This is a genomic window from Micromonospora sp. NBC_00362, from assembly GCF_026342155.1.
GTDB classification, from domain to species: Bacteria; Actinomycetota; Actinomycetes; order Mycobacteriales; family Micromonosporaceae; genus Micromonospora; species Micromonospora hortensis.
This window is the reverse complement of sequence record NZ_JAPENH010000001.1, coordinates 1769851-1826966: the sequence shown is the minus strand read 5'-3', so window position 1 is coordinate 1826966 and position 57116 is coordinate 1769851. Positions and strand designations below refer to the sequence as shown.

The 57116-nt window shown below is 70.6% G+C and carries 51 protein-coding genes (1 of these 51 running past the window's edge); 30 read left to right on the top strand and 21 right to left on the bottom strand.

What is annotated here, in order from left to right:
* Positions 1 to 6, bottom strand: partial view of a tetratricopeptide repeat protein gene (locus tag OG992_RS08395; RefSeq protein WP_266302903.1) — the start only. Its footprint begins 4077 nt before the window's first position; 6 of the gene's 4083 nt are visible here — the first part of the coding sequence; its start codon is at positions 4 to 6; its stop codon lies beyond the left edge, outside the window.
* 75 nt (positions 7 to 81) lie between these two features.
* Here OG992_RS08395 and OG992_RS08390 point away from each other — a divergent pair, with 75 nt between their 5' ends.
* Entirely contained in the window at positions 82 to 243 is a 162-nt protein-coding gene (locus OG992_RS08390) for a hypothetical protein (protein ID WP_238685047.1), read from the top strand.
* Positions 240 to 878 (top strand): hypothetical protein, encoded by a 639-nt coding sequence (locus tag OG992_RS08385; protein ID WP_238685046.1) that lies wholly within the window; start codon positions 240 to 242, stop codon positions 876 to 878. Before OG992_RS08390 ends, OG992_RS08385 begins: the two co-directional genes overlap by 4 nt.
* Positions 879 to 930: 52 nt before the next feature.
* Here OG992_RS08385 and OG992_RS08380 read toward each other — a convergent pair whose 3' ends face one another.
* Positions 931 to 1977 (bottom strand): SMP-30/gluconolactonase/LRE family protein, encoded by a 1047-nt coding sequence (locus OG992_RS08380; protein ID WP_266302902.1) that lies wholly within the window; start codon positions 1975 to 1977, stop codon positions 931 to 933.
* Between the two features lie 353 nt (positions 1978 to 2330).
* On the opposite strand from OG992_RS08380, the gene OG992_RS08375 reads away from it, so the two are divergent.
* The 3 genes from OG992_RS08375 (at position 2331) to OG992_RS08365 (ending at position 4518) form a co-directional block, all read left to right on the top strand.
* Positions 2331 to 2846: a SigE family RNA polymerase sigma factor gene (locus OG992_RS08375; protein WP_238685044.1), complete on the top strand. Its 516-nt coding sequence runs from the start codon at positions 2331 to 2333 to the stop codon at positions 2844 to 2846.
* A complete protein-coding gene (locus OG992_RS08370; RefSeq protein WP_266302901.1) occupies positions 2843 to 4012 on the top strand; it encodes a hypothetical protein in 1170 nt (389 codons plus the stop codon). Before OG992_RS08375 ends, OG992_RS08370 begins: the two co-directional genes overlap by 4 nt.
* Before the next feature lie 122 nt (positions 4013 to 4134).
* Positions 4135 to 4518 carry a hypothetical protein gene (locus tag OG992_RS08365; RefSeq protein ID WP_238685105.1) on the top strand — a complete coding sequence of 128 codons (384 nt, stop codon included), beginning with the start codon at positions 4135 to 4137 and terminating at the stop codon, positions 4516 to 4518.
* A 15-nt stretch (positions 4519 to 4533) separates the two neighbouring features.
* Here OG992_RS08365 and OG992_RS08360 read toward each other — a convergent pair whose 3' ends face one another.
* On the bottom strand, positions 4534 to 4929 hold the full coding sequence (locus tag OG992_RS08360; RefSeq protein ID WP_238685042.1) for a hypothetical protein: 396 nt from the start codon (positions 4927 to 4929) through the stop codon (positions 4534 to 4536).
* 125 nt (positions 4930 to 5054) lie between these two features.
* Here OG992_RS08360 and OG992_RS08355 point away from each other — a divergent pair, with 125 nt between their 5' ends.
* The gene (locus tag OG992_RS08355; RefSeq protein WP_238685041.1) at positions 5055 to 5285 is read left to right on the top strand and encodes a hypothetical protein; all 231 of its coding nucleotides are present in this window, start codon (positions 5055 to 5057) and stop codon (positions 5283 to 5285) included.
* Between the two features lie 7 nt (positions 5286 to 5292).
* On the opposite strand, the gene OG992_RS08350 is transcribed toward OG992_RS08355, so the two are convergent.
* Together OG992_RS08350 and OG992_RS08345 are read right to left on the bottom strand one after the other, a co-directional pair.
* Entirely contained in the window at positions 5293 to 6168 is an 876-nt protein-coding gene (locus tag OG992_RS08350) for an alpha/beta fold hydrolase (protein WP_266302900.1), read from the bottom strand.
* Positions 6169 to 6259: 91 nt separating this feature from the next.
* The gene (locus OG992_RS08345; RefSeq protein WP_266302899.1) at positions 6260 to 6604 is read right to left on the bottom strand and encodes a DUF1330 domain-containing protein; all 345 of its coding nucleotides are present in this window, start codon (positions 6602 to 6604) and stop codon (positions 6260 to 6262) included.
* A gap of 121 nt (positions 6605 to 6725) precedes the next feature.
* On the opposite strand from OG992_RS08345, the gene OG992_RS08340 reads away from it, so the two are divergent.
* Positions 6726 to 7568 carry a helix-turn-helix domain-containing protein gene (locus tag OG992_RS08340; protein WP_266302898.1) on the top strand — a complete coding sequence of 281 codons (843 nt, stop codon included), beginning with the start codon at positions 6726 to 6728 and terminating at the stop codon, positions 7566 to 7568.
* On the opposite strand, the gene OG992_RS08335 is transcribed toward OG992_RS08340, so the two are convergent.
* Entirely contained in the window at positions 7541 to 8545 is a 1005-nt protein-coding gene (locus OG992_RS08335) for a hypothetical protein (RefSeq protein ID WP_266302897.1), read from the bottom strand. The two genes, OG992_RS08340 and OG992_RS08335, sit on opposite strands and share 28 nt — an antisense overlap.
* A 157-nt stretch (positions 8546 to 8702) precedes the next feature.
* Positions 8703 to 9173 carry a hypothetical protein gene (locus OG992_RS08330; protein WP_266302896.1) on the bottom strand — a complete coding sequence of 157 codons (471 nt, stop codon included), beginning with the start codon at positions 9171 to 9173 and terminating at the stop codon, positions 8703 to 8705.
* Between the two features lie 454 nt (positions 9174 to 9627).
* On the opposite strand from OG992_RS08330, the gene OG992_RS08325 reads away from it, so the two are divergent.
* On the top strand, positions 9628 to 12627 hold the full coding sequence (locus OG992_RS08325) for a glycoside hydrolase family 95 protein (RefSeq protein ID WP_266302895.1): 3000 nt from the start codon (positions 9628 to 9630) through the stop codon (positions 12625 to 12627).
* A gap of 197 nt (positions 12628 to 12824) precedes the next feature.
* On the opposite strand, the gene OG992_RS08320 is transcribed toward OG992_RS08325, so the two are convergent.
* Both OG992_RS08320 and OG992_RS08315 read right to left on the bottom strand, forming a co-directional pair.
* Positions 12825 to 16286 carry an alpha-glucuronidase family glycosyl hydrolase gene (locus OG992_RS08320; protein ID WP_266302894.1) on the bottom strand — a complete coding sequence of 1154 codons (3462 nt, stop codon included), beginning with the start codon at positions 16284 to 16286 and terminating at the stop codon, positions 12825 to 12827.
* Positions 16287 to 16434: 148 nt separating this feature from the next.
* Complete coding sequence (locus OG992_RS08315) at positions 16435 to 17517, bottom strand: LacI family DNA-binding transcriptional regulator (RefSeq protein ID WP_266302893.1); 1083 nt, start codon at positions 17515 to 17517, stop codon at positions 16435 to 16437.
* A gap of 185 nt (positions 17518 to 17702) precedes the next feature.
* Between OG992_RS08315 and OG992_RS08310 the strand changes: the two genes are divergently transcribed.
* The 4 genes from OG992_RS08310 to OG992_RS08295 are packed head-to-tail and all read left to right on the top strand — an operon-like array spanning position 17703 to position 21812.
* A complete protein-coding gene (locus OG992_RS08310) occupies positions 17703 to 18923 on the top strand; it encodes an ABC transporter substrate-binding protein (RefSeq protein ID WP_238685033.1) in 1221 nt (406 codons plus the stop codon).
* The gene (locus OG992_RS08305; protein ID WP_266302892.1) at positions 18920 to 20032 is read left to right on the top strand and encodes an ABC transporter ATP-binding protein; all 1113 of its coding nucleotides are present in this window, start codon (positions 18920 to 18922) and stop codon (positions 20030 to 20032) included. Before OG992_RS08310 ends, OG992_RS08305 begins: the two co-directional genes overlap by 4 nt.
* Positions 20029 to 20922 carry an ABC transporter permease gene (locus tag OG992_RS08300; RefSeq protein WP_266302891.1) on the top strand — a complete coding sequence of 298 codons (894 nt, stop codon included), beginning with the start codon at positions 20029 to 20031 and terminating at the stop codon, positions 20920 to 20922. Before OG992_RS08305 ends, OG992_RS08300 begins: the two co-directional genes overlap by 4 nt.
* Complete coding sequence (locus OG992_RS08295) at positions 20922 to 21812, top strand: ABC transporter permease (RefSeq protein WP_266302890.1); 891 nt, start codon at positions 20922 to 20924, stop codon at positions 21810 to 21812. Before OG992_RS08300 ends, OG992_RS08295 begins: the two co-directional genes overlap by 1 nt.
* Here OG992_RS08295 and OG992_RS08290 read toward each other — a convergent pair.
* The 3 genes from OG992_RS08290 to OG992_RS08280 all read right to left on the bottom strand — a co-directional run bounded on the left by OG992_RS08290 (position 21790) and on the right by OG992_RS08280 (position 24524).
* Positions 21790 to 23316, bottom strand: a complete 1527-nt coding sequence (locus tag OG992_RS08290; protein WP_266302889.1) for a gluconokinase — start codon at positions 23314 to 23316, stop codon at positions 21790 to 21792. The two genes, OG992_RS08295 and OG992_RS08290, sit on opposite strands and share 23 nt — an antisense overlap.
* 171 nt (positions 23317 to 23487) lie before the next feature.
* Complete coding sequence (locus tag OG992_RS08285) at positions 23488 to 23673, bottom strand: DUF397 domain-containing protein (protein WP_238685028.1); 186 nt, start codon at positions 23671 to 23673, stop codon at positions 23488 to 23490.
* Positions 23670 to 24524 carry a helix-turn-helix transcriptional regulator gene (locus tag OG992_RS08280; RefSeq protein WP_266302888.1) on the bottom strand — a complete coding sequence of 285 codons (855 nt, stop codon included), beginning with the start codon at positions 24522 to 24524 and terminating at the stop codon, positions 23670 to 23672. The genes OG992_RS08285 and OG992_RS08280 overlap by 4 nt, the downstream gene beginning before the upstream one ends.
* Positions 24525 to 25149: 625 nt before the next feature.
* Here OG992_RS08280 and OG992_RS08275 point away from each other — a divergent pair.
* Positions 25150 to 25416 carry a hypothetical protein gene (locus tag OG992_RS08275; protein WP_266302887.1) on the top strand — a complete coding sequence of 89 codons (267 nt, stop codon included), beginning with the start codon at positions 25150 to 25152 and terminating at the stop codon, positions 25414 to 25416.
* Positions 25417 to 25662: 246 nt separating this feature from the next.
* On the top strand, positions 25663 to 27975 hold the full coding sequence (locus OG992_RS08270) for a hypothetical protein (RefSeq protein ID WP_266302886.1): 2313 nt from the start codon (positions 25663 to 25665) through the stop codon (positions 27973 to 27975).
* 195 nt (positions 27976 to 28170) lie between these two features.
* Here the strand turns inward: OG992_RS08270 and OG992_RS08265 are convergent, their stop codons facing one another.
* The 3 genes from OG992_RS08265 to OG992_RS08255 all read right to left on the bottom strand — a co-directional run bounded on the left by OG992_RS08265 (position 28171) and on the right by OG992_RS08255 (position 30781).
* Positions 28171 to 28884, bottom strand: coding sequence for a hypothetical protein (locus OG992_RS08265; protein WP_266302885.1), 714 nt, complete (start codon positions 28882 to 28884; stop codon positions 28171 to 28173).
* Between the two features lie 107 nt (positions 28885 to 28991).
* On the bottom strand, positions 28992 to 29654 hold the full coding sequence (locus tag OG992_RS08260; RefSeq protein ID WP_266302884.1) for a response regulator transcription factor: 663 nt from the start codon (positions 29652 to 29654) through the stop codon (positions 28992 to 28994).
* Positions 29651 to 30781 carry a sensor histidine kinase gene (locus tag OG992_RS08255; RefSeq protein WP_266302883.1) on the bottom strand — a complete coding sequence of 377 codons (1131 nt, stop codon included), beginning with the start codon at positions 30779 to 30781 and terminating at the stop codon, positions 29651 to 29653. Before OG992_RS08255 ends, OG992_RS08260 begins: the two co-directional genes overlap by 4 nt.
* A 144-nt stretch (positions 30782 to 30925) precedes the next feature.
* Between OG992_RS08255 and OG992_RS08250 the strand changes: the two genes are divergently transcribed.
* The 9 genes from OG992_RS08250 (at position 30926) to OG992_RS08210 (ending at position 40841) form a co-directional block, all read left to right on the top strand.
* Positions 30926 to 31921, top strand: a complete 996-nt coding sequence (locus OG992_RS08250; RefSeq protein WP_266302882.1) for a carboxymuconolactone decarboxylase family protein — start codon at positions 30926 to 30928, stop codon at positions 31919 to 31921.
* A gap of 11 nt (positions 31922 to 31932) precedes the next feature.
* Positions 31933 to 32385 carry a DUF6220 domain-containing protein gene (locus tag OG992_RS08245; RefSeq protein WP_266302881.1) on the top strand — a complete coding sequence of 151 codons (453 nt, stop codon included), beginning with the start codon at positions 31933 to 31935 and terminating at the stop codon, positions 32383 to 32385.
* Positions 32382 to 34121, top strand: a complete 1740-nt coding sequence (locus OG992_RS08240) for a multicopper oxidase family protein (protein WP_266302880.1) — start codon at positions 32382 to 32384, stop codon at positions 34119 to 34121. The genes OG992_RS08245 and OG992_RS08240 overlap by 4 nt, the downstream gene beginning before the upstream one ends.
* A 25-nt stretch (positions 34122 to 34146) precedes the next feature.
* On the top strand, positions 34147 to 34590 hold the full coding sequence (locus tag OG992_RS08235; RefSeq protein ID WP_266302879.1) for an OsmC family protein: 444 nt from the start codon (positions 34147 to 34149) through the stop codon (positions 34588 to 34590).
* Positions 34591 to 34647: 57 nt separating this feature from the next.
* Complete coding sequence (locus OG992_RS08230; RefSeq protein WP_266302878.1) at positions 34648 to 35733, top strand: hypothetical protein; 1086 nt, start codon at positions 34648 to 34650, stop codon at positions 35731 to 35733.
* Positions 35734 to 35919: 186 nt separating this feature from the next.
* Positions 35920 to 37320 (top strand): non-reducing end alpha-L-arabinofuranosidase family hydrolase, encoded by a 1401-nt coding sequence (locus OG992_RS08225; protein WP_266302877.1) that lies wholly within the window; start codon positions 35920 to 35922, stop codon positions 37318 to 37320.
* Between the two features lie 245 nt (positions 37321 to 37565).
* The gene (locus tag OG992_RS08220; protein ID WP_266302876.1) at positions 37566 to 38180 is read left to right on the top strand and encodes a dihydrofolate reductase family protein; all 615 of its coding nucleotides are present in this window, start codon (positions 37566 to 37568) and stop codon (positions 38178 to 38180) included.
* 193 nt (positions 38181 to 38373) lie between these two features.
* Positions 38374 to 39267, top strand: a complete 894-nt coding sequence (locus OG992_RS08215) for an SGNH/GDSL hydrolase family protein (protein ID WP_266302875.1) — start codon at positions 38374 to 38376, stop codon at positions 39265 to 39267.
* Positions 39268 to 39395: 128 nt separating this feature from the next.
* Complete coding sequence (locus OG992_RS08210; protein ID WP_266302874.1) at positions 39396 to 40841, top strand: serine/threonine-protein kinase; 1446 nt, start codon at positions 39396 to 39398, stop codon at positions 40839 to 40841.
* A gap of 259 nt (positions 40842 to 41100) precedes the next feature.
* Here OG992_RS08210 and OG992_RS08205 read toward each other — a convergent pair whose 3' ends face one another.
* The 3 genes from OG992_RS08205 to OG992_RS08195 form a co-directional block, all read right to left on the bottom strand.
* Positions 41101 to 42129: a glycoside hydrolase family 11 protein gene (locus tag OG992_RS08205; protein ID WP_266302873.1), complete on the bottom strand. Its 1029-nt coding sequence runs from the start codon at positions 42127 to 42129 to the stop codon at positions 41101 to 41103.
* A 431-nt stretch (positions 42130 to 42560) separates the two neighbouring features.
* Complete coding sequence (locus OG992_RS08200; RefSeq protein WP_266305176.1) at positions 42561 to 43706, bottom strand: RNA polymerase sigma factor; 1146 nt, start codon at positions 43704 to 43706, stop codon at positions 42561 to 42563.
* Between the two features lie 8 nt (positions 43707 to 43714).
* Complete coding sequence (locus OG992_RS08195) at positions 43715 to 44122, bottom strand: YciI family protein (protein WP_238685009.1); 408 nt, start codon at positions 44120 to 44122, stop codon at positions 43715 to 43717.
* 198 nt (positions 44123 to 44320) lie between these two features.
* Here OG992_RS08195 and OG992_RS08190 point away from each other — a divergent pair, with 198 nt between their 5' ends.
* The 7 genes from OG992_RS08190 to OG992_RS08160 all read left to right on the top strand — a co-directional run bounded on the left by OG992_RS08190 (position 44321) and on the right by OG992_RS08160 (position 53726).
* Entirely contained in the window at positions 44321 to 44776 is a 456-nt protein-coding gene (locus tag OG992_RS08190) for a Fur family transcriptional regulator (protein WP_308193682.1), read from the top strand.
* Positions 44773 to 47049: a catalase/peroxidase HPI gene (gene katG, locus OG992_RS08185; RefSeq protein ID WP_238685008.1), complete on the top strand. Its 2277-nt coding sequence runs from the start codon at positions 44773 to 44775 to the stop codon at positions 47047 to 47049. Before OG992_RS08190 ends, katG begins: the two co-directional genes overlap by 4 nt.
* Positions 47050 to 47294: 245 nt before the next feature.
* On the top strand, positions 47295 to 48587 hold the full coding sequence (locus tag OG992_RS08180; protein WP_238685007.1) for a glycosyltransferase family 4 protein: 1293 nt from the start codon (positions 47295 to 47297) through the stop codon (positions 48585 to 48587).
* A gap of 180 nt (positions 48588 to 48767) precedes the next feature.
* Positions 48768 to 50225, top strand: coding sequence for an O-antigen ligase (locus tag OG992_RS08175; RefSeq protein ID WP_266302872.1), 1458 nt, complete (start codon positions 48768 to 48770; stop codon positions 50223 to 50225).
* Between the two features lie 24 nt (positions 50226 to 50249).
* On the top strand, positions 50250 to 51263 hold the full coding sequence (locus OG992_RS08170) for a Wzz/FepE/Etk N-terminal domain-containing protein (protein WP_266302871.1): 1014 nt from the start codon (positions 50250 to 50252) through the stop codon (positions 51261 to 51263).
* Positions 51264 to 51285: 22 nt separating this feature from the next.
* The gene (locus tag OG992_RS08165) at positions 51286 to 52875 is read left to right on the top strand and encodes an oligosaccharide flippase family protein (protein ID WP_266302870.1); all 1590 of its coding nucleotides are present in this window, start codon (positions 51286 to 51288) and stop codon (positions 52873 to 52875) included.
* Positions 52872 to 53726, top strand: a complete 855-nt coding sequence (locus OG992_RS08160) for a sulfotransferase (RefSeq protein WP_266302869.1) — start codon at positions 52872 to 52874, stop codon at positions 53724 to 53726. The genes OG992_RS08165 and OG992_RS08160 overlap by 4 nt, the downstream gene beginning before the upstream one ends.
* Here OG992_RS08160 and OG992_RS08155 read toward each other — a convergent pair.
* The 3 genes from OG992_RS08155 to OG992_RS08145 are packed head-to-tail and all read right to left on the bottom strand — an operon-like array spanning position 53723 to position 56935.
* Positions 53723 to 55204 (bottom strand): hypothetical protein, encoded by a 1482-nt coding sequence (locus OG992_RS08155; protein WP_266302868.1) that lies wholly within the window; start codon positions 55202 to 55204, stop codon positions 53723 to 53725. The two genes, OG992_RS08160 and OG992_RS08155, sit on opposite strands and share 4 nt — an antisense overlap.
* Positions 55201 to 55980, bottom strand: a complete 780-nt coding sequence (locus tag OG992_RS08150) for a sulfotransferase (RefSeq protein WP_238685001.1) — start codon at positions 55978 to 55980, stop codon at positions 55201 to 55203. The genes OG992_RS08155 and OG992_RS08150 overlap by 4 nt, the downstream gene beginning before the upstream one ends.
* On the bottom strand, positions 55973 to 56935 hold the full coding sequence (locus OG992_RS08145) for a hypothetical protein (protein WP_266302867.1): 963 nt from the start codon (positions 56933 to 56935) through the stop codon (positions 55973 to 55975). Before OG992_RS08145 ends, OG992_RS08150 begins: the two co-directional genes overlap by 8 nt.
* Between the last annotated feature and the right edge of the window lie 181 nt (positions 56936 to 57116).

The following is a 57116-nucleotide window of genomic DNA, read 5'->3' as shown; positions in this document are numbered from 1 at the left end:
GATCACGAAGGCCCCCCCTGCGGTCGCCCGGCGGACGACCCGACGCCGAAGTGGATTGCCGGACTGACCGATACTGTATCCATGGCTGACGATCCTGAGGAGATTGCGCACGTCAACGCCGTGCGGATCAACGACAGCGGCGAGCTGGAGTTCTTCGACGGCCAGCGCTGGGTGCCGTACACCGATCTGCCCGACGACGAGAACGGTCCGCTGGGTGTCGTCTTCCGCGACGACAGCCGATGACCGGGGAGTCGCCGACGGGCGGCGCGGGACTGGACGCGCTGCCGTCCCCGTTGGACTCCGTCGCTGACAGTCGGGCGGCGGCTCGGTGGATCATCTCCTCGGCCGGCGCGGTGGGCGCGCTGCTGCTCGGCGGCGGCCCGCTGATCGCCGCCGGCAAGGTCACCGACTGGGCCCACGCGGCGTGGGCGGGCGGCGGTCTGCTGGTGACGCTGCTCGGCGTGGCCTGGGCGATCTGGCGGACCAGCGAGGTGCTCGTCCCGCCGATGACCACGCCGGCGACGCTCAGCGGGCCGGAGCTGCGCGGCCTGCGCGAGCGGCTGGAGGCCGAGCCCTGGTACCACTTCGGCGGGTACGCCGTCGACGTCGACGGTCTGCTGCGTCATCGCCGCATCGCTGCGGAGATCACCCGCCGCCTGTCGACGGTCCCGCCGCAGGAGCGGGCCGCACTCCGGGCGGGGCTCGCCACCGCGCGCCGCAACATCGCCCGGACCGATCCGTACCTGCGCTGGCTGCTCGCCACTGCGCACGCCTGGCAGGTCCGGGAGGCGTTGCGCCGGGCCCGACGGCAGACCTTCCTGGCCGCCGCGCTGGTGGTGGTCGGGGCGGTGGTGTTCATCGCCGCGACCGCCGGATAGCGCGCCGCTTTCGTCGGGCTACGACGACAGCGGCGCGCCATCCAGCCGTCGGTCAGTACGGATATCCGGGAACGTTCAGTCGCACGCTGTACAGCCCGGAGTCGCCCCACCGGCCCGACGTGACGAAGAGGGTCTGCCGGTCGGGGCCGCCGAACGCCACATTGGTGGTGCCGGAGTTGCCGGACCGGATCGTGCCGAGCTGGGTGCCCGCGGGGGAGTAGACGTGGACCAGGGAGTCCCCGCCCGAGGTCCAGTACACGTTGCCGGCGCAGTCGATCGTGCCGCCGTCCGGGCCGCCGATGTAGTTCACGAAGACGCTGCGGGCGCCGATGCTGCCGTCGGGCTGGACCGCGTACTTGTAGATCTTGTTCTCGGAGTAGGCGCCCACGTACAGCGCGGTTCCGTCCGGTGAGAGCGAGATGCCGTTGGGTTGGCGCAACCGGTCGTCGACCAGCGACACCTGCCCGTTGGAGACGCGGAAGACGCTGGTACGCCCGCTCATCTGGTCTGGGCGGTTGCCGCGCTGGAAGTTGGGGTCGGTGAAGTAGACGACGCCGTCGGAACGGACCGCGACGTCGTTCGGCGAGTTGAAGGCCCGGCCCTGGTAGTTCGGCGCGACGGTGCTGCGGGCCCGGTCGCTCAGCCGGTAGGCGGACACGCTGCGCTGGTCGTGGGTGGCCGCGACGAGCTGCTGGCCGTCGGCGCTGAGGGCCAGGCCGTTGCTGCCGGCGTCGGCGATGAACGTGTCGAAGCTCGCCGGCGGGGTGAACCGGCGGATCGTCGACGGCTGGACGTTGTACGGCCCGGTGCCGGCGGTCATGTCGGAGAACAGCAGGTAGCTGCCGTCGGCGACCCAGACCGGCCCTTCGAGGAACGTGAACCCGCCCTGGATTCGCGGGGCCGTCACGGTGCTGGCCGGCAGCGGCGGGCCGTAACTGGCCCCCGTCGGGCAGGCCCCGGGCGGTGCGCCGGGCGGACCGGCGAGCGCGGCGTGAGCGCTGACATGCGTGGCGGCGACGGCAGCACCGGCGGACAGGGGGGTGGCGGTGACCGCCAGGCACAGGCCGGCCAGTGCGGCAATGGTTGGACGCCAGGTCATCGAATACTCCAATCGGCGTCGAGGGTGGCGATGGCCGGCGTGCGAGGTCGGTGGCTGGCACGGCGTGAGGGCGGGCCGTCGATGTGGGTATTCGGGAGCCTAGGTGATGAGCTGGCCACCCGCAGCAATCTTTCGCCGTTGATCCCGATCGGCACGAGGGCCAGAAACACAAAGACGCTGGTCAATGTCAGTGCGGTCTCCGGAAATCTTTCCGGTACAACCACAGTGGACAGCTCAGTGATGGCGGGACACCCCCGGGCCCGGCCGAGCGGTAGGGCTTCCGACCGTTCTTCGACGGGGACGCAACCTGATGACCGTCCGGTCCCGTCGAGCATGCGGAGGAGGGAGCCTCGATGGTGGAAGCCGAGGGTGAGTTCGTGGAGTACGTCTCCGCGCGACTGCCGAGCCTGCATCGGACCGCGTTCCTGATGTGCGGCGACGCCCATCTGGCCGACGACGTGGTGCAGCAGACGGTGACGGCGCTCTACGTGAACTGGCGCCGGGTCAGCCGGGCCGACAACGTCGACGCGTACGTACACCGGATGCTGGTGCACAAGCTCGTCGATGAGAAGCGGTTGAACTGGGCGAAGGTTCGCCTGCTGGGGTCGGTGCCGGTGCCGGAGCGCTCACCGGTGACACCGCACGACGACCTGGCCGAGCGAGACAACCTGCTCGCCGCGCTCGCCAGCCTCCCGCGCGGCCAGCGCACCGTGCTGGTCCTGCGGTTCCTGTGCGACCTGTCGTTGACCGACACGGCCGCCGCGATGGGCTGCTCGGAGGGCAACGTGAAGTCGCAGACGGCTCGAGCGTTGGCGGCCGTCCGCCAGGTGCTCGACGTGACCGAGATGTCAGTGAGGAGTCCGAGATGACCACCGTGGACGAGCAGCGGATCGCCGAGCTGTTGCGGGCGGCGCCGGTGCCGGAGCCTCGGGTCGACCTGAGCCGGGCGGTCCGCGACGGTCGGCGGCGCCGACGGCGTCGCCGAGTCGGTGGGATCGCCGCGCTGGTGGTGCTGGCCGGGGTCGGTGTCGTGGGTGCCGTTCAGGTCGGTGCGACCACCGGCCCGCCGGGTCCGACCCCGCCCGCGCTCGCGGTGACACCGGAGAACACCGGGTCGATCGCCCCGCGCCCGCCGGTCACCTGCCAGGCGTCGTGGTTGCCGCAGCCGGTCAAGGGTCCGGTCGCGGTGGCCAAAAGCGTTGATCCCACCGGACGGCACATCGTCGGCGACATCGGCACCGGGCAGGAGGACGGACGGGTAGTGCTGTGGACCGACGGCCGGCCGGTCGTCCTGCCGGCGACCGCGCGGCACGCGGCCGCGGTCAACACCCGTGGCTATGTGGTGGGCACCAACGGAGACGGCACCGGATGGCTGTACCGGGACGGGAAGCTGCGTTTCCTGGCCACGCCGCCCGGCTACGACACGGTGCTCGTGCACGCCATCAACGGCCGGGGCGACATCGTGGGCACCGCCGACCGGTCCGACGACTCGCACCAGGCTGTGCGTTGGTCGACGGACCACCCCCAGAAGTACCGGTTGGTCGGCCAGCGGGGGTCGTCCGCGACCGGGATCACCGAGGACGGCACGATCGTCGGCACCGTGGGCGAACAGCCCTACCGATGGACGCCGCAGGGCGTCGGGGCGACGTTGGCGGTGCCCGACGGCTACCCGCGGGCGTCGGTCGAGTCGGCGCGGGGCGAATGGGCGATCGGCATGGTTCCCGGCGACCAACGCAGCGGTGCCGTGCAGATGCTGCCGGTGCGGTGGAATCTCACCACGGGAGCGGTGAGCCTGTTGCCCTTCCCGGGGGCGAGCGCCATCGCCGGCAGTGGTGACGTGCTGGTCGCCGACGGTGCGCCGCTGGTCGTCGCCCCGGACGGCACCTCCCGCCGATTGGCGGGCCGACCGGAGGTGCGGGCGACCGAGGCGGGCACCTACACGGCCGAGGCGATCAGCGACGACGGTCTGACGGTGGTCGGGGCCGTCTACGAGAACCGGGCGTATCGGCCGCTGGTATGGCGGTGCACGCGCTGAAAGGGTGAGCAGCCCAATCTGAACTCCGTCGTGGGGGCGTGCCGTCCGGACCGTTTCAACCGAGCCGGTCCGTGGGTACGCTCCCACCGCTGATCACCCGACCGACGGAGACTCCCGTGATTATGGCTCTGCTGCTCGACCTCGCCAACATCGTCGGTGGCTTCCTGCTCGCCGTTGCGGTGCTGCGGCTGCTGCCGCGCGTCGGCGACGACCTGGGCCGCCTCGCCGGTCGGGCCGCCCCGATCGCGTGGGTGGTCGGCCTCGTGGCCCTGGTGACCGGCGGCTACTACCTCATCGTCCATTTGGTGTCCGGGCCCCGGGTGTTCCACTTCGAGGTGGTGGGGATCGGTGTGGGGCTCGCCCTGCTGTGGGACCGGTTGACCGGGCGGTCGACGCCGCGCGACGAGCGGTCGGACGGCGCCACCGGCGTCCGGCTGTTGCTCGCGATCTTCGGCCTCATCGCGATCGTCGTCGGCGTCCAGGGGCTGTTCACCCCCGACGGGTGACAGCCAGTCACGCGGTCAGATGGTGGACGGTCGCGGCGCCCGGGTACCCCCGGCGCTGGCGATCAGGAGTATCACCGCTGGTAGGAACGCGACGCCGATGCCCAGCCCGAGCAGCAGACCCCATCCCGTGAGGACGAGCGCGGCCACCAGATCGGCGACCACGGTCAGCCGACCGACCCGTTGCGCGAGGACGGGCAGCAACGCCGCGACGACGGGAACGCCGAGCAGGTAGCCGGCCGCCGCGCCCGAGTCGTCCACGGTGAAGGGAACCAGCACGGCGGCCACCAGCACGGTGATCGCCAGGGCCGACCATCTGAGCACCGAGCGGGTGTTGGCCGGCTTACGGATCAGGACCACGAGACCGACGAGCAGGACACCCACGATTGCGCCGACGGTCGCCAGACCAGTCATAAATGCCCTCCTCGACCGCAGCGGGTGGCGTTTAATCGAAGACGGCGGATCGTCGCCCCCGCGTCTCACGATACGGCTGGTCGGCCAGCCGCACGAGATCCAGCGTCGAGCAAGGAGGTCCTGGCATGCCTCTCCTGCGAATCCACCTCGGCACCGACCGGGGCACCGCCCGCCGGGTGTTGCAACTGCATCAGCAGGGCAGGGCCCATCACGAGTCGCGGGAGGCGGCCCGGGAACAGGCGTGGCGTCAGGGCCGCACCCCGGCCGGTGACCCGGTCTTCGTCGGCGTCACGAACGGCCGCCGCGACGTGCAGTTGCTCTACGACGTCGAGGTCTACTCGGAGGCGACCGGTTGAGCGGACGTCAGCCCGCGTCCAGCACCTCCCGCAGCCGCGCGGCGAACTCCTCGGGCTTGCCCGCGTAGCCGAACTCGCCGCCGAGGAACCCGCCGTGGTGGCTCGGGAACACCACGGCCTCCTGGCCGAGCAGCGCCGCGAGGCCCAGGGCGGTGCGGGCGGTGTACGTGCCAGCCGACTCCTCGCCGACAGCGACAACGATCCGGGTGGGCGCGGCGGTGAGCACGCTCGCGTCGGGACGGTAGTCGGTGATCGCCCACGAGTTCTGCGACAGCAGCGGGTCGTCGCGGCTGCCATCGTCGTCGGCGGCCATGCCGAACATCGCCGGGTCGGGAGCGGGCTGGGCGAAGTAGGCATCGGTGAACTCGCCCTGCCATGACGTCATGGCGATGAACGCGGCCATCCCCGCCCCCGAGCCCTTCGCCTGGTACGCCTCGTAGAAGCCGGCTCGGGCGCGCTCGGCGGCCGTGGCGTCGGGGAGCACAGCGTTGATCGGCGGTTCGTGCGCCACCAGGGTGGCGACGTCGTCGGGTTGGGTGGCGACCAGTTCGAGTGCTGTCACCGCGCCGCCGCTACTGGCGAACACGTCGACCGGACCGACGTCCACCGCCTGGATGAGCGCGTGCAGGTCGGCGGCCTGCTGCTGCGGCGTGTGGTCGGACCGACCGTCCTTGCGGACGCTGCGGCCCAGACCACGCGGGTCGTAGGTGAGCACCGTGCGGTCCGTGAAGTGCGGCGCGAGCTGTACGAAGCCCTCGGCCGCCATCGGCTGGCCGATCATGAGCAGCGCGCGATGGGCGCCAGCGGGAGGTAGCGGGCCGCGGACGTCGTAGACCAGGTCGACGCCGGGAATGGCCAGGGTGTGCGTCTGGGTGTCCTGCATTCGATGAGACTACGGACGGCCGACCTGTGTCGGGGTGCCTTGCGGGCGGCGAGCCGTCGGGTTCTTCGGGACGGCGCTCGCGCGTCGGGTGCTACCGATCGGTGGTACGGCGGATGGCCGCGGCCATCTGCGACGAGTCGTGGCCCGGCTCGACTCCGTCGACGAGAATCACCTCGCCGGTGAGGTGCCTCGTCCGCAGGGGCTTGATCTCCTGATAGGCGCTGGACCGGTACCAGGAGCGGGCCCGGCTCAGGTCGGGGAACTCGATGACGATCACGTCGCCGGGCCAGTCGCCCTCCAGGACGTCGACGGCGCCGCCGTGGACGATGAACCGGCCCGCGAAGGGCGCGAGGGTGGCGTCGATTCGCTCCAGGTACGTCAGCACCTCGGCGTGGACGGGTGCCTTACGGAGGTGTGCGAGCGCGTACGCGGTCATGGTTGTCGGTCCTTCGCGTTGTGTTTTCTCAGGTGGGAGTCGATTTTTTCAGCGTCGTGGTGGGCTGTCGATTACCTCGCAGGTAATGGCTCGGCCGTCGGTGCGGAACTAGGGTCGGTGAGTGAGGATCTCGACCCGACACGGGCGACCAGTGGGGGAGCTGCTGCGCGACTGGCGCCGGGCTCGCGGAATGAGCCAGCTCGACCTGTCGATCGAGGCGGGAGTGTCGGCCCGGCACCTGAGCTTCGTCGAGACCGGGCGGTCCCGGCCGAGCCCCGACCTCATCCTGCGGCTGGCCGAACACTTGGAGATGCCGCTGGCCGAGCGCAACACGATGCTGCTGGCCGGCGGTTACGCGCCCGCCTTCCCGCGCCACGAACTGGGCGACCCCGAGCTGACACCCGTCCGGGCCGCCGTACGGCGGATCCTCGATGGTCACAGCCCGTACCCCGCGCTGCTCGTCGACCAGCACTGGCACCTCGTCGACGCCAACCCCGCCGTCGCCCTGTTCACCATGGACGCGCAGCCCCACCTGCTCACTCCACCGATCAACGTGTTGCGCCTCAGCCTGCACCCCGACGGTCTGGCACCGCGCATCGTCAACCTGCCCGAGTGGCGCGCCCACCTGCTGAAACGGCTGCACCAGCAGGCGGCGACAACCAACGACCCGATCCTGTACGACCTGCACGAGGAGCTTCGCGGTTATCCCGGTGGCGACGTCGAGACGATACCGCCAGGCGATGCCCTCTCACGTGTTCTCGTCCCGCTGCGCTACCGGCACGGTGACCAGGAGTTGTCCTTCGTCAGCACCACGACCCTCTTCGGTACGCCGCGGGAGGTCACAGTCGCCGGGTTGGCCGTCGAGGCGTTCTTTCCCGCTGACTCGGCGACCACGCAGACCCTCCGGGCCCGTGCCGATCATGACTCGGCTGCCCGTCATCCTGCGGGAGCGGGCGGCGGCTGACGGAGCGCGTCGCCGATGATGCCGGGCATCCGCCGGGCCACTCCCGCAAGGAGATCCGCTACCTGCACTCGCGGATCGTCTCGGGAGTCGACCATCACCAGCCCCGCCAGGGGCGACACCCCGTTCGGCAACGTCCCAGCCCCGTCGACGCCGGCCGCCGACGCGTCGCCGTCGGCCAACACCCGCTGCAGGCGGGTCAGTCGGTCGGCCGTCAGGGCGCTCTGCTCGTCGTGGGTCACCAGCACCTGCCGCTGGCCGCCGCTCCAGGACAGGACCGTCTCCGCCAGCGCCGGCAGCAGCGGTTCCAGTGGGGGAGGGACCGTGCGGTCGTCGACGTCGAGCCTGGCCACCACGGCCCGCACGTGACTCGGGCGGAGCCCGTCGAGGACGGCGTCGGCCACCGTGCCGAGGCCGTGGCGTCGCAGCGCGTCCCGGGCCTGGAAGAACCGCCGCACGGTCTGGTCGACCGGAAGTCGCCGCTTCATCCGGACCAGATCGACGAACGCCGAGAGGAAGGCGGCCCAATCGCCGTCGGTCGAGCGTCCGGCCTCGTGCAGGGCGAGAGCCGCCGGATGGTGCTCGCGCGCCAGGCGGGTACCCGCCGCGTACGACGGCTCGGTGAGCAGGAAGTCCACGATCCGGGTGACGAGGAAGAACTCCTTGTCGATGAGGTGGACGTGCGCGCGGCCGGCCAGCGCAGCCAGGAACCACTCCAGTGCCTCGTCCGCGCCCGAGCCGCGCAGGAACCGGCCTGACTTGAGCTCGTGCGGCGCGAACCGGAACCCGGACCGCAGGGCGGTGATGAGCGCGACCGCCTCGTCGACGGTCAGGTCGACGCTCGCGTGCGTGATCACCGGGGCGGTCGAGTGCAGCAGGTTCGTACCCGAGAATCCCGACTCGTCGCAGGCGATCTCCACGACGGCCCCGACCACCACCGCGCCGCCGGGCGGTAGTCCACCTTGCAGAGGCGATCTCACCCCCGAACTCCCGCCATGCCGCCCATGGTCACCTGTGCGCCGGCAGAGAACAACCCGATTGCGTACGGGAGTCGCAGCCCGCGATGTGCGCTCCGGTGTGCAGACCATCGCGGACGCCCTGTGCTCGCTGCCGGCCGGGCGCGTCGACGCCACCTGCTCAGTGGTCGCGGCAACCGACCTGGTCGCCGATCTCCGCCGGGATGCCGAACGGGGTGCATTCGAGTGCGCTGCCTTCGCCCAGCTTCTGCCATCTGCCGTCCGAGTGCTTGAACAGCAGCACACCGTCGCCCTGCATCCCGGGGTCGACGGCGATCACACCGGCCGTGGCCCACTGCCTCGCGCACTTGATGTGAGCGGGATCGATCCGTAGGGCTTTGCTCAGCCCCGATGCGCGTTGCAGGGTGGCGGCGCTCACCGGACAGGCGGTCGGGGTGGCGGTGCCAGACGACGTGCTGCGGGTCGGCGAGGCGGTGACGGCGGTGGACGGCGTCGCGGGCGGGGCGGGCGTGGTGCTGGCAGGTGGCGTGCTGCTCGCCCCGGCGACGGGAGCGGGGGAGGGGGTGGTGCAGGCCGCCAGGCCGGCCAGCGCGGCGACGGGCAGGAGGGTGCGGAGCGCGGTCAGGGTCATCGTTCCTCCGGTGAGACATCGATCGGGTTTCCCACTACACGTCCGTGGACCCGCCGGGGTTGCGCTGCCGCTTCGGGGCGCCCACGGATGCTGGTGCAACGGCCAGCTCGGCTGCCCTCCTTCGTACATCTGATGTATGTCCGTCTGGATGGGTGGTCGTCGGCGTGATTCTGGCGGGGCGCTGTGCTGTGCCGCGTCGGGCCGCCGCTGCTCACCCGCCCGTTCGCTCCGCTGACCGGCCAGAGCCGTGCCACCTCTGTCCATCGATCGACCGTTGCCTATTCTGTGGCCCCGGAGTAACCTTCCCGAAACACATCAGATGTCTGGCTCGCCAAGGCCCGGCGTCGGCCTGCTCAGGCAGGGTCCCGGTTGGCGCCACCAAGCGGATCCCCATGTCGAGTCCCATAGTTGTCACGCTTCGGGGTGGCCGGACTGGTCACCGTTTGGAGGATCGATGTCAGACCTGACCCGACGGCAGGCCCTCAAGGTCGGCGCGGCCGGCGCGGGCGGTGCTCTCCTGCCGGTGCCCTGGACCGCCGTGGCACGAGCGGATTCGGCGGCACCGCCACAGGTGTTGGCCGCCGGGGACCTCGCCCTCTGGTACGACGAAGGGGCCGGGACCGACTGGCTGCGGGCGCTGCCGATCGGCAACGGCCGGCTCGGCGCCATGGTCTACGGCAACGTCGACACCGAGCGACTTCAGCTCAATGAGGACACCGTCTGGGCCGGTGGGCCGCACGATCCCAGCAACCCCAGAGGCGCGGGAGCACTCGCGGAGATCCGCCGGTTGGTCAACGCGAACCAGTGGACCCAGGCCCAGGATCTGATCAACCAGACCATGATGGGCAACCCCGGCGGCCAGCTTGCCTACCAGACCGTCGGCAATCTCCGGCTCGCCTTCGGTTCCGCCAGCGGAGCGTCACAGTACGACCGGACGCTCGACCTCACCACCGCCACCGTCACGACCTCGTACGTGCTGAACGGGGTTCGTCACCAGCGGGAGGTGTTCGCCAGCGCGCCCGACCAGGTCATCGCGATGCGACTGACCGCCGACCGGACCGGCTCGATCAGCTTCACCGCCACCTTCGACAGCCCGCAGCGCACAACGGTGTCCAGCCCGGACGGCACCACGATCGGCCTCGACGGCGTCTCCGGGAACATGGAGGGCGTCACCGGTGCGGTTCGCTTCCTGGCCCTGGCCAACGCGACAGTCAGCGGCGGCAGCGTGTCCAGCTCCGGCGGCACCCTGCGGGTGACAAACGCCAACAGCGTGACCCTGTTGATCTCCATCGGCTCCAGCTACGTCAACTACCGCAACGTCGGCGGCGACTACCAGGGCATCGCCCGGCAGCGCCTCACCGCCGCGCGGGCCAGCAGCTACGACCAGTTGCGCAGCCGGCACGTGGCCGACTACCAGGCGCTGTTCGGCCGGGTCACTCTCGATCTGGGCCGCACGTCCGCGGCCGACCAGACGACGGATGTCCGGATCGCCCAGCACAACAGCGTCAACGACCCGCAGTTCTCCACGCTGCTGTTCCAGTACGGGCGCTACCTGCTGATCTCGTCGTCGCGGCCCGGCACTCAGCCGGCCAACCTCCAGGGCATCTGGAACGACTCGCTGGCCCCGGCGTGGGACTCGAAATACACGATCAACGCCAACCTGCCGATGAACTACTGGCCGGCCAACACCACGAACCTGGCCGAGTGCCACAACCCGGTCTTCGACATGGTCAGGGATCTCGCCGTCGCCGGAGCGCGGACCGCCCAGGTGCAGTACGGCGCCGCCAGCGGCTGGGTCACCCACCACAACACCGACGCGTGGCGGGCCACCGCTGTGGTGGACGGCGCGTTCTGGGGCATGTGGCAGACCGGCGGCGCCTGGCTGTCCACGTTGATCTGGGACCACTACCTGTTCAACGGTGACATCGAGTTCCTGCGCACGAACTACCCGGCCATGAAGGGCGCGGCGCAGTTCTTCCTCAACACCCTGGTGACCGAGCCGACCCTCGGTTACCTGGTGACCAATCCGTCGAACTCGCCGGAGCTGAGCCACCACGCGAACGCCAGCGTGTGCGCCGGGCCGACAATGGACAACCAGATCCTGCGGGACCTGTTCGACGCCTGCGCCCGGGCCAGCGAGATCCTCAACGTGGACAGCACCTTCCGCGCGCAGGTTCGCGCCACCCGGGACCGGCTCCCGCCGATGAAGGTCGGCTCGCGCGGCAACATCATGGAGTGGCTCTACGACTGGGTGGAGACCGAGCCCAACCACCGGCACATCTCGCACCTCTACGGTCTGGCCCCCAGCAACCAGATCACCAAGCGCGGCACCCCGCAGCTGTTCGAGGCCGCCCGGCGGACCCTGGCGCTGCGCGGCGACGACGGGACGGGCTGGTCGCTGGCCTGGAAAATCAACTTCTGGGCTCGGATGGAGGAGGGCAAGCGGGCCCACGACCTGATCCGCTACCTCGCCACCACCGCGCGGCTCGCGCCGAACATGTTCGACCTGCACCCGCCGTTCCAGATCGACGGCAACTTCGGCGCCACCGCCGGCATCGCCGAGATGCTGTTGCAGAGCCACACCGGCGAGTTGCACGTCCTGCCCGCGCTGCCGCCGGCCTGGCCGAGTGGGCGGGTGACCGGCCTGCGCGGTCGGGGTGGGCACACGGTCGGCATCACCTGGGCGAGCGGTGTGGCCACCGAGATCCTCATCCGGCCGGACCGGGCCGGCACCGTCCGCCTGCGCTCCCGGATCCTGACCGGCACCGTCACTGTGGTCGACACCGCCGACGGTACGGCGGCCCGGACCACCCGGATCGAGTCCGACCTGATCGACGTCACAGTGCAGGCCGGACGCACCTACCGGGTCACCAGTTCCGGTGCCACCACGCCGACGCTGGAGCAGAGCTTCAGCAACGTCGGCATCACCAGCGACAGCAACACCAACGTCGGGAACTTCGACGGCGGCGGGGCCTCGCTCTCCGCGCAGGCCCTGGCGCAGGCCGGTGCCAGCCCGGGTGGCACGGTGAGCCGCAACGGGGTCAACTTCCGCTGGCCCAACGTCAGCTCCGGGGCCGCCGACAACGCCATCGCCTCGGGCCAGACCATCGGCGTGACCGGCACCGGCAGCACGCTCGGCTTCCTGCTGACCGGCACCTACGGCGCGGTGTCGGGAACAGGCACCGTGGTCTACGCCGACGGCACCCGCCAGACGTTCACGTTGAGCACGCCGGACTGGTACGGCGGGCCGCACTCCGGGGGCACCGCGGCCATCGTCTCCGCGTACCAGAACCGGCCCAACAACGGCCGCCAGGCCACAGCGGCCTGCGTCTACTACGTGGGTGTCGCGTTGCAGAGCAAGGCGGTGGCCTCGGTCGTGCTGCCCAACATCAGCGCCCGGCCCGCCACGAACGTGCCGACCATGCACATCTTCGCCATCGCGATCGGGGGCTGACGGCAACGAATCCTGCTCGGGGGAGCACGACCGGGCCCGTCCCCACTGGGGGACGGGCCCGGTCGCGGCTTGCGGTGCTGCGGTGGTCCTGACCGTCGGTCGCCGTCGTCGGGGCGGACGCGGTATTGAGCGGTATACCTCAGAGGTATGACTATGACTCTGAGGTATACCGCTCAACAGCACATCGACGTGCTGGTTCAGCGGATGCGCTCGCCGCGGCTCTCGATTCGGAAGTAGTCGAAGGCGACGTCGAGGTCGGTGGAGGTGCCGGCCCGGTTGAAGGCCAGCAGCCCGGCCTTCGTCGGCTCGACGTTCAGCGTGGTGGAGCCGATGTAGCGGTACACGCTTCCGTCGGTGGAGTAGTAGGCGCGGTAGCTGTCCCCGATCTTGGTCAGTCGTAGCCAGATGGCGCCGTCGGCCCCGACGATGCGCTGGGCGTCGGCTCCGGTGATCTCCAGGGTGGACGCCGTGCCGTTCTGCTCGCGCAGGAAGACGATCCGGGTCTTGTTGACCGCCGCGGTGGCGTTGCCCATCTCCCAGGCGAGCTTCACGTAGTTGTTGTCATCCGCGTACCCGAGCAGACCGCCCTGCTCGTTGTTGGCGGCCAGTGGGCGGGAGAAGACGACCCGGGACTCGGCGGTCCAGTCGCCGTCGACGTCCTGCAGGGCCAGGTTCCTGGCGGTGTTGGCGTTGCCCTGGAGGTCGCCCTGCTGGGCCGTGATGACCAGGGACCCGTCGGCCAGACGCCGGCTGCTCTCATCCGGCCGGACCCACTGCCACTGCGGGCCGAGCTGGGCCGAGGCGAACTCGTCGCTGCCGGTGATGGTGGTGTTCAGGTCAACTGTGTAGACCGACGAGGCGCCGCCGTTGGTGACGGTGACCCGAGCCTGCCCGGTGGGGCTCGTCGCCTGCTCGACAGCGACACTGGCGGCGGAGTCGGCGGCGCTGGCGGTGACCGTCGGCACGGTAGTGGTGCCGGCCGGCGTGAGGGCGTTGTAGCGCAGCACCGTCGGCGCGAAGGACGCCAGACGTTTGCCGTTGACGCGCACTGCCGTCAGCGTCGTGTCGGGCACCAGGTTGAAGACGTAGTTCTTCACCAGGGGGCCGAAGAAGCTCTCGGTCGTGACCTTGACGACCGCCTGACCGGGTACGCCGGCGGCCTGGGAGATGATCTCGTAGCGGGCCTTCCGGTCGGCCGTGCGCACCTTGGTGATGGTCGGCGACGCCCCGGCCGGCACCGGAATGGTGTACGAGGTGTCCGACAGGTTGAAGCCGCCGAATGTCTTCCCGTTCACCACGATCGTCGCCGACAGCGGCGCGTCGTCGACGGGGATGTCCCGCCCGCTGAACTCCTTCCAGTAGTTCACCGAGGTGTCCCGCCAGTCGGCGGCGTCCGCCTCGTGCACCGCCAGTTTGGCGCGTACCTCGGCGAACCGGCGTGCGTCGATGTCGGGTTGGAGCGCGTCCCAGGTCTCCCGCATCCAGGTCACGTACTGCACGCCCATCTGGTAGCGGTAGACCAGCTCGTCCCAGAACGTCCGGCCGCTGTCCATCCGATGGCCCCACGGCACGTGGTGGAACCACATCAGCAGGTTCTCCGGGACCGATTTGATGTTCCCGTAGCGCTGCTGCAGCCGGGGGAAGTACTGGGCGGCCAGGTTGCTGCCGGTGGGGGAGCGGTCGAAGCCCAGACCAACGCTGTCGGCCTTGTTGTAGTAGATCGGGCTCCAGTCGTCGCGGCCCGCCCAGTCGGCCGGGTCGGGGCGGTAGTGGACGCCCTCGGCGAACTGGTGGCCGATGCCCAGCGGCGTCTGGTAGCTCACCAGCGACTCCCACGAGCCCATCATCATCCTGTGGATGGTGTCGACGACGCGCCGGTCGTTGCTCCAGGTCATCCGCGCCCAGTCGGTCGCGATGTCCGCCGACTCCAGCGTCCAGTCCCACGCCTGACGTCCGAAGGCGAAGAGGTTCGCCTGGGCGAAGTGGTGCCCGGTCAGGTTGTCCGCGTTGCCGAGGTTGGCGACACCCACGATGGCGGTGTCCGGGTGGTGCTGGGCGGTCCCGTCGACGATGTTGCCGACCAGGCGCTTCTTGAGCAGCTGCCCGTTCGCGTCGGTCGCGTACGTGTCGGTCTTGAGGATCTCCTCGTACATCGGGCCGAGGTAGGCCAGCATCCAGTTCTGGCCGGTGTACTCCTGCGTGATCTGGAGTTCCAGGGCCTGGTTGGTGTTTTCCATCCGGCCGAACATCGGGTGGATGGGCTCCCGGGCCTGGAAGTCCAGTGGCCCGTTCTTGGTCTGGAGGAACACGTTGTCGGCGAAGCGCCCCCGGCTGCCGTCCGGCTGCACCTCGTCGTCGATCGGCCCGAACTCCAGGTAGGCCCGCTTGAGTCGGTCGTTGTCGACCTCGGCGTTGTAGACGAACGTCCGCCAGTGCACCGTCATCCCGAGCGGCGCCACCGCGGCGGCGATGGCGTTGGCGCCGTCACCGTGGTCGTACCCGAAGTCCTGTGGCCCCGGCTGGCCCTCGGAGTTGGCCTTGACGGTGAGGCCCATGAAGTCCGGGATCGCGGCCTGGATCTGCTGGGCCCGGCGGTGCCACCAGCCCCGGAAATCCGCGCCGTACGGATCGAGTTGGCTGTTGGTCAGCGTGTCGGGGGCGAACCGGCTGTCGGTGGGCGCGGTGTAGCGGATCGACAGGCCCAGCTTGATCCCGTACGGACGCAGCGCGTCGGCGAGGGCCGCCTCCTGCGCGATGCGGGTGCTCGTCAGGTACGCGTTGTCGGCGTTGACGTTGTTGATGGTGATGCCGTTGATGCCCAGCGACGCCAACGCGCGGGCCATGACGAGGTAGCGGTCGAGGATGACGGGCAGGTTCCGGCCGGCGCTGGCACCGGTGGCGGCGAAGTTGAAGATCGCCCCGCTCTCCCCGTTCAGCCCGCCGATTCCGGAGGCGTTGTTGCCCGCGTAGAGACGTTCGGTCTCCCAGTTGTTCAGCAACCGATGCTTGATCTTCGGTGACTCCGCGACGCGGAGGTGGTCGATGGGTTTCTGGGTCTGCAGCAGCCGGAGGAAGGCGAAGGTGCCGTACAGCGCGCCGAGGTCGCTGTTGCCGGCGATGACGGTGAAGCGTGCCCCGCCCCTCGACACCGACCGGACGAGGTAGCCTTCGTCGCCCACTTTGGCCAGGTCGCGGGTCGCGATGGTGCGGCCCACCAGCGGCGAACTCGTCGGCGTGCCCACCACGACCGCGCCGTCGGGGACCGTGCCGCCGTCGACGGTCGCCACGGGTGTCGGTTGGCCGAGCAGCCCGCCCAGACCGCGGACCAGTTCGTCCCGGGCGGCGCCCAGCGTGGTCTCGACGAGCTTCTCGCTCGAATCGGGGGCCATGGCGAGGTCGGTCGTGTGCCGGTGGACCTTCGTGGCGTCGGCGTTCTCGACCACGACCGCCGTGGCCGCGCTGCGGTAGTCACGCAGCAGCTTCGCGTCGTCGACCGGCACGTACCGCAGCCACAGGTCGGAGCCGTTGTAGTCGTCCGGCGACGGGGCCGCGGCGACCGGCGTGGTGGTGGCGACAGTGAGGGTGGCCGCGACGGTGGCCAGTGCCGTGCCCAGCACGATGAGGGTTCGCCGTAGCCGGGGCACCGAAGCTCGGTTCATCACCATCTCCTCGTTCGTTCACTGGGGACGCCGTTCGGCCCGTCCCGCGAGCGCAACGACGTTGCTGGATGGATGCGCGTCGATCCTTCCCGGCGTGGCTCCACCCGGGCAACGAGTTGTCGTTTCTTGTCGCGGGGCCGCGCGGCCCTCACGGCAGGTGGGCCGCCGGGCCGGGAACGGGCCGCTGCCGCACCCACGCCGGTCGGGCCCGACCGGGGCTCGGGTTGCGCACGGCCGTCGAGTCGCGGACCACGAGGCGTACCGGCAGGACCATCGGCCGGCCGGTGTGCCCGGGCGCCCCCTCGATCATCGTGAGCAGGTGCCGGGTAGCGGCCGAGCCCTCCGCGTAGAGCGGTGCCGCGACGGTGGTGAGCCCGGGCGTGACGATGTCGGCGGCGAGGATGTTGTCGAAGCCCACGACGCTGACGTCGCCCGGAACGTTGACGCCCATCCGGCTGAGACCGCGGATGATCCCGATGGCCATCTGGTCGTTGAAGGCCAGGACCGCCGTCGCGGGACGCGCGCACAGCTCCTGCGCGGCCCGCTCACCGCCCGCCAGGGTGGGGCTGAACGGCCCGATCTGGCGGACCTTGATCTCCAGCTCCATGCCCGCCTCGAGCAGCGAGCGCCAGCGCACACCATTGGGCCAGGACGCCTGCGGCCCCGCGACGTAGGTGATGTGGTCGTGCCCCAACTCGCCGAGGTGTTCGGCGGCCCGCCGCACCCCACGAGGGTCGTCCGTGACGACGCACGGCACGTCGGCGAGAGCGCGGTTGAGGACCACCACCGGCCGCTGCTTGGCGACCATCCGGATGGCCGAGTCGGACATCCGGCTGCTGGCCAGCACGATGCCGTCGACCGTCGACATGGTGCGTTCGACCGCCGCCCGTTCCAGCCGGTCGGACTCCTGGGCGTCGATCAGCACTGTGGTGTATTCGCCGTCGGCCGCCACCTCCTGCGCGCCGCGCACGATCTCGGCGTACACCGGGTTGGTGATGTCGGCGATGACCAGCGCGATCATCTGCGTCCGCGACGTGGTGAGGGCGCGAGCGAGAGGGTTGGTCCGGTAGCCCAACCGCTCGGCGACCTGCCGGATCCGTTCGGCGGTCTCGGAGTTGACCCGACTCGGTCGGGAGAAGGCGCGGGACACGGTGGACGGCGAGACGTCCGCATCGAGGGCGACGTCGTAGATCGTGACTCGCCTTCCCGGCGGCCTGGTGTGGTCGGGCATCTGCATGCTCCTCCCGGCTAGGCGCCGTGATCATGCTATGGCGGCCGTGAATACTCGGCAATGCCCCCGCAACAATCCAGCGGTCCGATCACATTCGCGCGAGGCAATACATGGCAACCCGTTGCCGCCGCGGCGCGCCGGCTGCCTCAATCAGCACTGATGACACCTGGCGGAGGGAACGGCTCATGGGTATCACGCGGCGCGGCGCTCTCCTGGTCACGGCATCGTCGCTCCTGGTGGGCACTGTCGGGTGCGGGGCACCCGAGGCCCCCGGCGACAACACTGGCGACAGCACCGGTGAGGTGCCACAGCGGCCCGGCAAGGCCGTCACGCTCAACGTCCTCGACGTGGCGGGCAACCTCCAGCTGACCCAGGGGATGATCGACGAGTTCGTCTCGAAGAACCCCGACGTGATCTCCCGGGTGACCTACTCGAAGGCGCCGGCGCCCGAGCTGGCCGGGAAGATCAAGGCCCAGCAGGGGGCGGACCGGGTGGACATCGGCCTCGTGCTGACCGGCGTCGACGGCCTGGCCGCCGGGATCGAGCAGGGGCTCTGGATCGACCTGTTGCCGACCTTCCAGGACCGCCTCGGCGGCATGAGCAACTACCTGGAGCCGGCCGCCGCGATGCAGAAGCTCGCCGGCAACGCGGGCGTCACCGTCACCTACTACCCGTCGGGTCCGCTGCTCGAATATCTGCCGTCCCGCCTGGCGACGCCACCCACCAGCGCGGACGCGCTGCTCGCCTGGGCCAGAGCCAACCCCCGGAAATTCCAGTACGCCCGGCCGGCCAACTCCGGCCCGGGGCGCACGTTCCTGATGGGTCTGCCCTACATCCTGGGCGACTCGAACCCCAAGGACCCCACAGCGGGCTGGGACAAGACGTGGGCCTTCCTCAAGGAGCTGGGCCAGTACGTCGACTACTACCCGTCCGGCACCACCGAGACGATGAAGAACCTCGCCAACGGCACCGCGCACCTGATCGTCAGCACGACCGGTTGGGACATCAACCCGCGGGTGCTCGGCACGGTGCCCAAGGAGGCCAGGATCACCCCGATCGACGGCTTCCACTGGGTCACCGACGCGCACTACGCCGTCCTGCCCAAGGGCGTGTCGACCGACACCCAGGCCGCCGTGCTGGCCCTGCTGGCGTTCATGCTCACCCCTGAACAGCAGGCGAAGGCGTACGACGAGGGGTACTTCTACCCCGGCCCGGCGATCAAGGAGGTCCAGCTCTCGTCGGCGCCGCAGAAGAGCCAGGACGCGATCCGGGAGTTCGGTCGCCCCGAGTACGACGCGCTGATCGCCGGCAACCCGACCGAGGTCCCGCTCGACGCGAAGAGCCTGGTGGCGGCGTTCAGCCGCTGGGACCGCGAGATCGGCGGCGGCAAGGTCAAGCAGGGATGAGCGCCTTCACCCAGCTGCGGCTGGACGGGGTGTCCCGCCGATTCGGGGGCCAGGCCGCGCTCACCGAACTGGACCTGACGATCGAGGCGGGGGAGTTCATCGCCCTGCTCGGCCCGTCCGGCTGCGGCAAGTCGACGGCGTTGAACTGCCTGGCCGGGCTGCTGCCGTTGACGGAGGGGAGCATCTGGCAGGACGAGCGCCGGATCGACACGCTCCCGCCGGAGCGGCGCGGCTTCGGCATGGTGTTCCAGAGCTACGCCCTCTTTCCGCACCTGACGGTCCGGGCGAACATCGCCTTCGGGCTGCGGATGCGGCGGCTGCCCAAGGAGGAGACGCGCCGGCGTACGGAGGAGGCGGTGCGCCTGGTACGACTGGAGGACCACGTCGACAAGCTGCCCGGTCAGCTCTCGGGTGGCCAGCAGCAACGCGTCGCCATCGCCCGCGCCGTCGTGTTCGAGCCGTCCCTGGTGTTGATGGACGAGCCGTTGAGCAACCTCGACGCCAAACTGCGCCTGGAGATGCGGGCCGAGATCCGCCGGCTGCACCAGTCGTTGGGGCTCACCACCGTCTACGTGACCCACGACCAGGAGGAGGCGCTCTCCCTGGCCGACCGGCTGGTGGTGCTGCGGGAGGGGCGGGTGCAGCAGATCGGCTCGCCGCCTGAGCTGCACACCCGACCGGCGAACTGGCACGTCGCCGACTTCATGGGCTACCGCAACCTGTGGCGGGGGCAGGTGGAGCAGCTCGACGGGCCCCGCGCCACCGTCGAGTCGTCCGGTCACCGCCTGATCGGCGAGGTGGTGGGGGATCTTCAGCCCCGGGCGGACGCCATGGTCGCGGTACGCCCCGAGGACATCCGCGTCGACGGCCCCGGCGAGACCCGCAATGCCATGTCGGCGACGGTCGAGGTGGTGGAGTACCAGGGCCGCGAGTTGGCGGCCGAGGCCCGCACCGACACCGGGCTGCTGCTGCACCTGCGGACCGAGCAGCGGATCGCCCCGGGCGACCAGGTCAAGCTCGCCGTCGACCCGCAGCGGCTGCTCGTCTATCCCGCCGACGCGGCGCGGGAGGCCGACCGCCTCCCGGAGGCTGCGGGGACGACCCGGTGAGCGGGCCCGGGAGGCCGCTGGCGCACTGGCAGCACCGTCTCGCCGAGCGGGGCGTCGACCGTCAGCTCTGGTTACTGGTCCCGGCCCTGGTCTTCGTCATCGCCCTGTTCCTCTATCCGTTCTTCTACGGGCTGACGCTCTCGTTCCAACCGACCAACGGTGGGCCGTTCAGCGACTACGCCCGGTTCTTCTCCGACTCCTACGAGCGGGGCACGATCTGGATCACGCTGCGGATCGCGTTGCCCGCCGCGCTCATGAACGTCCTCGCCGCGGTGCCGATCGCCTATCGGATGCGCGGCCGGTTCCGGGGCAAGCGGCTGGTCACCACGCTGCTGGTAGTGCCGATCACGCTCGGCACGGTCCTCACCGCACAGGGGTTGCTGAACTTCCTCGGCCCGACCGGCTGGTTCAACCGGATCCTGCTGGCCAGCAACCTCGTCGACGAGCCGGTGCGGCTGACCCACAACTACTGGGGCGTGTTCTTCTCGCTGGTGATCACCGGCTTTCCGTTCGCGTTCCTGCTGGTGCTCTCGTACCTGTCCGGCATCGACCCGACCCTGGAACGCGCGGCGGCGACGCTGGGCGCGGACTGGCGTCGCCGGTTCACCCGGATCACCCTGCCGCTGCTGATGCCCGGCCTCGCCACGACCTTCTGCCTGACGTTCGTCCTGGCGTTCAGCGTGTTCCCGTCTGCCGTACTGGTCGGCAACCCGGCCGGGGAGACCCGGGTCATCTCCCTCGCCGCCTACCAGGCGGCCTACGAGCAGTACGACTACCCGTACGCGTCGGCGATCGCCATGATCATGGGCTTCGTCGAGCTGGTCATCATCGCTGTGGTGCTGGCCGCTCGTAGTCGCTTCTACACCGGCTCCACCGGAGGCAAGGGCTGATGGCAACGACCACCCAGGCCCCACCAGCGCGGCCCGCCGCCACCAGCAGCGACCGGCGACGGCGCATCGTCGCCCGCCCGGCCGCCTGGATCGTGTGGGGCGTCGTCATCTTCTTCTTCCTCAACCTGCTGGGCGTCGTGGCGTCCGTGCTGGTCAGCTCGTTCGGCCAGCGCTGGTTCGACACCTGGCTCCCGGACGGCTACACCACCAGCTGGTACGCCCGAGCCTGGGACGAGTTCGCGCTCCTCCAGGTCATCGTCGTGACGCTGGAGGTCTCCGTACTCGTCGTGGGTCTCTCGCTGGTGATCGGCGTGCCGGCCGCCTACGCCCTCGCCCGGCGCTCCTTCCCGGGCAAACGGCTGATCTTCCTGGTGTTCCTGCTGCCCATCCTGATGCCCCCGATCACCTACGGCATCCCGCTGGCGACCGTCCTCTACAAGTTCGGCCTGGCCGGGCACATGTCCGGGGTGGTGCTCGCCAACCTCGTGCCGTCGGTGCCCTTCGTCATCCTGACCATGACCCCGTTCATCGAGCAGATCGACCCGAAGATCGAGAGCGCGGCGCGCATGTGCGGCGCGGGCCTGCGCACGGTGTTCCTCCGGGTCCTCACGCCGCTGCTCGTGCCGGGCATCCTCGCCTCCGCGATCCTCGTGCTGGTGCGGACCGTGGGCATGTTCGAGCTCACCTTCCTGACCGCGGGGCCGGACTCGCAGACCCTGGTGGTGGCGCTCTACTACTCGATGTCCGCGTCCGGAATCAGGGCTCAGCAGTCGGTCGACGCCATGGCGGTCATCTACACCTCGATGATGCTGGTCCTCCTCGTCGTCGCGCTGCGCTACGTCAATCCGACCCAACTGGTGGCGCGGGTCAAGGACGAGCCGGAGCACTGAGGCCGGCGCCGGCGTCGAGGATCTCGCCCAGGCGACCCGCGACGCTGAGGAGCGCGGGCAGCCTCGCCCGCAGACCGCGATAGGCGGCGGCGACAGCCGGGTCCACAGCGACGGGCTCGCCGCCGGCGACCCCGGGATCGAGCTGGCTGACCGCCTGCTGAAGATCGGAGGTGTGACCGGTCGCGAAGAGCCCGAGGGCCGCCGCTCCGAGGGTGACCTGGTCGGCCACACCCGCGACGCGGACCGGACAGTCCAGCACCGCCGCCATCACCTCACGCCACAGCGGAGACCCGAAGGCGCCACCGGTCAGGCGGACGCTGTGGATCGGCGTCAGCTCGGCCAGCCGGTCACGGACACCAGCGAGTTGCAGGCAGACGCCCTCCACCGCGGCCCGGACCAGGTGCCCGCGCGAGTGCTCGCTGCGCAGGCCCAGGAACGCGCCCGGCGGGGCGCAGCCCTGCGGCGGGGCCTCGTCGGCCCGCAGGTAGGGCAGCATCACGAGCCCGTCACTGCCCGGTGCGATCCGCTCGGCGAGTTCCAGGAGCGCGGGCGCGGCACCGTCGTCACCGAGGACGCGTCCCGCCCACCGTACGACGTTGCCGCCGTTGCTGAGCGCACCGCCGACAACCCACGCGTCGTAGGTCAACGCACCGCAGGAGAAGGTCTCCGACGGGTCGGTGAGGGGAGCCTCGACGACAGTCCGCAGCGCCCCGGTGGCCCCGAGCGTCAGGCCACCGACTGTGGGGTCGATCGCCGCCGCGCCCAGACTCCGCAACGGGCCGTCTCCCGCGCCGACGACCACCGGTGTGCCGGAGGGTAGGCCGACCGCGCGCCCGGCCGTCGGCGACAACCGCAACACCGCCGTCGTGGGCAGCACCGGGGGTAGCTGACTCTCGGACACCCCGGCAAGATCGAGTACGGCGGAACTCCACAGCCGACGGTGCACGTCGAACATTCCGGTGCCGGATGCCGAGGACAACTCCGTCACCAACATTCCGGTGAGCCGATGGACGACGTAGTCCTTGAGGCCGATCCACCATCGCGTCGCCGTGCAGAGATACGGCTCGTGGCGGGCGAACCACAGCAGCTTGCAGAGCGGGTTCATCGGGTGCACGGGTGTGCCCGTCAACCGGTGCAGCTCCCGGCTCTGGCCCGACGACCGCAACTCACGGGCCGCCTCCGACGACCGCGTGTCGCGCCGGGTCAGCAGTGGCGTCACCGGCGTCATGGCCGCGTCCAGCCCGACCAGGCCGTACCTGGCGGAGCTCAGCGCGACGGCTACCACCTCCGCACCGGCGGTGCCGGCCACACACGCGGACATCGCCGCCAGTGTGGCCGCCATCAGCACGTCGGGCTCCTGCACCTGCCAGCCGGGCACCGGTTCAAGCAGTGGGTACTCCCGCGTAGCGACGTGTCGTGCGGTGCCGTCCAGTGCGAACGCGACAGCCCGCACGGCAGTGGTGCCCACGTCGACACCGACGATCATCCGACGCTCCGGCCCCATCCGCACATGGTCGAGCGGTGTTCACCGGGCCGGCAAGCGGTTGCGCGCAGTTGTCCTGTCGTGGCACGAAGCCCAGCACACTAGCGCCGATGGTTGTTGCGGCCATCCGCATGACCGGCCGAAGGCCGAAGACGAAGAAGACCGAGCGCTTCACCTCACCCGGCACCGACGTCAGACGGTGAACCTGCCGCCCTTGATGCCCCGGACGAAACCGGCCCACTGACCCGCGCCGAACGACAGCACCGGTCCCTCCCGGTCCTTGGAGTCCCGGACCATGACCATCGGGGTTGGCGTGGCAACCTCGACGCAGTTCCCCTCGTTGCTGCGGGTGCTCGTCTTCCAGTTGAGCGTGGTCATGTTAGTTCCTCTGCGATCGATGCCATGAGTTTGCGAGACTGCGCTTCGGTCAGCGCGGGGTTCTCCATGATGTCCCACGCCTCTCCGTACGCTGCGACCTCGGCGGGCTTATCGAGGTAGAGCGCACCTGTGAGGCTGTCGGAGTAGATGATCGACGGCTCGGCTCCCCCCTCGAATTCGAGGATCGTGAACGTGCCGCTGGTCATGTTGCCCCGGTGCAGACCCCCGGCTAACGGAATTACTCGCAGCGAGACGTTCGGCTGCCTGCTGACCTTGATCAGGTGTTGCAGTTGCTCAGCGTCCACCCCACGCCGCAAGACAGCCTCCTCGAGCAGAACGTCGAACTGCGGCGCAGGTGGTGCCGAGCGCGTCAGCAGCGCCTGACGACCGAGACGCACGGCTAGCCGTCGCTCGATCTCCGCCCGGGTGATGTCTGGACGGGCTACCTGTAAGACGCGGGTAGCGTACTTCTCGGTCTGAAGCAGGCCGGGAACAAGCTGCCCTTCGTACGTCCGGAGTCGAGCTGCTGCGGCTTCTAGTCCCACGTACAGCTCGAACCACTCGGGGATGGCGTCACCGTAGGAGTGCCACCAGCCTCGACCCTTCGTCTCCTTGGCGAGGCCCATCAAAGCCTCGGTCAGTTCTGGTGACGCTCTGTAGATTCTGCACATCGCTTCCACGTCGAGCGATCTCATCGAAGTAGCGCCGGTCTCGATGCGCCAGATCTTCGGTGTCGACCACTCCAGCGCGTCGGCTGCTGCCTTGACCGTCACGCGGGCTTCCTCGCGAAGCTGTCGCAGGTACCGCCCTAGCTGTCGCCTCGGGACTGTAGAGCCGGAGTCTGTCGTCACTGCCGCTCTCCTTATCCGTGACTACATACCGGGCGCAGCTTGCACTCGATATGTAACTCCTGTCGGTCACGCGTAGCAACGAAATCTATCAAGATGAAATCTGCTCTTACGTTTCATCCAAAATGTAATATTGCATATCCACGTTGACCGGTAAACCATTGCGCTGGGTGTGGTGGTTGAGTCACTGTGGGTAGCCGTGCTGCCGCCAACCTCTACGAGGGAGGGCGGATGAGCCGGAACGTGCCTTACGGCGAGTACCTGGCGGCGGTGGCGATGACTCTGGCTCGCAGGCATAAGCCGGTGTGGTCGTGGATCAGGTGGCGGAACGTCTGCACGTGCGGGAACGAGCTGCCGTGTCGGATCAGACACAAGATCCCGATCAACCGGGGTCACTGGCCGGGTGAGAGCTGATGACCACACACGGGCCGGTGCTTCCACTGTGGCTGTGCGAGGCGTGCGAGCGACCTTGGCCATGTCCCACCCGCCGCTTGGAGCTGCGGGGGGAGTACGCCACGTCGCCCGCAGCCCTCAGGATCTACATGGGCTCGCATCTCACCGCAGCCATCGAGGACATGTCCTGGGCTCCCGCCGACACCGTGTACCGCAGATTCCTCGGGTGGCTGGCATGAAGGCGGGAGACGTCGTGCTGATCGGGGCGGCCTGCTCGGTGCAGTTCTCCGGGGATCGGGCCCTGATGCTGCGTCTGGTGTCGATCGGCGAGACCGACCCGTACAACGACTGGATCTGGATCACCGGGTACGTGCTCGACACGAAGGGGCTGGCTACGGCCAAGCGCGAGCTGTACGTCTTGAGGGCCGGGCTGCGTATCCGACGGCGGACCGCCCCGGCGAGTGCGCAACCGCGGCGGTCCGGTTCGCGCGTGATGGCCTAATAAGCCAGCCGCACCAAATCTCCTCCCACGGCGTGGCCCGGTCGACAACCGCCGGCACCCACGGCGCAAGCGGGCAACACCCACCGTCCACATCAGTTAGATTCCTCGCGCGGCGGTTGACACGCGGGGTGTCAACACGGGGCGTCGCGGGTGCGTTGCACGGCGACAAGCCTGTCCGCCTCGGGTCCGCGTCTATGAGCGACCGTTTCACGGCGCGCTCTGAGCGGAAGGCGGGAACGGTCACCCATGATCCGAGCACAACGCCTGGTCTCCCTGTCGGCGGCGGCCCTCATGGCGCTGGCGGCCACGGTCTTCGTCGCCGCCGGCGCCGCCCCGGTGTCCGCTGACCCGACGCCGTCGCGCTACCCCTACAGCAACCGTGACGTCGGCTTCTCCGAGGTCGGCTTCGACTTCAAGACTCCGGGTGGGATCGGCGACCATCTGGACCGCATGCAGGCGTTCGTCCCGGGCCGCACGCCGATCATCAGGGCATGGACCGACTTTCACACGTACGCGTCGAAAGATGATGTCACGGGTGCCATCAGCATGGACTTCGACCACCTCGACAAGGTGGTGATGGAGGCGCACCGCAAAGGCATGCGACCGCTCGTGACCCTGTTCGGCTCGCCCAGCTGGCTCAACGGCGGCCACATCTGGACGGCCAACCCGACCCAGGACCCGCCGGAGACCTGGCTGCCGGCGGACAGCGAGGCCTGGAAGACGCTCGTGGACCTGACCGTGCAGCACTACGGGCCGCCGCCGGGTTCGCCGCCCGGCACCCCGCCCATCGTCGACGCCTTCGAGGTGTGGAACGAGCCGAACATCGACGGCTTCGGCAAGTACGACGGCGTGTACGGGGACGACGGCGTCATCCGGCCGGGGGACGGGATCTACGACACGGCCGCCGACGCGACCGCGACACTGGCCCGGTACTGGGAGCTGGTCAAGATCGCGTCCACGGAGATCCACACCACGTGCGGCCAATGTTATGTGCTGGCCGGCGGGTCGGCGGGGCTCGGCGCGATTCACGGCGACGCGGCGAGGTCGCCGTCGGCGTGGCTGGACTGGGGGTACGCCCACGGTTACAAGGACACGTTCGATGCGGTCGCCCATCATCCGTACTCCGAGATGAACGAAGCCCCGGACACGCCGAAGTGTGGCGCGCCCTGGGAGAACCTGTTCGGACCGCCGGCCGACGACACGCCCGGGCAGGTCTGTGGTGAGCTCGCTGCGCTCCGCGACGTAATGGTGCGGAGAGACGACGCGGGCAAGAAAATCTGGGGCACCGAGTGGGGCTACGGGCTGATCACCCCCAATCCCGCCTGGTGGTGGTCGGAGAAACGCGACCAGTTGGTCAAGGGCGTCCGGATGTGGCAGGCGCAGGACTACACCGGCCCGCTCGTCCTGTTCTCGTACCGCGACTCCAAAGGCAACCCGTACGGCATCGTCGAGGAGCAGGGCTTCGTCAAGAAGGACGTGACGCTCTACGACGACCTGAGCCTGGCGTTCACCAACCCCGACCTGCGGGTGCCGTTCAAGTCGCAGGGCGGGATCGGCGGGTACGACCTGTCCGATCCCCGAGACCGGGTGGTGCCGTTCGACTACGAGCACACCGGCAAGCTCGACCACCTGCTGGTCTACCGGCCGGGCACCGGGATCGTGTACGTGCTGCGGCGAAAGACGACGGTCGGCGCCGAGCGGCCCAGCTTCGAGACGGTGTTCAGGTCCACGAACGGGATCGGCGGCTTCGATCTGAGCAGCGCCAACGACCAGATCATCAGCTACGACTTCGCGCACACCGGCCGGCAGGACTACCTGGTGCTGTACCGGCCGGGGACGGGCGTTGTGCACGTCGTCGGCCACGCGTCGGACGGCAGCTTCTGGCCGGTGTACACCTCGACCAGCGGCATCGGTGGCTACGACCTGGCGTCGACGAAGGACCGGCTCGTGGCCTACGACTACGAGCACACCGGCAAGCTCGACCACCTTGTGGCGTACCGGCCCGGCGACAACGTGCTGTTCATCCTGCAGCACAGCGCCGCGGGGCCGTTCACGCCGGTCGTCGGTTCGCATCAGGGCATCGACGGCTTTGCCCTGACCAGCCCGGACGACCAGGTCATCGCCTACGACTATGCGCACACCGGCAAGCAGGACGCCCTGCTGCTGTACCGCCCCGGCGCCGGGCTCGTCACCATCGTCGGGCACGGGGCCGGCAACACCTTCTGGCCGCACCTGATCTCGTCGAGCGGCATCGCCGGCTACGACCTCGCCGACCGGCGGGACCGCATCGTCGCCTTCGACTACGCCCACACCGGCATGGCCGACCACCTCGTCGTCTACCGGCCCGGCACCGGCTACCTGGACGTGGTGCGGCACGACCCCACCGACACGTACTCGGCGGTCCACGTCTCCCACCAGGGCGTCGGCAGCGTCGGCTGGTTCGACCTGCGCAACGCCCAGGACCGGATCGTCGCCTATGACTTCGGGCATACCGGCAGCGCGGACCATCTGCTGCTGTACCGGCCCGGCGGGCGCGCCGTCACCATCGGCACGCGATAGGACATGCCTTAAGGACAGACCGGCGGCGGCGGGTCCCGGTGCGACCGGGGCCCACCGCCGACCGAGCGTCAGGCGTTCGGCAGGTGCGGCTCAGCCGGGCCACCGTTCAATGTGCCTGTGGGGACCATCGGGTGATCCTCGGTCCCGTCGTGTTCGCCCTTGCCGTGGACGATGCACGATAACGCCCGAGGGCGCTCAGACCAGGAACTCCTCGCGCATCCGCGCGCCTAGGTTGATCCCACCGACCGCCCGTGGGCCGGCCGGATCGTGCACGGCGACGGTGTTGTTACGACGCATCAGCTCCCGGACCGCGGGCGGCAGCCGCGGCGGGTCGTCCATGGCCGCGAGGACCCGCCCGGCACTGACGATCAGCCGATCGGCCAGGGTGGCGGCGTCGGTGTCCACCCGCACCCGGCCGTACTCCCAGCCGGAGGTGGTCAGGTCGAGCACCTCGAACACGCGGGTCACCAGCGGGTTCGGGTCGGTCACCCGGTCGAGCCGGGGCGCCCGGCTGCCGACCACTGTGACGGCGGCGGCCACCTGCGCGTACGGGTGGAAGCCGCACGGCAACGCGAACAGCGGCCAGCGCAGGTTGGGCCCCGCCTCCTTCCACAGCGGCCGGTAGTTACGGCGGTGCACCAGCAGTCGCCGGCCCGTCCGCCGGTGGATCTCCTGGGCCTGGGCCTGAAGGTCCACGTGGGCCTCGTCGGCGACCTGACTCACGATCCGGGTCGCCACCACCAGGCCGTCGTCACTGTCGAGCGAACCGGTGAGCGCGTCGACCTGCTCGGTGAACCGGATCCGCGCGTGGGGGCCGTACCGGGACTGGACGTCGTGCAGCAGCGCCTGCTGGCGTCCCGGGTCGAGCTGGACTCGCCTACCGCCCAGCAATCGACGGAGCCAACGCATGTCGCCTCGATTCAGCAGAGCCGTCGCGGACGGCGGCAATGCTAGTGCGTCGACCCTCCCTCATGTTCCCAAGGGGGGCTGATCCACTCCTGCCTCGGGGGCGGCGATCACCGCCGACGCGGTGTGATCAGCCCCGACTCGTACGCCCACACGACCAGCTGGGCCCGGTCACGGCAGTGCAGCTTGGTCATCGCCCTGTTGACGTGTGTCTTGGCGGTCAGCGGGCTGATCACCATGCGCGCGGCGATCTCGTCGTTGGTCAACCCACGGGCGACCAGTTCGACGATCTCCTGCTCCCGGGCGGTCAGCACGTCGCGTCCGGCCGTCGGCACGGCAGGCGGTGGGCCGGCCACGAACTCACTGATCAGTGTGCGGGTGACGGTCGGCGCGAGCAGCGCGTCGCCGCGCGCGACGACGGTGACGGCGTGCAGCAGGTCGGCGGGGTCGGCGTCCTTGAGGAGAAAGCCGCTGGCGCCCGCGCGGAGGGCGGCGAACACATAGGAGTCGAGCCCGTAGTTGGTGAGGATGAGAACGCGGATCGCGGCGAGGTCGGGATCAGCGGTGATGCGCCGGGTGGCTTCGATGCCGTCGAGGCCGGGCATCTGCACGTCCATCAGGACGACGTCCGGGCGCAGACACCGGGACAGGTGGACAGCCGAGGTGCCGTCGGTCGCCTCACCGACGACATTCAGGTGGTCCTCGGCGTCGAGCAGTGCCCGGAAGCCGGCTCGCATCAGCGCCTGGTCGTCGGCGATCAGCACCCGGATCATTCCGACTCCCGTAGCGGGAAGGTGGCCCGTACGGTGAACCCGTGGTCGTCGTGCGCGGCGGTCCGCAGCGTGCCGCCCAGGGCACTGACCCGTTCCCGCATGCCGCGCAGTCCCACGCCCGGGGTCAGCGGCTCAGCCGGCGACGCCTGACCGTCGTCGGTGACCGCGACGGTCAGCCCCGCCGGGGCGTACTCCACCTGGATGTGCGCGGTCGCGGGCCCAGCGTGGCGGGCCACGTTGGTGAGGGCCTCCTGGATGACCCGGTACCCGGCCTGGTCGACCTCGTCGGGCAGGTCCCCGCGCTGGCCGGTGACGGTCACCTGCACCGGTACGCCGACCGCCCGGGTCCGCTCGGCCAGCTCGTCCACCCGGGCCAGCCCGACCCGGTCGCCGTCGGTCGGCGCGCGGAGGACGTCGAGGGTCGTGCGGAGTTCCCGCATCGCGGCGCCGCTGGCCTCCTGGATCGCCAGCAGCGTGGCCGACGGCTCCTCGCCGTGTTTGCGGGCCAGGTGCACGGCGATCCCCGCCTGCACCTTGATCACCGAGATGCTGTGGGTCAGGGAGTCGTGCAGGTCGCGGGCGATGCGCAGCCGCTCCTCCCCGGCGCGCCGCAACGCCATCTCCTCGCGGGTGCGTTCGGCCTCGAAGGCCCGCTGCTCGACCTGCTCCAGGTACGCCCGGCGCTGCCGCGCGACCAGCCCGGCGACGTTGGCCGCCACGAACCAGCCGAGCAGCAAGGCCGTCCGCTCGGCGACCAGTTGACCTGGCCGGTTGGCCGGCGCCATCGAGATGTCGCGGGCCAGGAAGCTACCGAGAAAAGCGAGGCTGGCCACGGCGGCGGCCGACCGGTGTCCCTGCCAGGCGCTGACGTAGACCGCGCAGAGGACGGGGAACGCGGCGGACACCCCGGGGTGCACCCGGACGTGAACGGCCAGCATGGCGACGGTGACCACGCCCAGCGCCACCACCGGGTAGCGCCGGCACGCCGCCAGGGCCACCACAGTGGCCAGGACCAGGGCGACGTCGAGCACCTCGACCGGCGCGGCGTCCGGGGTGAGCACGGCGTTGCCGAGCAGGAGGACGCCGAGGGCGAGACCGCCGAGGGCGTACGGGAGGTCACGGCGCATGGACGCACTGTAGAACGGCCGTCGTCGGTGCAGCATCCCGCGCGCGTGGTACCTGCGGCGTACCACGGTCGCGGTATGAGCGGCAGGGCAAGTGTCTGCGGCGGCACGACGTTTTCCCGGCCCGCCGCCGCAAGCATCGAGCCCATGACATACCGCTTCTTCACCCCCACGCCCCCGAGGGCGGCCACCGGCCGCACCGCGGCGGTCTACCAACAGTTGCGCGACGACTTTCTCGGGCCGTTGCCGACCTTCCAGGCGCTCTCGGCAGTACCGGAGGTGCTGGCCGCGACCTGGGCGCTGATGCGGGAGGCGCTGCTCGCCGGGGACGCGCCCCGGGTCGACCGCGAACTCGTCGCGGCCACGGTGTCCCGGGCCAACCGCTGTCAGTTCTGCGTCGACGCCCACGTGCTGCTGCTGCACGCGCTGGGCGTACCGAAGCTGGCCGAGGCCGTCGCCCGGGGCGAGACGCCCCCCGAGCCGAGGCACGCCGCTCTCGCCGGCTGGGCGCAGGCGAGCCGCAGCCCCAGAGCCGCCGACTGGACCAGCACCCACGGCCCGGAGATCACCGGCACCCTGCTCGCCTTCCACTTCATCAACCGGGTCGTGTCCGCGTTGCTCGACCCCGATCTGCTCCCCGGCGGCCTGCAACGCTCCCCGCTGGTGCGCTCGGTCGGGGGCCGGCTCTACGCCAAGGCGGCCCGGGAGTCGAAGGAGCCCGGCGCAAGCCTTCCGCTCCTCGACGCCGACCCGGCGGCATCACCTCCCGCCTGGGCGGGGGACAGCCCGGTGGGCGTCGCCTACGCGTCGCTGCGCGACGCCGCCGTGCGGGGTGGGGATCTGCTGCTGGGCGACGTGGCGCGCGAGACCGTCACGGCCACCGTGCGCTGGGAGGACGGGCGGTTCCCGGTCCGGCCCGCGGACTGGGCCGTCGACCTGGTCCGGGACGTGCCGGGCGCGGACCGCATCGGGACGCGGATCGCGTTGCTGGCGGCGTTCGCGCCCAGCGCCATCAGCCCGGGCGACGTCGCTCTCTGGCGGCTCTCCCACCCCGCCGACGCCGACCTCGTGCGGTTGGTCGCGTACGGGGCGATCACGGCCACCGATCACGTCGCCCGGGCTCTCGCCTCGGCGCGCCTCTAGGAGGTAGACCGATGCGCAAGGCTCTCGTCATCGTCAGCGCCGTGTTGCTCGTCGCGTTCGCCGTGCAGTTCGTCCTCGCCGCCGTGGGCGGGTTCACCAGACCCGCAGGCGAGGACGCGTACGCGCTGCACAGCGTCAACGGCATGGCGGTCATCCCGATTCTCACAGTGCTCACCGCGGTGTTAGCCGCACTGGCGAAGGCGCCGGGAAAGGTCATCGGACTGGCGATCCTGCCGATCGGCCTCGTCGTCCTCCAGCCGATCATCGCCATGCTGGCCGAGGCGTCCACCGACGCGTCGGGTGTCAGCACCCCGCTCGGCCTGACCATCGGCGGGTTGCACGCGCTCAACGGAATCATCGCGGTGCACGTCGTGGTCGGCGTCCATCGGGCGGCGCGACAGCTGACCGCCCCGGCTCCCGCCGAAGCGGCCCGGCTGGTCACCCGGGAAGGAGAGCCGGCGTGACCACCGGCTCGCTGCTCGTGGCCGACCTCGTGATCGCGGTCCTCGCGGCCGCCGCCTGGCTGGGCGGTGGCGCCGCGTCCGCCGCCCGCCGCCGCCCGCTCGCACTGGGACTGGCGGCGGTCGCGCTGCTCGCCACGCTCACCCGCGCGATCACGATCACCGCCCTCGCCCGCGCCGGCTGGTGGTTCGCCGCGGAGAAGGTCCTCATCGCGGCCCCACTGTCGCTCGCGGCGGTGGGCGTCGCCGGTCCGCGGTTGCTGCGGGCCCCGGGTGACATCCGGGCCGTCGCGGTTCCGCTGCTCTTCGCCGGGTACGCCACGAGCAGCGCCCTGCTCCTGACGGTCCTGCACGGCTATCCGGCGTCGGCAGGGGCGGGGCTGCTCGCGGTCGCCGGGGTCGTGGCGGCGACGGTGATCTCGGCGCGTGCGCTCGGTGCCCGCCCGTCCCGGACGGTGTCCCGGGTGGCCCTCGTGGTGGCGGTCGCGGCGCTGCTGACCGGAACCGGGCTGACCGTCGCCCCGGGCGCCGCGCCCGCCGTACCGCATGATCATGGTCTTGCGGCGGCCCGGATCGCCGACGAACCCACCCGGCGGTTCACCCTGACCGCCGCAACCGCCACCGTGGACGCGGGCGGCCGGAACGTCGCGGCCTGGGCGTTCAACGGACAGGTCCCCGGACCGGAGCTGACCGCCACCGTCGGCGACGTCCTGGAGGTGACGCTGCGCAACCGGGACATCGGGCGCGGGGTCACCCTGCACTGGCACGGGTACGACGTGCCGAACGATCAGGACGGGGTGCCCGGGGTGACGCAGGCGGCGGTGCGGCCCGGGCAGGAGTTCGTCTACCGGTTCCGCGCCGACCAGGCCGGCACGTACTGGTACCACACGCATTCGGCCTCCGACGTCGGCGTGCGGATGGGTCTCTACGGGGTGCTGGTGGTGCGACCGGGCCCGGTGACCGGCCTCGACGTCACAGTGCCGGTGCACACCCTGGCGGGCCGTCCGTTGCCCGCGCCGAGAGTGGAGAAGCTCGACGCCGGCGTGCCGGTGCGGTTGCGGTTAATCAACACCGACAGCACGACGCACCGGTACGCGGTGGCCGGGACCGCGTTCCGGGTGGCCGCGATCGACGGCGTCGACCTGCGCGGCCCGACGCCGCTGGTGGACACCGCCGTGCTGATCCCGGCCGGGGGCCGCTACGACCTGGTCTTCGACGCGCCGGCGACCCCGGTGGCGCTGTTCGTCGACGGGCGGACGGTCTACTCGACCGGCCCGGTGTCGACGGCGACCGGCGCCTGGCCGGTGCTCGATCCGCTCGGCTACGGCGCGACCGCCCCGGTGCCCTGGTCCCGGTTCGACAAGACGTTCACCCTCGTCCTCGATCGCGGCCTCGACCTGCGCGGACTGCTACCCCGGTACGCCCACACCGTCAACGGCGCGGCCGACCCGGACATCCCGCCGCAGGTCGTACGCCTGGGCGACGTCGTACGGTTCACCATCGTCAACAGGTCGCAGGTCGTGCACCCGTGGCACCTGCACGGCCACCACGTCCTGGTGCTGGCCCGCGATGGCGAGCCGGTGGCCGGGAGCCCGCTGTGGCTGGACTCCTTCGACGTCCGTCCAGGCGAGGTGTGGGAGGTGGCGTTCCGGGCCGACAACCCGGGGATGTGGGCCAATCACTGCCACAACCTGGCGCACGCCGATGCCGGGATGACGCTGCATCTCATGTACTCGTGATCACGGAGGCCTGTAGTTTTCTGTCATGACCGATGACACCTTCCGTTCGGTGGCGATCGAGCGCACCAGCCTGGGCAACTACGTCGTGCGGAACTCCCGTGGCGGGTCGGTGTCGTTGGGCACGGGCGAGGACGGCAGTTTCACGCCGGTGGAGTTGCTGCTGGCCGCCATCGGCGGCTGCACCGCTGTCGACGTGGACCACATCACCAGTCGTCGTGCCGAGCCGAGCGGGTTCGCCGTCGCCGTCACCGGTGACAAGATCCGCGACGAGGCCGGCGGAAACCGGATGCGGAACCTGCGGGTCGAGTTCACAGTCACGTTCCCCGAGGGTGCGGAGGGCGACGCGGCCCGCGCGGCGCTGCCCCGGTCGTTGCAGCAGTCGCACGATCGGTTGTGCACTGTCTCCCGTACCGTCGAGCTCGGCACTCCCGTCGCGATCGCCGAGGGCCCCGCGCCCACCGGAGATTGACCGGCGCTGAGCACTGCTACTCAGGCCTGTGCGGTTCGTTGGTGTGAGGGTGACGGCATGCGTCGACTACTGGTGCCACTGCTGATCGTCCTCACCGCGGTGGTGGCCTGCGCCGACCCGAACGCCCAGCCACGTCGCTCGGACCCGACGGTCGCGGAGCCGGCGCCCACCGAGCTGCTCGCCGACGGCAGCGCGCCCTGGGCCGACCTGAAGATCACCGGCGAGGACCTCAACGGCCGCCCCGCCGCGCCGAGAACGCCGGCCGCCGGCAGCGAACCGTGCCGGGCAGAGCAGCTGACCGGCCGGCTCACCACCTGGACGCGGCCCGGCACCGGCGGTGAGACGCCTCGGGGTTTCGACGCCGCCATCGGCAAGCTCATCGGCGAGGTGGACGTGCGGAACTCGTCGACTGTCGAGTGCACGCTGCAGGGCGAGGTACCCACGACCATGCTCGCCGACGGCCGTGAGATCCCGATGCTCTACACCCACGGCATCGACGAGGAGGGCCGCAGCCGGGTGGTCGCCGTGCCGGCCGGCGGCAACGCCAGCCTGCGCCTGGACTGGTCCGGGCCGTTCTGTCAGCCCGTGAAGGGGTCGTTGGAGCTCGCGATCGAGCTGCCGCACGACGGCGGCAGGTTGCGCGCACCGGTCACCGCCGACGAGCGTCCGGGCTGTCCGCAGGGGGAGAGGGTGCACCCCCGCGCGCGGGGGACGCTGTCCGCGAGCGGGTTCACCGAGCCGGTGACGGTGTCGAAGCCCCCGTCCTCGCCGCTCGAGAAGCTCACCGTCGCTGTTCAGGGGCCGACGACCGCCGCCGCCGGGTCGCGGCTCTCCTTCCGGGTGACGCTGGGCAACCCGACCGGCGGCCCCCTCGTGCTGGACCCGTGCCCGGGCTACCTGATGGAACGGTTCTCTCTCGGCGACGCGACGAACGACGCGGTGAACTCGGCCCAGCTGTACCGGCTGAACTGCCGCGCGCTCCCGCAGATCCCCGCCGGCGACAGTGCCGTGTTCGAAATGGTCGCCGAGGTGCCGGCCTCGATGCGGGCCGGGCGCGAGCTGAGCGTGACGTGGAAGCTCTATCTGCCGCACTACGTGCAGCGGGGTAACCAGTTTGGTGTCCTCACCCTCACCGTCGTCTGAGGAAGGTCGCTGCCGGGCCAGCCGCACCGGTGAAGTCGACGTAGGTGAGAACAGGAGATAGATACTGTTGAGTGCATGGGAGCGCTCCCGTACCATACCTGACGCGGCCTGTTAACGTTCACAATCGGTCACCGCGCAGCGACCACCACCAATGCATAGGCCGCCGTCCCGCGAGGAGGGTGCTATATGACCAGATCCAGAGCCACCAATGTTGGTCTGGTTGCGGCCGGCGTCGGCTTACTGGTGTCGTCGACAGTTGTCGGGGCCCTGCCGGCCGGTGCCGCAGCCGAGGGTTGTTCGGTGAACTACGCCGTGTCGTCGCAGTGGCAGGGCGGCTTCGGCGCCAACGTGGCGATCACGAACCTGGGTGACCCGTTGAGCAGTTGGACGCTTACCTGGTCGTACGGCGCCGGTCAGACGGTGACGCAGGCCTGGAACACGTCGCTGACGCAGAGCGGGTCGGCGGTGACGGCGAAGAACGTGAGCTACAACGCTGCGGTCCCGACCAACGGCACTGTGTCGTTCGGGTTCAACGGGTCGTGGACGAGCAGCAATCCAGCACCGACGAGCTTCGCCCTGAACGGTGTCACCTGCACCGGTGACACGACGCCGACCGATCCGCCCACAGATCCGCCCACCGATCCGCCGACCGATCCGCCGACCAACCCGCCGACGTGCAACCTTCCGTCGACGTACCGGTGGTCCTCGACGGGAGCGCTGGCGCAGCCGAAGTCCGGCTGGGTGTCGCTCAAGGACTTCACCGTGGCCCCCTACAACGGCCAGCAACTCGTCTACGCCACCACCCACGACAACGGCACCCGGTGGGGCTCGATGAACTTCGGCCTCTTCACCAACTACTCGCAGATGGCCTCCGCCAGCCAGAACGCGATGAACAACGGGACCGTCGCGCCGTCGCTGTTCTACTTCGCGCCGAAGAACATCTGGGTGCTCGCCTACCAGTGGGGTGGGCCCGCGTTCTCGTACCGGACCTCGACCAACCCGACCAACCCGAACGGCTGGTCCGCGGCACAGACGCTGTTCAGCGGAAGCATCACCGGTTCGGGCACCGGCCCGATCGACCAGGCGGTCATCGGTGACGACCAGAACATGTACCTGTTCTTCGCCGGGGACAACGGCAAGATCTACCGGGCCAGCATGCCGATCGGCAACTTCCCGGGCAGCTTCGGCTCCAACTACACGACCATCATGAGCGACACCACCAACAACCTCTTCGAGGCCGTTCAGGTCTACAAGCTCCAGGGCCAGACCCGCTATCTCATGATCGTCGAGGCGATCGGTTCGCAGGGTCGCTACTTCCGCTCGTTCACGGCCACCAGCCTGGGCGGCTCGTGGACGCCGCAGGCCACCAGCGAGAGCAACCCGTTCGCCGGCAAGGCCAACAGCGGTGCCACCTGGACCAACGACATCAGCCACGGTGAGCTGCTGCGCACCAACGCCGACCAGACGATGACCGTCGACGCCTGCAACCTGCAACTGCTCTACCAGGGCCGTTCCCCCAACTCCGGGGGCGACTACGGCCTGCTGCCGTACCGGCCGGGTCTGCTGACCCTGCAGCGCCCGGTGTGATCACGCTCGACTGACCACCAACGGGCGGGCACGGCATCCTGCCGGGCCCGCCCGCACCACGCCACTCGGGTTCATGGAAGTCGCGGTATCCCGGTCGTCCTGACGCCGCGACCGTCGTGAACGCGAGTCGGCCCCGCACCAAGCGGGGGGTACGACACGCACCATGGGGGCGGCCTGTGGCCGACGAGTTTGGGACGATGCGCCGGTCGACCTACCGACATCACCCGACTCGAAGGGACCCCGCGATGGCAACTGTCATCTCCACGCTGTTCATCTCGGCCGACGGCGTGGCCGAGATCGACCCGGACTGGCACTTCCCGTACTTCGACGAGAACATGGGCCGCGCCGTCACCGAGGACTACGACGCTGCCAACGTGCTGCTCATCGGCCGCGAGACGTACGACAGCTTCGCCGGAGCCTGGCCCGACCGGGAGGCCGCCGGTGGCGAGGACGCGCCGTTCGCCAAGCAACTCGGCGACATGCGCAAGGTCGTCGCCTCGCGCCAGCCCCTGGAGTTCTCCTGGCGCAACTCCGAGCTGATCGACGGGGACCTCATCGACGCCGTCACCGCGCTCAAGGCCGATGCCGACGTCCGGGGAATCCTCATCCCCGGCTCGATCTCCGTGGTGCAGCAACTGCTCGCCGCCGGCCTGGTCGACGAGCTGCGTCTGCTGGTGCATCCGGTGGCCGCGCGCAAGGGCCGCAAGCTGTTCGACGAGGGAGACGCGGCGTACCACCTGCGACTGGTGGCGTCGGAGGCGTTCCCGACCGGCGTCCTTCGCGTGATCTACGCCCCGGGCGCGGCGCCGACTCCGGTCGGATACGACGAGATCAAGGACCAGGTGCCGGCCGGAAACTAGGCGCGCTTCGGGGAAGCAGTCCCGGCGGATCGGGGCCACCGGTGCCCAGTGGTACGCACCGCTGGATTGACCGCCACCGATTCATCCCACACTTCGGACCGGCATTTAGTGAGGGCTATCGATATTGACGATTGGTGGCTGCGGCGACAGGATCTCGGGCACCACCACCCTGATCCCCCTCCTGGGAGGCGCCATGACCCGTCCCCGCCTGCCCCGCCTGCGGGCAGCCACCCGGTTGGCCGCACTCGCCCTCGCCACCGCCGGCGTGCTGCTCACCGTCGCCACCCCGGCCAGCGCCGCCGTGCCCACCGGCCGTTACGTCGCGCTGGGCGACTCGTACACCGCAGGTCCGCTGATCCCGACCCAGGTCGACCTCAACTGCCTACGGTCCAACCGCAACTACCCGTCGTTGGTGGCGGCGTCCGCGGGCTCGTCGTCGTTCGCCGACGTGAGCTGCTCCGGCGCCACCACTGACGACATCCTCTACGGCGGTAGCGGCCAACTGGGCATCACGTTGCCGCCGCAGCTCAACGCGGTCACGTCGAACACGTCGCTGGTGACGGTGCAGATCGGCGGCAACGACATCGGCTTCTCCGGCATCATCGGCGACTGCGCGGAGGCGAGCGTCAGCAGCCCGCTCGGATCTCCGTGCAAGAACCGGTACACCGCCGGAGGTGTCGACCAGTTGCAGGCGCGGATCGTCGCCGCCACGCCGAAGATCACCGCCGTGGTCCAGGCGGTGCGGCAGGCCGCGCCGGGGGCGCGGGTCGTGGTGCTCGGCTATCCGGCGATCCTGCCGGACAGCGGTTACGGCTGCTGGCCGGTCGTTCCGATCGCCTACCAGGACGTGCCGTACCTGCGTGGCGTCGAGAAGTCGCTCAACGCGATGCTGGCCAGCGTCGCGAGCGCCAACGGCGCCACCTACGCCGATGTCTACACCCCGTCGATCGGCCGTGACGCGTGCAAGGGCAGCGGCACCCGGTGGGTCGAAGGTCTGGTGCCGCAGAACTCGGCCGCGCCGTTCCACCCCAACGCCCGAGGTGAGCAGGGCATGGCCACCGCCCTGATCGCCAGGCTGAACAGCTGACCGGGCCGTAGACGGCCGAGCCCGCCCCGCCGGCAGCGGCGGGGCGGGTTTCTCCTGCGGTGCGCCGACGCGGCGCGGTGCCCGGCCTCGCTGTGCTTGAGATCGGGGAGTCCGGGGTACCGAAAGCTATGCCGAATGTGGGGCAAGTCGTCGGAGACCGTTACCGCCTGGTCGAAAGCATCGCCAGCGGCGGAATGGGTGACGTGTGGCGGGCGGTCGACGAAACCCTCGACCGCTGCGTGGCGGTCAAGATGCTGCAACCACGGTTGGTTACCGACGGCGGCTTCGGTGAGCGGTTCCGGCGCGAGGCGCGGGCGATGGCGGCCCTGCGTCACCCGGGTGTCGCCCAGGTCTACGACTACGGTGAGGTGTCCCAGTCCGGAGCGCTGGCCCTCGCCTACATCGTGATGGAGTGCGTGCAGGGGCAGCCCCTGTCGGAGCGGATCGCCAAGGTCGGCCGGCTGGACGTGGCCGAGACGATGTCGATCGCCGCGCAGACCGCCCGTGCGTTGCAGGCCGCGCATGACGCCGGTGTCGTCCACCGTGACGTCAAACCCAGCAATCTGATCATCGAGCCGAACGGGCACGTCGTACTCGTCGATTTCGGTGTTGCGGTGACGCAGGAAGCGGCGAGCCTGACCGGAGCGAACCAGATCGTCGGCACTGCCCTGTACATGGCACCCGAGCAGGTAGCGAAGAACGAGATCACACCGGCGATCGACATCTATGCGCTGGGGGCTGTCGTCTACCACTGCCTTGCCGGTCGGCCGCCGCACGAGGGCGAGAATGCCGTCGCGGTGGCGCTGCGGCATCTCGAAGAGGAACCGTCGCCGCTGCCCGAGGACGTTCCGGCGGAGGTCCGGCGTGTGGTCGCCACCGCGATGGCCAAGGATCCCGCCCACCGCTTTCCGACGGCGGAGGCCATGGCGAGGGCGGCGCAGACGCTCGCGGACCCGTCGGACCACCTGCCGGCCACCGCGACCGGGGCGACCGAGGTCGGGGTGCGAACCGAGGTCACGGCTGCCCGGCGGTCGGCCGTCGGCGGCACTGCGGACCGGGCCGTCACTCCCGGGCCCAGAGCGCTCGCGGTGCTTCTCGGATCGTTGGCCGCCGCGGCTGCCGTCCTGGTGCTCGCCGATCCCATCGGGATCATGCCCGGCCCGACCGGGCGACCGTCGACGCCTCCCGTGGTGCCGCCAGCGGTGTCGCCAACGGTGCCGCCCGAGCGGGAACCGGGCCCCGGCGTCGGCGGCGGTGAACCGGCCACCCGCAGTTCGGCGGGCATGCCGGTCCGGGCGCCCGGCTCTCCGACTCCGACTCCGACGCCGACCCGGGGCGAGGGGACGGTGGATCCGTCGACGCCGTCCGGTGGGAGCACTACGGACGCGCCCGGTCCCACCACGTCCGAGAGCGCTCCCGCCGAGCCGACGAAAGCCCCGACGGCAGCCCCGACAGACGGAACGACAGCGCCGCCGACCTCGGGGACGACGGAGAACCCCGCGGCGGACCCCACCTCGCAACCGTCGGCGGAGGAATCGACGGCCGGAGGAGAGACCGCGGCGCCGCAGGCGTAGCGGACGGCGGTGACGACCATTGTCTCGCGGCTGGACCGTGCCGCAAGAGCCGCCCTTTGCTCTGCACCCGCGGAAGCGCCATGCAGCAGCGGTAGGCCGGTGGTGCCTCGGCGGGTGCAGAGCAAAGGGCACGTCGAGCGGGGCCGGCCCGACGCCGTCATGGACGGTAGGCGGGCGGGAGGTTGCCCGCGCAACGCAGTCTGGCGTGGCGACCGAAGCCGCCACGCCAGTGATGCGATGTGTCAGGAACCAGTCGGGGTCAACTGGTGCGACAGGTGACCGTCGGCCAGTTCCAGTTGCCGTTGGCCATGATCGTTAGGCCGAAGTTGTTGCCGTTGCCGTTCGGCGTCGCGGTGACGGTGCCACTGTTGCCGTTGACGGCGGCGTTCCAACTGTTCTGAACGCTCTGGCCGCCACCGAGGCCGAGGCTGACGACCCAATTGTTGGTGCCGCTGACCGCGACATTGAGGTTGAACCGGTCACCCCACTGCTGGCCGGCGGAGATCGTCGCGTTGCAGTTGCCGGTCCCCGGGTTGCCGGTGGGTGGCGGGGTGGTCGGGTTGCCGCCGCCGCCGGTGCCCTCCCGGACGGTGATGTCGGAGCTTCCGCTGCTCTGGTAACCCTCGGTGGCCATGACCTGGTAGCTGTGGTTGGTGCCGAGGTTCAGGCCGGCCCGGGCCCACGCGTCGAAGTGGTTGGCGGTGGTGATGGTGCCACTCGAGCGCTTCTGCTGACGGACGCTCCAGAACTGGTAGAACGTCTGGTTGCCGTCGATCGACGGGGCGTTGACCCGCTGGCTGCGGAGGATGTCGTAGGTGCCGCCGTCGGTGGTGACAGTGCCCATCCGCTGCGCGCCGCTGCTCGGGTTGTAGGTGCCGAAGTTCTCCACCACGTAGTACTCGATGAGCGGGTTGCGCGTCCATCCGTACAGGGCGAGGTAGGTGTTGTTGTTGCCCGGGTTGTAGCTGCCCGAGTAGGTGACCGTCCGTCGGTTGCCGGTGGCCCAACCCTTGCCGCCGACCCAGTTGTTGGTGCTCCGGTCCCAACTGCTGGTGTACCGGCCGTCGGCGCGCAGCGTCATGCTGGCGTTGCCGCTGTCCTTCCAGAACGAGAAGTAGTACCCGTTGTGCGTGCCGGTGAGGTTCGACGTGAGGGTCCGGTCGGCCTCGGCGTACGCGTTGGTGGCCGTCATCGTGCCGGCGACGGCCACGACGGCGGCGCATGCGGCGCCCAGGAGCAGCCGCATGCGGCCGCGACCTCTCGGTTTGGTGTGGCTGGTGTCGGTCATGGAACTGTTGCCTCCTCTGACGGCTGGCGGGGGCCAGCGGCGCGGTACGCCTCGGCAGGCTGCCGGTGGTCGGGTAAGGGCCACGGCGTCGTACCGCTCGGTGGTGGTGGGCCGGTCGTCCTGCACGACGATCGGAGAAGTGGGTCGTGGTGGCCGGTGCTGACGACAATCGAGCGCCGTCGATGGCGACCGTATTAACCCAGCCGTCGCCTTGTCAACAATTTTCGGAAACAGGGTGGCAACACCGCTGTCGTCACCGGAGCGACATCCATCCAGGTCAGTAGTCGATCAGAGTCCGGAGCCGTCACTGCGGCGTCGCAACACCTGAACATCGGTCGGGGTGGGGGTTGCCGAAAGTTCCGGAGACTTTCCGGACCAGGCGCCCCGGCCGTGCCGAGCGGCGCGGGCAGCCGCTGCCGTTACCCGCGGGGTCAGCGACGCAGCAGGGCGTTGAGCCGGGCGGACTGGCGGGTCAGGTGGTCGCGTTCGGCGAGGTTGGGAGCCTGCTGGGCGGCTTCGGCGTACAGCCGCGCCGCCGTTGCCAGGTCGCCGTCGCGCTCGTGCAGGTACGCCGCCACCGCCGTGTACCGGGGCAGTGCGTCGTCCACCGCCGCGAGTGCCTTCAGCCCGGCCCGGGGGCCGTCGGCCTCACCGACCGCCACCGCGCGGTTGAGTCGGACGACCGGGTTCGCGGTCAGGCGCGCCAGCTCGTCGTACCACTCCACGATCTGCACCCAGTCGGTCTCGGCGGCGGTCGGCGCGTCCGCGTGCAGCGCCGCGATGGCCGCCTGGGCCTGGAACTCACCCAGTTGGTCGCGGGCCAGCGCCGCCTGCAGGATCTCGACGCCCTCGGCGATCGACCGGGTGTCCCATCGGCTGCGGTCCTGCTCGGCGAGCGGCACCAGGCTGCCGTCGGGCCCGGTCCGGGCGGCGCGCCGGGCGTGGTGCAACAGCATGAGGGCGAGCAGCCCCGCCACCTCGGGGTGGTCGATCGCGGCCGCGAGCTGCCGGGTGAGCCGGATGGCCTCGGCGGCGAGGTCCACGTCACCGGAGTAGCCCTCGTTGAAGACCAGGTAGAGGACGCGCAGCACGGTGGCGACGTCACCGGGTCGGTCGAACCGCAGCCCGGACACGGTGCGCTTGGCCCTGCTGATGCGCTGCGCCATGGTCGCCTCGGGCACCAGGTAGGCGTGGGCGATCTGCCGGGTGGTCAGCCCGCCGACGGCGCGCAGCGTGAGCGCGACAGCGGACGACGGCGTCAGCGACGGGTGGGCGCACAGGAAGTAGAGCTGGAGCGTGTCGTCGACCGTGGGGGCCGGCCCTGGCGCCGGTTCGTCGTCGACGAGATCCTCGCGCCGACGGCGAGCGGTGTCGGCTCGGGCCGCGTCGAGGAACCGTCGCCACGCCACAGTGGTCAGCCAGCCCAACGGGTCGCGCGGCGGGTCGGCCGGCCAGACCCGGACCGCCTCGACCAGGGCGTCCTGCACGGCGTCCTCGGCCGCCGCGAAGTCGATTCCGCGGCGGACGAGGATCCCGAGGACGCTCGGCGTGAGGCTGCGCAGCAGCGTCTCGTCCATCGAAGCCGTCACTCAGTGATGGTGGGGGGCTCGCTCAGGAACGGGCGCAGCTCCAGCCACTCGTGGATCGGCTTCCCGCCCGCCCCGGGAGCTGCCGACAGCTCCCCAGCCAGCTCGACGGCCCGGTCGTGACTGTCGACGTCGATCACCATCCAGCCGGCGATGAGATCCTTGGTCTCGGCGAACGGGCCGTCGGTGACCGGCGGGCGGCCCTCGCCGTCGTACCGGACGAACGTCCCCTCCGGGGCGAGGGCCTGGGCGTCGACGAACTCCCCGGTGCCCTCGAGTCGGGCCGCGAAGTCGCGCATGTACTGCACGTGGTCCGAGATCTCCGCTGGCGTCCACTGGTCCATCGGCACGTCGTTCACCGTGGCCGGGGTGCCCCGGTAGTGCTTGAGCAGCAGGTACTTCGCCATCGTGGTGCTCCTCGGTGCTGGCTGCGACCCATTGTGGTCGCGTTCACTGCGGGGACGAAGCCGGTAGGCGCTTCTCGACATCGCTGTCCGGTTTTTTTCCTTCCGCAGGTTAATCTCGGGTGAATCGTCCGCCGTTGGGGCACCTCGGAGGGCACAAAACTTGATTCGTTCCAAAATAGTGAGCTAGTGTTCGTACCCGTGATGTCCGACTTCGAGGCGCAGCTGCGGGCCGTCTCGTTGCGCGTGACCCGGCCCCGGTTGGCGGTGCTCGCGGCGCTGCGCGACCACCCGCACGTCGGCACCGACGCGGTGATCGCGCTGGTCCGCGCGGAGCAGCCCACTGTCTCCCACCAGGCGGTGTACGACGTGCTGCGCGTGCTCACCGACGCCGGCCTGGTGCGGCGCATCCAGCCGGCCGGGGCGACGGCCCGCTACGAGTCCCGGATCGCGGACAACCACCACCATGTCGTGTGCCGCTCCTGCGGCGCCATCGCCGACGTCGACTGCGCCGTCGGTCACGCCCCCTGTCTCACCGCCTCGGGCGACCACGGGTTCACGGTCGACGAGGCGGAGGTCGTCTACTGGGGCACCTGCCCCGACTGCGCGACCGACCGCACGCCCCAGAGATCCGCAAGCTCGGAAGGAAGTACATGAGCGACACCCAGGACAACGGCCCCGTCAGTGCGCAGGGCGTGGACCAGAAGGCAGCGGCCGGCTGCCCGGTCGCGCACGACTCGGTGACCGCGCACGGCAGCGAGAGCGAGAACCCGGCGATCGACTCGCCGACCCCGAAGACCGGTGGTCGCCCGCGCACCAACCGGGACTGGTGGCCCAACCAGCTCGACCTGTCGGTGCTGCACGCCCACTCGTCCAAGGGCAACCCGCTGGGCGAGAACTTCAGCTACGCCAAGGAGTTCGCGAAGCTCGACGTCGAGGCCCTCAAGCGCGACATCGTCGAGGTCCTCACCACCTCGCAGGACTGGTGGCCGGCCGACTTCGGTCACTACGGCGGCCTGATGATCCGGATGAGCTGGCACGCCGCCGGCACGTACCGCATCGAGGACGGCCGCGGCGGCGCCGGCGACGGTGGGCAGCGGTTCGCCCCGCTCAACAGCTGGCCGGACAACGCCAACCTGGACAAGGCCCGCCGGCTGCTCTGGCCGGTCAAGCAGAAGTACGGCCAGCAGATCTCCTGGGCCGACCTGCTCGTGCTCGCCGGCAACGTCGCCCTGGAGTCGATGGGCTTCAAGACCTTCGGCTTCGGCTTCGGTCGCGAGGACGTCTGGGAGCCCGAGGAGATCTTCTGGGGTCCGGAGGACACCTGGCTGGGCGACGAGCGCTACGCCTCCGAGAAGGAGATGGCGGCCGGCGTCGGCTCGACCGAGATGGGGCTCATCTACGTCAACCCGGAGGGCCCGCGCGGTAACGCGGACCCGGCCGCGGCGGCGCACTTCATCCGCGAGACCTTCGGCCGGATGGCGATGAACGACGAGGAGACCGTCGCCCTCATCGCCGGTGGTCACACCTTCGGTAAGACCCACGGTGCCGGCGTCGCCGACAACCACGTGGGCGCGGAGCCCGAGGGCGCTCCGCTGGAGGCGCAGGGCCTGGGTTGGCTGAGCACCCACGGCAGCGGCAAGGGCGCCGACACGATCACCAGTGGTCTCGAGGTGACGTGGACCGACGTGCCGACGCAGTGGAGCAACCGCTTCTTCGAGATCCTCTTCGGCTACGAGTGGGAGCTCACCACCAGCCCCGGCGGTGCGAAGCAGTGGGTCGCCAAGGACGCCGAGGCGATCATCCCGGATCCCTTCGACCCGGCGAAGAAGCACCGGCCGACGATGCTCACGACCGACCTGTCGCTGCGCGTCGACCCGGCGTACGAGAAGATCTCCCGCCGCTTCCTGGAGAACCCCGACCAGTTCGCGCTGGCCTTCGCCAAGGCGTGGTACAAGCTGCTGCACCGCGACATGGGCCCGATCGAGCGCTTCCTCGGACCGTGGGTGGCCGAGCCGCAGCTCTGGCAGGACCCGGTGCCGGCCGTCGACCACGAGCTGGTGGGCGACGCCGACATCACCGCGCTCAAGGCGAAGGTCCTGGAGTCCGGTCTCACGATCGACCAGCTGGTCTCCACCGCCTGGGCCTCTGCCGCGAGCTTCCGGCACACCGACAAGCGCGGCGGCGCCAACGGCGCGCGCATTCGCCTCGAGCCGCAGCGCAGCTGGGAGGTCAACCAGCCCGAGCAGCTGGCCACCGTCCTCACCACCCTTGAGGGCATCCAGCAGGAGTTCAACGCTGCCGGCGGGGCGACCATCTCGCTCGCCGACCTGATCGTGCTGGCCGGTTCGGCCGCCGTCGAGAAGGCGGCGCGGGACGCCGGCGTCGAGGTGACAGTGCCGTTCCGGGCGGGCCGCACCGACGCGACCCAGGAGCAGACCGACACCGATTCCTTCCGGGTCCTCGAGCCGCGCGCCGACGGTTTCCGCAACTACCTGCGCGCTGGCGAGAAGACCCAGCCGGAGGTGCTGCTGGTCGACCGTGCCTACATGCTCAACCTGACCGCGCCCGAGATGACCGTCCTCATCGGCGGCCTGCGCTCCCTCGGTGCCAACGTCGGCGGCAGCCAGCACGGTGTGCTCACCGACCGGCCCGGCGTGCTCAGCAACGACTTCTTCGCCAACCTGCTCTCCCCGGGCACCCGGTGGAGCGCGTCGAAGTCCGACGAGCACGTGTACGAGATCCGCGACCTGGCCACCGATGAGGTGAAGTGGACCGCCACCGCGGTCGACCTCATCTTCGGGTCCAACTCGCAGCTGCGCGCCCTCGCCGAGGTCTACGCCAGCCAGGACGCCCGCGACAAGTTCGTGGCCGACTTCGTGGCCGCCTGGACCAAGGTCATGGAGCTCGACCGGTTCGATCTCGCCTGACAGGTACCACCGACGAGCCCCGGCCGATCCGCACGTGATCGACCGGGGCTCGTCGCCCTTTGCGTGCCGTTCGACGTGGCACCGGCGCCGTCCACCTCGATGTCACCCCGGTGCCATTCCCTTCGCGACGAATCCCATGGATGATTTTCCTGTCTCATTGATCAGCTGGCGGACGGGCCCATCCATGGCAAGGTGTTGACCCTGCCCGGGCGGCGGGCGCGGACCTAGTCACGCAGGGAGTCAACGTGGCCCATCCCGACCTGCAGGCCGAGGACGTGGACCAGCACGCCGAAAGCCCTGCGATACCCCGGCAGCGGGTGGTCCCCGCCCGGCGGTCCCGAGCGGGCGTCGCCGACACCGACACCGTCTGGCGGCCGCTGCGGATCGCGATGATCGGCCAGAAGGGGATACCGGCGACCTACGGCGGGATCGAACGGCACGTGGAGGAGATGGCCAGCCGGCTCGCCAGCTACGGCCACGAGGTCACCGTCTACTGCCGCCGGAGCTACGGCGAGACACCCGCCGACGGCTACCGGGGCGTACGGCTGCGCCAGACCCACACGATCTCGAGTAAACACCTCGACGCCATCGTGCACGCGGCGACCTCGACCATGGCGGCGGTGGCCGCGCGGCCCGACATCGTGCATTACCACGGGCTCGGGCCGGCCCTGGTCGCCCCACTTCCGCGTGCCCTGTCCCGGGCACGCGTGGTGCTGACAGTGCACGGTCTGGACAACCAGCGGAGCAAATGGGGGCTCGCCGCGCGGGCGGTGCTGGGCAGCGCCCACTGGTTCAGCGGGTACGTTCCGCACCAGCGGGTGGCGGTCTCCCAGGGGCTCGCCGCCCACTATGACGCCCGGTTCGGCCGCCCGACGACCTACATCCCCAACGGCGTGAACCCGGCCCGACCGGCGCGGACCCGTCAGATCCAGGACCGGTTCGGGCTGACCCCTGGCGGCTACCTGCTGCTGGTCGGTCGGCTGGTGCCGGAGAAGGCGGCCGACCTGCTGATCCGGGCCTTCCGCCGGACCGAGACCCCGCTGCGCCTGGCGATCGTCGGCGGGTCGTCGTTCACCGACGACTTCGTGGACCGGCTGCGCCGGGAAGCCGGGGCGGACGACAGGATCGTCTTCACCGGGTTCGCCTACGGTGACCTGCTCGCCGAGCTGTACGCCGGTGCCGCCGGCTTCGTTCAACCGTCCCGGTTGGAGGGACTGCCGTTGACGTTGCTGGAGGCCGCCGCGTACGGGCTGCCGGTGGTCGCCAGCGACATCGCGCCGCACGTCGAGGTGCTCACGTCCGACACCGCCGGCGGGCGGTTGTTCCGCGACGGCGACGAGGACGACCTGGTCCGGGTGTTGACGTCGCTGCTCGCCGACCTGCCGGGCGAACGGGCCGGTGCGGTGGCGCTGGGTGAGCGGATCACCAGCAGGTACAGCTGGGACACCGCCGCCCGCGAGTTGGAGCAGCTCTATCTCCGGCTGGCTCCGGAGCCGGGCCGCCGGGGCAGCGCGCGACCCACGGGGGCCGCCGACTGACCGGACGGCGTCGGCCGGTGGGGTGTCGGATCAGCCCCCCGGGGGACGGAGCAGTCGGTGCAACGGCCCCTTCTGCCGTCGGGGTGACAGGACTAGATTGAACCGATCTTGTGCCGGGAGGACATCGATTGGCCGCGCCCGGCAGCGGCCGGGCAGCGCCGATTCAGTTCAGTGGGATCAGTGGAACAACACACGCAGCAGGTCAATCCGCTCATGACCAAGCGGCTCGACCCGACCCGCCTGCTCACCGGCGGCGCGGCGCTGGCCGCCGCGGTCGTGGCGGTGGTCGCGGGCGTCTCCATGGCGGCCGGTGACCGCAGGGGCATGGTGCTGCCGCTCGCCGCGGTAGCGGGGATCGCTGTGGCCGTCCTCGCGCTGACCCGGTTCGCCGGGTACGTGCTGCTGATGCTCGCGGTGCGCTCCTGCATCGACCTGTTCAAGCTGACCGGCCCGAGCGCCGGCCAGGCCGACTCCGCCGGAACGGCCCGGGCGGTGGACCCCTCCACACTGCTCGCTGTGCTGTTCCTCCTCGCCGCCGGGCTCTGGCTGGCCGCACAGCTCAGCCGTCACGGGCGGCTACGCGGCTCCCCGCTCAGCTGGGCCATGCTGCTCGTCGGCGCCAGCAGCGTGGTCAGCGCCCTCGGTGCCAGCCGGCCGGCGAACAGCCTGCTGGAGGCGCTGCGGATCCTCACCGTGGTGGTGATGTTCGTGGTACTGGAACAGCTCATGCCGGACACCGCGGCGATCCGTCGGGTCCTGCTCGCCTGCTACGCCTCCCTGGTGCTGGCGCTGGGCTACACCGTCGTGCTGTCGCTGCTCGGCAACCCGCCGGCCGAGGTGAAGGGCGACTTCACCCGGATCAGCGGCACGTTCAGCCAGTCGACCACGTTCGGCCGCTACCTGATGTTCATGGTGATCTTCGGGTTCGCGGTGTACCGCTTCCTGGATCGTCGACTGCGGGTGTCCCTCGCGGTGCTGCTCGCCCTCTCACTGCTGTTCCTGCTGCTCACCAACACCCGCAGCGCCCTGCTCGGCGCGGCGATCGGGCTGGTGGTGGTCGCGGCGCTACATCGCAGCAAGCGGATGCTGGTCACTCTCTGCGTGGTGGCGGTCGCCGGGGTGGCACTGGTGCCCGCCGTCGGCGAACGCTTCGCCCAACTCGGTACGTCCCGCGCTGTCGGCGGAGACCCGACCGGAAACACCCTGGCCTGGCGGATCGACTACTGGACCGAGATCGTCACGCTCGCCGACCGGAACCCGGTGACCGGGATCGGGCCGAACATGACCCAGCGTGAGACCGACGAGGCGAAGAAGCCGCACAACGACTTCCTGCGGGCGTACGTGGAGACCGGGCTGCTCGGTCTCGGGGCGTACCTGCTGATGCTGTTCGCTTTTCTGCACACCGCCCGGACCGCGCTGCGGCGCGCGCCTCCGGGCAGCTTCGAGCGTGGCGTCGCTGTCGGATTCACCGGCTGCGCCGCCGCGTTCCTGGCGGTCAGCGCCGCCTCCAACGTCATTTCCAACGTGGTCACCCTCTGGTACTTCGTCGCGTTCGCGGCGGCGGCCAGCGTGATCGCCCGCCAACCGGCTCCGAACCTGACCGGCGAGCAGCCACGAGGCACGTCCGTCCCGGTTTGACTGAACGACAGCATTGGGGAAAAAGTGGAGATCGTCGACTACCTGCGGGTCGCCCGGCGGCGCCTCTGGGTACTCGTGGGGGTGCCGGTGCTCGCCACCGGCGCCGCGGCCGCCATCGTCCTGTTCGCGCCGCAGCAGTTCAGCGGGACCGCGTACGTGGCGGCGCCGGCCCTGGTGGGCGGCGCGGCCGGCACGCAGTACACCGGCACGCAGGCGGCGAACCAGTTCGTCGCGGCGTTCGGCGCGGCGGTCACCTCGCCCCGCGTCCTCGCCGACGTGGCCGCCGACACCGGGGTGCCGCCGGAGCGGCTGCGCGACGGGCTCGCCGTCAGCCAGGTCGGCGCGAGCAGCCAGTTGGAGGTGACGTACACCGCCGGCGACCGGGCGACTGTCGCGCCGGTGCTGACCGCGACCACCACCCGGGCGCTTGCCTTCCTCTTCTCCTCCCAGGTTGGCATCGCCACCGGTGAGGTCGAGGCGGCCAACGCCGACGTCACAGCGGCGACCAAGGCCATCGGTGAGTGGGAGAAGGCGAACAAGGTCTCCCAGCCGGACCGGATCTACCAGGCCACGCTGGGTGAGCTGACCAGCCTGCGCCAGCAGCAGCTCTCCATGCAGGCGGTCGGCAACGGCCGGGGTGTCGACGCGGCGACCGCCGCGATCACCGCCGCCCAGAGGAAGCTCGACGAGCTGGGGCCGAAGCTCCCCGACTACCAGGCCCTGCTCGCCCAGCGCGACGCGGCGACCAACGCCCTGTCCCAGGCGCGGGAGGGGTTGCAGGCGGCGCGTGCGCAGGCCCAGGCCGCCGATCCCAAGCAGGTCACCAGCATCGGCGAGGCGCACGAGGTGAGCCGGATGACCGAGCTGGTGCGCACCGCCCTGCCGGTGGGTGGTGCGGGTCTGCTGCTCGGGGTGCTGCTGGTGGGCGTACTCGAACTGCTCTCCCGGGGTCGTGCCGCCACCCGGCCGGTGGCCCCGGTGGCGACCACCGCGGCCCCCTCGGCGCCGGCGGAGACCGTGACCGCGGCACGGCCGTGACCGTCGCGGAACGAGCCGCCGGGTGCGCGAGGTGACCGGCCGGTCGCCGGCCGCGCCGGAGGCCGGCGACCAGCAGGTACGCGGCATGGCCCGCGGCGGTGTGCTGAACCTGGGCGGCGCCGTGCTCAGCCAGGTGGCGCTCTTCCTGGTCATGCTGCTGCTGGCCCGGGTCCTGGGTGTACGCGAACTCGGCCGGTACGCCCAGGTCTACGCCGTGCTGTCGCTGCTGGGGCTGCTCTCGCTCTCCGGTTTCCGGGCCGGGCTGACCCGGTTCGTGGCGGTGCACCTCGCCGACGACGAGCCGGCCGCCCTCCGGGGCGCGATCCGGCTCGGGCTCGGCATCTCGGCCGTGGCGTCCACAGTGATCGCCCTCGCTCTGGCGGTCGGCGCGCCGTGGCTCGCCGACGCCCTGCACGACCCGCAGCTCACCACCGGGCTGCGGTTGGCGGCGCTCTGCCTACCCGCCACCACCGTCTGTGAGGCCGCGCTCGCGGCCACCCGGGGGTGGCGCACGCAACGGGCCTATGCGCTCATCGGCCAGGTCTACGAGCCGGCCGCCCGGCTGGTGCTCACCGCGCTGGCGCTGGCCCTCGGAGTGGGCCTGACCGGCGCGTTCTGGGCGCTGGTGGTGGCGAGCTGGAGCGCGGCCGGGCTCGCCCTCGTGGCGCTCGCCCGGATGGTGCGCCGGGTGCCCGCCGCCCGGCCCGCGTACCGGCCGGGCGAGCTGTTCCGGTTCTCCACCGTCAGCTGGGTCTCGTCGCTGTCGTCCACCGGGCTGATCTGGGTGGACGCGCTGCTGCTCGGCTTCTTCGACTACGGTCCCGACGCGATCGGCGTCTACCACGTGGCGACCCGGCTGGTCACTATCGCGGTGTTCGTGCTGGCGCCGGTGAACGCCTCGTTCGGTCCGCACCTGGCGCACCTCTACCATCAGGGTCGACTGGACGAGGTCCGCCGGATCTACCGGGTCGCCACCGGTTGGGTGCTCCGGCTGTCGTTGCCGGCCTTCGTGGCGCTGCTGGTCTTCCCGGAGCAGTTGCTGCGCCTGGTCGGCGGGCCGGGCCTGGCCGGCGGCGCGGCGGTGACTGTGGTGCTGGCGCTCGGCCAACTCGTCAACGCCGCCACTGGGCCCTGCGGGACGCTGCTGAACATGTCCGGCCGGGTCTCGGTCAACATGCTGGACAACCTCGCTGCCCTGCTGCTCAACGTCCTGCTCAACCTCTGGCTCATCCCGGCGTACGGCATTCTCGGCGCGGCGGTGGCCTGGGCGGTGTCGTTGGCGGCGGTGAACGTCGCCCGGGTCTGGCAGGTGCGCGCGCAGGTGCACACCGTGCCGGTGACGGCGGGCATGGTCAAGGGCCTGGTCGCCGCGCTGGTCGCGATGGGCGTCGGGTTCGGTGTGCGGTGGCTGGTCGGGGGCGGGATTGGGCAGCTCGTGGTCGGTCTGGCCGCGATCGTGGTGGCGTACCTCGCCGTGGTGCTCGCCCTCGGGCTCAGCCGGGAGGACGTCATGGTGTTGCGCTCGGTGACCCGCCGAGGTGGTCGACGCGCCGCCGCCGACCCCGCCGACGGCGCCGGTGTGGGCGCCGGCCGCCCCGTGGTCCGCTCGTGACCGGCGTCGTGCGGCGTCAGGTCACCGACCGGCTGCGTCGGGGGGTACGCGCGGCACGGGCGTGGGGGCGCGCGGCCCGGCCGGGAGAGCCCGGTCCGCTGCCCGACTTCCTGGTGATCGGTGGGCAGCGCTGCGGCACCACGTCGCTGTACCACCACCTCGCCGCGCACCCCCAGGTCCGGGTGGCCAGCGGTAAGGAGTTGCAGTACTTCAGCGTCCACCACGGTCGGGGGGTGCGGTGGTACCGGGGGCACTTCCCACGCCTCGCCCCGGGTGAGCGCACGTTCGAGGCGAGCCCCTACTACCTGTTCCATCCGAGCGTGCCGGCCCGGGTCGCGGCGACCCTGCCGCAGGCCCGCTTCGTCGTTCTGCTGCGCGATCCGGTGCAGCGGGCCTACTCGCACTACCTGCACACCCGCTCGTACGGCGTCGAGCCGCTGTCCTTCGCCGACGCACTCGACGCGGAGGAGGAGCGGCTGGACCGGGCAACGCGCGGCGGCCCGGACAGCGCCGCCGCGCACCGAGCGTTGCGCAATTATTCGTACGCGGCCCGGGGCTGCTACGCCGAGCAGTTGGACCGGTGGTTCGCGCAGGTCCCGCGAGAGCGGATCCACGTCGCCCGGACCGAAGACCTGCACACCGACCCGGCCGGCACGTACGGCGACATGCTGCGCTTCCTCGGCCTGCCGGCCTTCACCCCCGAGGCGTTCACCCGGCACACCCGTCGCGTCGACAACGGCGTCTCGCAGCTGACCCCTGCTCTGCGCGAGCGACTCGACGCGTACTTCGCGCCGCACAACGCCCGCCTGAGCGCCCTGCTCGACTGGCCCGACCCCTGGCCGGCCCGTTAGCGGACGGCGGCGAGGATCCGGTCCACCGGCTGGTCGGCGCGGAGCAGGACGGGGACGTCGGTCACTGTGGTGCCGTCGCCGGCCGCGCCCAGCGGGGAACCCACCACCCCGGTCTTTCCGCCCGGTGTCGCCGGCACTGTCACCGGCGCGTTCGACGCCGACCAGAGCACCAGCGTGCTCGACCCGCCCCGGACGAACGCGACCCCGTGCAGCCTGCCGGCCACCGGGGCGGGCAGCGGGGTGACTGTGGCGTCCCGGGCCGCGTCGGCCAGGGCGGCCAGCATTCGGCCAGCGTCCCGTTCGGCGCCGTCCGGTTCGAGCAGGCCGTAGCGGACCTCGCTGCCGGCGGCGTTGTTCGGGTTGTACGCCAACGGCAGCCAACTGATCTCGCCGATCCCGCCGGCGACCAGCAGGGTGACCGTCTTGACCATCTCCGCCGCCCGGCTGGCCGGGTCACCGTCGCCGTCGCGCCAGAACTGCCCGACCTCCCACGCCTGGATCGGCACACCCGGCGGTGTGGTGGCGCGCAGGTAGTCCAGCAGCGGGGGCACCCCGTTGAAGTGCTCGTAGAAATGCACCTGACGGACGTCGACGGTGCGGTCGGTCAGCAGCGACTCGGTCACCGCCAGGAAGCGCAGGCTGCGGCTGTTGGTCTCGGTGCCGAGCGCCCGGCGTAGTTGCGCCTCTCCGGTCACCGCCGGGATCTGCTGCCCCCGGGTGCCGACCCGACGGTGGAAGTACGCCTGGTAGGCGGCGATGGCCTCGGGTATCCGCCCGGCGCGTACCAGCCGGTCGGCGACACCCATGCCGTACGCGACGCTGCTGATCCCGGAGTCGACCACCCGCGCCTTCGGGTCGGTCGCGCGGATCGTCTCGGCGGCGGCCCGGACCAGCCGCGCGTACTCCTCGGGGCTGCCGGCCCAGTAGCTCGGCGCGTTGACCTCGTTCTCGATGGCGTACTCCCGCACCCCGTACGGGCCGTAGCGCTGCACCACGGAGCGGACGAACCGCTGGTACGCACCGAGGTCGGTGGGCATCGCCGACTCGGTCTTCTTCGCCGCGCCCCGGGTGTAGCGGGCGGTGCCACCGGTCGCCCAGCACACGCCCGTGCGGATCTTCAGGTGCAGTGTGATGCCCAGCTCCCGGCTGCGCGAGGCGATCTCGTCGAGCCCGGCCCAGTCGGCCTGCCCCGAGGTCCGTTCGATCTCGCACCAGGAGATCTCCTCGTACGTCGCCGAACCGGCGAGCCGGCGCAGGTACGGCTCGAACTGCTGGTACCGCGACCAGTCCCAGTGCGCGCCGAACGGGTTGCTCACCTGGCCGGCGGTGCGCCCCGGCGTGCCGACTCCGGGCGCCGCCGTCGCGGAGGGGGTGGCGGCCGGCGGCGGATCGTCACCGCCGGCGGTGCAGCCGGTGGTGAGCAGGAACGTGACGGCGACGGCGGCGGCGACCGCGCGCAGCCGGCCCGGGCGGGTCACCGGTAGCCCAGCGTGCGCAGGGTCCGACCGGAGAAGACCCAGACCAGCAGACGGAGGAACGGGTCGAGTTCTCGGCGGTAGCTGCCCACCCGGGAGCCGTAGATCGGCGCGGTGTCGCCCACCGCCGCGCGTCGTCGCTCCGCCTCGGTGGTGTACTTCTGGGCCACGTCGTGCTGCTTGCTGTCGTAGTCGAGGATGCCGTCCTCCCAGGGCTCGCCGAGGAACTCGAAGAGGCCCCGCATCGCCTTCTCCGGCTCGCTGACCGCCTGCTCGTACCGCAGCTCGTAGTAGCGGTCCGCCGGCAGGGTCGCGCCGACCGCCCGCGCGGCGCGGATGTAGCGCGGCCACTTCACCACGCACTTCACCGCCGACCAGTAGCCGAACCGTTTGCGGTGCGAGACCACCACGTCGCGTCCGTCCCGGATGAGGTGCACGATCTGGGCGTCCGGGAAGACCTCGGTGACGAAGTCGAGCGACATCGCGTACAGCGGGGTCTTGTCGGCCCACCGGGTCTTGCCCCGCGCGGCGGCGTAGTCGGCGTGCACACCGCCGAAGAAGTCCCGGATCCGGCGTAGCCAGTCCTCGCGCGGAAAACCGAAGCGGGCCAGTCGTTCCCAGTCCCGGCCGACGATCCGTCGCAGGTCCGGCAGGAACCGGGTCTCCGGGCCGCAACTGATCCGCGAATGCGAGTCCAGGACCAGGCGCACCATCGTGGTGCCCGACCGCTGGCAGCCGACCAGGAAGATCGGCGCCGTACTGGTTCCGGTCTCAGCCACGATCGACCGCCTTCGTCGTCTGGGATCGGGCGTCGGCCGCGGCGCGGTCGAGCCGGTCGGTCAGCTCGTCGCAGCGGGCCCGGACGCGCCTGTCGATCGGTAGCCGTCGGTCGCTCGCCGTGCCGTGCGACGTGCGCGGGGCGATGTGCGCGTGCAGCCGGGGATGGTAGGGGAAGTCGAGGAAGGCGCAGAGCCGTCGGAGCTGCGCGGCGGGCTCCGCGACCAGGCTGTCGTAGCGGCAGAGCAGCACGTCGGCCCGCCGGTCCAGGCCGAGCTGGAAGAACAGCGCGTTGCGGACGTACCAGAACAGGGCCGCGCCGCTGTGCGGATCCAACCCCTGCGGGTCGTGGGCCCGGATCAGCTCGATGGTGTCGGCGTCGAGGCGTTGCCCCTGCCACCGGCGGCCGATGCTGCCGTCGGCGATCGCGCGCAGGGCCCGCAGGTTCGCGTCACCGAACTTGGCGACCTCGGAGCGGGCCCGGTCGTCGACGTCGCGGTAGACCCAGAGCGCTCGCCCCGGCGTCACCCCCGGCAGGGCCAGCAACTCGTCCACGCGGTGGCTCTCGCAGAGCGGCTTGACCAGGACGTACGCGTGCCGGCTGCGGTGGAGGGCGGCGGTCAGCACCGGGTCGGGGCGCAGTTGGAAGCGGTGGAAGACGGTGCTGTCGTTCTCGTTGCGGACCTCGACCTCGGGCGCGGCGTCCAGGCCCCGGACCAGCATGTTCGTGCCGGAGCGTTGCAGACCGACCAGGTAGACCGGCATCGCCGAGCCGGGCGTCCGGCCGGCCCGCCGTCGCCAGCGTCGTTTCGCCAGGGCGGTGCCGATCCGGTCGATCGGGTTGAGGCGGTCCTCCTCGATCAGCCGTCCGATCCCCTCGGTACGCGCCCAGCGCAGATGCCGCCGGACCCGCCGCGCGGTGTACGCGAGCGCGGAGACCTCGTCGTCGGCTGCCACGGTCCTCCTCGTCGGACACCGGCCCGGCCCTACATCCGAGCGGGTGCGACCGGCGGCAGCCAGGCTATCGGGAGATCATGGCGGGAGGCCAGGCCGCGGACCGCACGGGCAGACGAAGATCACCCGTTCAGCCACATGCCAAACGTGAGCTGGACTCGCCGACCAGCCCTGCATACCGTGG

Bases quoted from the DNA above. Each gene is read 5' to 3' on its own strand.
- OG992_RS08390 (WP_238685047.1), top strand. From the start codon at position 82: ATGGCTGACGATCCTGAGGAGATTGCGCACGTCAACGCCGTGCGGATC.
- OG992_RS08385 (WP_238685046.1), top strand. From the start codon at position 240: ATGACCGGGGAGTCGCCGACGGGCGGCGCGGGACTGGACGCGCTGCCG.
- OG992_RS08380 (WP_266302902.1), bottom strand. From the start codon at position 1,977: ATGACCTGGCGTCCAACCATTGCCGCACTGGCCGGCCTGTGCCTGGCG.
- OG992_RS08375 (WP_238685044.1), top strand. From the start codon at position 2,331: ATGGTGGAAGCCGAGGGTGAGTTCGTGGAGTACGTCTCCGCGCGACTG.
- OG992_RS08370 (WP_266302901.1), top strand. From the start codon at position 2,843: ATGACCACCGTGGACGAGCAGCGGATCGCCGAGCTGTTGCGGGCGGCG.
- OG992_RS08365 (WP_238685105.1), top strand. From the start codon at position 4,135: ATGGCTCTGCTGCTCGACCTCGCCAACATCGTCGGTGGCTTCCTGCTC.
- OG992_RS08360 (WP_238685042.1), bottom strand. From the start codon at position 4,929: ATGACTGGTCTGGCGACCGTCGGCGCAATCGTGGGTGTCCTGCTCGTC.
- OG992_RS08355 (WP_238685041.1), top strand. From the start codon at position 5,055: ATGCCTCTCCTGCGAATCCACCTCGGCACCGACCGGGGCACCGCCCGC.
- OG992_RS08350 (WP_266302900.1), bottom strand. From the start codon at position 6,168: ATGCAGGACACCCAGACGCACACCCTGGCCATTCCCGGCGTCGACCTG.
- OG992_RS08345 (WP_266302899.1), bottom strand. From the start codon at position 6,604: ATGACCGCGTACGCGCTCGCACACCTCCGTAAGGCACCCGTCCACGCC.
- OG992_RS08330 (WP_266302896.1), bottom strand. From the start codon at position 9,173: ATGACCCTGACCGCGCTCCGCACCCTCCTGCCCGTCGCCGCGCTGGCC.
- OG992_RS08325 (WP_266302895.1), top strand. From the start codon at position 9,628: ATGTCAGACCTGACCCGACGGCAGGCCCTCAAGGTCGGCGCGGCCGGC.
- OG992_RS08320 (WP_266302894.1), bottom strand. From the start codon at position 16,286: ATGAACCGAGCTTCGGTGCCCCGGCTACGGCGAACCCTCATCGTGCTG.
- OG992_RS08315 (WP_266302893.1), bottom strand. From the start codon at position 17,517: ATGCCCGACCACACCAGGCCGCCGGGAAGGCGAGTCACGATCTACGAC.
- OG992_RS08310 (WP_238685033.1), top strand. From the start codon at position 17,703: ATGGGTATCACGCGGCGCGGCGCTCTCCTGGTCACGGCATCGTCGCTC.
- OG992_RS08305 (WP_266302892.1), top strand. From the start codon at position 18,920: ATGAGCGCCTTCACCCAGCTGCGGCTGGACGGGGTGTCCCGCCGATTC.
- OG992_RS08295 (WP_266302890.1), top strand. From the start codon at position 20,922: ATGGCAACGACCACCCAGGCCCCACCAGCGCGGCCCGCCGCCACCAGC.
- OG992_RS08290 (WP_266302889.1), bottom strand. From the start codon at position 23,316: ATGGGGCCGGAGCGTCGGATGATCGTCGGTGTCGACGTGGGCACCACT.
- OG992_RS08285 (WP_238685028.1), bottom strand. From the start codon at position 23,673: ATGACCACGCTCAACTGGAAGACGAGCACCCGCAGCAACGAGGGGAAC.
- OG992_RS08275 (WP_266302887.1), top strand. From the start codon at position 25,150: ATGAAGGCGGGAGACGTCGTGCTGATCGGGGCGGCCTGCTCGGTGCAG.
- OG992_RS08270 (WP_266302886.1), top strand. From the start codon at position 25,663: ATGATCCGAGCACAACGCCTGGTCTCCCTGTCGGCGGCGGCCCTCATG.
- OG992_RS08265 (WP_266302885.1), bottom strand. From the start codon at position 28,884: ATGCGTTGGCTCCGTCGATTGCTGGGCGGTAGGCGAGTCCAGCTCGAC.
- OG992_RS08260 (WP_266302884.1), bottom strand. From the start codon at position 29,654: ATGATCCGGGTGCTGATCGCCGACGACCAGGCGCTGATGCGAGCCGGC.
- OG992_RS08255 (WP_266302883.1), bottom strand. From the start codon at position 30,781: ATGCGCCGTGACCTCCCGTACGCCCTCGGCGGTCTCGCCCTCGGCGTC.
- OG992_RS08250 (WP_266302882.1), top strand. From the start codon at position 30,926: ATGACATACCGCTTCTTCACCCCCACGCCCCCGAGGGCGGCCACCGGC.
- OG992_RS08245 (WP_266302881.1), top strand. From the start codon at position 31,933: ATGCGCAAGGCTCTCGTCATCGTCAGCGCCGTGTTGCTCGTCGCGTTC.
- OG992_RS08235 (WP_266302879.1), top strand. From the start codon at position 34,147: ATGACCGATGACACCTTCCGTTCGGTGGCGATCGAGCGCACCAGCCTG.
- OG992_RS08230 (WP_266302878.1), top strand. From the start codon at position 34,648: ATGCGTCGACTACTGGTGCCACTGCTGATCGTCCTCACCGCGGTGGTG.
- OG992_RS08225 (WP_266302877.1), top strand. From the start codon at position 35,920: ATGACCAGATCCAGAGCCACCAATGTTGGTCTGGTTGCGGCCGGCGTC.
- OG992_RS08220 (WP_266302876.1), top strand. From the start codon at position 37,566: ATGGCAACTGTCATCTCCACGCTGTTCATCTCGGCCGACGGCGTGGCC.
- OG992_RS08215 (WP_266302875.1), top strand. From the start codon at position 38,374: ATGACCCGTCCCCGCCTGCCCCGCCTGCGGGCAGCCACCCGGTTGGCC.
- OG992_RS08210 (WP_266302874.1), top strand. From the start codon at position 39,396: ATGCCGAATGTGGGGCAAGTCGTCGGAGACCGTTACCGCCTGGTCGAA.
- OG992_RS08205 (WP_266302873.1), bottom strand. From the start codon at position 42,129: ATGACCGACACCAGCCACACCAAACCGAGAGGTCGCGGCCGCATGCGG.
- OG992_RS08200 (WP_266305176.1), bottom strand. From the start codon at position 43,706: ATGGACGAGACGCTGCTGCGCAGCCTCACGCCGAGCGTCCTCGGGATC.
- OG992_RS08195 (WP_238685009.1), bottom strand. From the start codon at position 44,122: ATGGCGAAGTACCTGCTGCTCAAGCACTACCGGGGCACCCCGGCCACG.
- katG (WP_238685008.1), top strand. From the start codon at position 44,773: ATGAGCGACACCCAGGACAACGGCCCCGTCAGTGCGCAGGGCGTGGAC.